Source organism: Aeromonas sp. S15(2024) (assembly GCF_041402265.1).
Lineage (GTDB): Bacteria > Pseudomonadota > Gammaproteobacteria > Enterobacterales > Aeromonadaceae > Aeromonas > Aeromonas dhakensis.
This window is the reverse complement of the sequence record NZ_JBGLQY010000015.1, coordinates 1-56189: the sequence shown is the minus strand read 5'-3', so window position 1 is coordinate 56189 and position 56189 is coordinate 1. Positions and strand designations below refer to the sequence as shown.

53 protein-coding genes and 1 tRNA gene (1 of these 54 running past the window's edge) are annotated in these 56189 nt (G+C 62.6%); 27 read left to right on the top strand and 27 right to left on the bottom strand.

Translation table 11 applies throughout. The annotated features are described in order from the left end of the window. A protein-coding gene (locus tag ACB033_RS21020; RefSeq protein ID WP_005304750.1) for an SPFH domain-containing protein crosses the window boundary here: on the top strand, positions 1 to 591 show its 3' portion. The gene continues 330 nt to the left of window position 1, outside the view; the window shows 591 of its 921 coding nt (coding positions 331-921); its start codon lies beyond the left edge, outside the window; it ends in the stop codon at positions 589 to 591. Continuing rightward, positions 588 to 1043 (top strand): NfeD family protein, encoded by a 456-nt coding sequence (locus tag ACB033_RS21015; RefSeq protein WP_005304753.1) that lies wholly within the window; start codon positions 588 to 590, stop codon positions 1041 to 1043. Before ACB033_RS21020 ends, ACB033_RS21015 begins: the two co-directional genes overlap by 4 nt. A gap of 79 nt (positions 1044 to 1122) precedes the next feature. On the opposite strand, the gene ACB033_RS21010 is transcribed toward ACB033_RS21015, so the two are convergent. Continuing rightward, positions 1123 to 1536 (bottom strand): CBS domain-containing protein, encoded by a 414-nt coding sequence (locus tag ACB033_RS21010; protein WP_005304756.1) that lies wholly within the window; start codon positions 1534 to 1536, stop codon positions 1123 to 1125. Positions 1537 to 1692: 156 nt separating this feature from the next. On the opposite strand from ACB033_RS21010, the gene ACB033_RS21005 reads away from it, so the two are divergent. Genes ACB033_RS21005 through ACB033_RS20995 form a run of 3 tightly spaced genes read left to right on the top strand, consistent with a single transcriptional unit; the run spans position 1693 to position 4905 of the window. Continuing rightward, entirely contained in the window at positions 1693 to 3603 is a 1911-nt protein-coding gene (locus ACB033_RS21005) for an ABC transporter ATP-binding protein (protein WP_054543459.1), read from the top strand. After that, the gene (locus tag ACB033_RS21000; protein ID WP_162519835.1) at positions 3596 to 4057 is read left to right on the top strand and encodes a DUF2390 domain-containing protein; all 462 of its coding nucleotides are present in this window, start codon (positions 3596 to 3598) and stop codon (positions 4055 to 4057) included. Before ACB033_RS21005 ends, ACB033_RS21000 begins: the two co-directional genes overlap by 8 nt. After that, complete coding sequence (locus tag ACB033_RS20995) at positions 4051 to 4905, top strand: 23S rRNA (adenine(2030)-N(6))-methyltransferase RlmJ (RefSeq protein WP_371140725.1); 855 nt, start codon at positions 4051 to 4053, stop codon at positions 4903 to 4905. Before ACB033_RS21000 ends, ACB033_RS20995 begins: the two co-directional genes overlap by 7 nt. A gap of 94 nt (positions 4906 to 4999) precedes the next feature. On the opposite strand, the gene ACB033_RS20990 is transcribed toward ACB033_RS20995, so the two are convergent. Then, positions 5000 to 5206: a hypothetical protein gene (locus tag ACB033_RS20990; RefSeq protein ID WP_026139273.1), complete on the bottom strand. Its 207-nt coding sequence runs from the start codon at positions 5204 to 5206 to the stop codon at positions 5000 to 5002. Positions 5207 to 5392: 186 nt separating this feature from the next. Between ACB033_RS20990 and ACB033_RS20985 the strand changes: the two genes are divergently transcribed. The 7 genes from ACB033_RS20985 (at position 5393) to ACB033_RS20955 (ending at position 10715) form a co-directional block, all read left to right on the top strand. Beyond that, positions 5393 to 5755 carry a DUF2061 domain-containing protein gene (locus ACB033_RS20985; RefSeq protein WP_139724827.1) on the top strand — a complete coding sequence of 121 codons (363 nt, stop codon included), beginning with the start codon at positions 5393 to 5395 and terminating at the stop codon, positions 5753 to 5755. Positions 5756 to 5855: 100 nt separating this feature from the next. Beyond that, positions 5856 to 6446: an MliC family protein gene (locus ACB033_RS20980; protein ID WP_139724830.1), complete on the top strand. Its 591-nt coding sequence runs from the start codon at positions 5856 to 5858 to the stop codon at positions 6444 to 6446. Positions 6447 to 6781: 335 nt separating this feature from the next. Continuing rightward, positions 6782 to 7210, top strand: coding sequence for a VOC family protein (locus ACB033_RS20975; RefSeq protein ID WP_139724832.1), 429 nt, complete (start codon positions 6782 to 6784; stop codon positions 7208 to 7210). Positions 7211 to 7531: 321 nt separating this feature from the next. Beyond that, the gene (locus ACB033_RS20970) at positions 7532 to 8971 is read left to right on the top strand and encodes a hypothetical protein (protein ID WP_139724833.1); all 1440 of its coding nucleotides are present in this window, start codon (positions 7532 to 7534) and stop codon (positions 8969 to 8971) included. Positions 8972 to 9235: 264 nt separating this feature from the next. Beyond that, a complete protein-coding gene (locus ACB033_RS20965; protein ID WP_139724835.1) occupies positions 9236 to 9520 on the top strand; it encodes a hypothetical protein in 285 nt (94 codons plus the stop codon). 153 nt (positions 9521 to 9673) lie between these two features. Further along, positions 9674 to 10312, top strand: a complete 639-nt coding sequence (locus ACB033_RS20960) for a hypothetical protein (protein ID WP_371140724.1) — start codon at positions 9674 to 9676, stop codon at positions 10310 to 10312. 148 nt (positions 10313 to 10460) lie between these two features. After that, on the top strand, positions 10461 to 10715 hold the full coding sequence (locus tag ACB033_RS20955; protein WP_139724837.1) for a MerR family DNA-binding transcriptional regulator: 255 nt from the start codon (positions 10461 to 10463) through the stop codon (positions 10713 to 10715). Here ACB033_RS20955 and putP read toward each other — a convergent pair. The 11 genes from putP to ACB033_RS20900 all read right to left on the bottom strand — a co-directional run bounded on the left by putP (position 10708) and on the right by ACB033_RS20900 (position 22436). Further along, positions 10708 to 12225 carry a sodium/proline symporter PutP gene (gene putP / locus ACB033_RS20950; protein ID WP_139724839.1) on the bottom strand — a complete coding sequence of 506 codons (1518 nt, stop codon included), beginning with the start codon at positions 12223 to 12225 and terminating at the stop codon, positions 10708 to 10710. The two genes, ACB033_RS20955 and putP, sit on opposite strands and share 8 nt — an antisense overlap. Before the next feature lie 288 nt (positions 12226 to 12513). Next, on the bottom strand, positions 12514 to 13440 hold the full coding sequence (locus ACB033_RS20945) for a L,D-transpeptidase family protein (protein ID WP_005304791.1): 927 nt from the start codon (positions 13438 to 13440) through the stop codon (positions 12514 to 12516). Positions 13441 to 13627: 187 nt separating this feature from the next. Beyond that, the gene (locus tag ACB033_RS20940) at positions 13628 to 14869 is read right to left on the bottom strand and encodes a mechanosensitive ion channel family protein (protein ID WP_139724841.1); all 1242 of its coding nucleotides are present in this window, start codon (positions 14867 to 14869) and stop codon (positions 13628 to 13630) included. A gap of 122 nt (positions 14870 to 14991) precedes the next feature. After that, the gene (locus ACB033_RS20935; protein WP_005304795.1) at positions 14992 to 16191 is read right to left on the bottom strand and encodes an acetate kinase; all 1200 of its coding nucleotides are present in this window, start codon (positions 16189 to 16191) and stop codon (positions 14992 to 14994) included. Between the two features lie 174 nt (positions 16192 to 16365). Further along, entirely contained in the window at positions 16366 to 16836 is a 471-nt protein-coding gene (locus ACB033_RS20930) for a YhcH/YjgK/YiaL family protein (RefSeq protein WP_139724843.1), read from the bottom strand. Positions 16837 to 17145: 309 nt separating this feature from the next. Beyond that, positions 17146 to 18252, bottom strand: a complete 1107-nt coding sequence (locus ACB033_RS20925) for a 1-acyl-sn-glycerol-3-phosphate acyltransferase (protein WP_010636222.1) — start codon at positions 18250 to 18252, stop codon at positions 17146 to 17148. Between the two features lie 155 nt (positions 18253 to 18407). Then, complete coding sequence (cueO, locus tag ACB033_RS20920) at positions 18408 to 20012, bottom strand: multicopper oxidase CueO (RefSeq protein ID WP_139724845.1); 1605 nt, start codon at positions 20010 to 20012, stop codon at positions 18408 to 18410. Between the two features lie 126 nt (positions 20013 to 20138). Continuing rightward, on the bottom strand, positions 20139 to 20267 hold the full coding sequence (locus tag ACB033_RS20915) for a hypothetical protein (RefSeq protein WP_275056081.1): 129 nt from the start codon (positions 20265 to 20267) through the stop codon (positions 20139 to 20141). Beyond that, positions 20264 to 20956 (bottom strand): aspartate/glutamate racemase family protein, encoded by a 693-nt coding sequence (locus ACB033_RS20910; RefSeq protein WP_139724847.1) that lies wholly within the window; start codon positions 20954 to 20956, stop codon positions 20264 to 20266. The genes ACB033_RS20915 and ACB033_RS20910 overlap by 4 nt, the downstream gene beginning before the upstream one ends. 168 nt (positions 20957 to 21124) lie before the next feature. Beyond that, positions 21125 to 21715: a LysE family translocator gene (locus ACB033_RS20905; RefSeq protein WP_016351931.1), complete on the bottom strand. Its 591-nt coding sequence runs from the start codon at positions 21713 to 21715 to the stop codon at positions 21125 to 21127. 124 nt (positions 21716 to 21839) lie between these two features. After that, the gene (locus tag ACB033_RS20900; RefSeq protein WP_005304811.1) at positions 21840 to 22436 is read right to left on the bottom strand and encodes a LysE family translocator; all 597 of its coding nucleotides are present in this window, start codon (positions 22434 to 22436) and stop codon (positions 21840 to 21842) included. Positions 22437 to 22553: 117 nt separating this feature from the next. Between ACB033_RS20900 and ACB033_RS20895 the strand changes: the two genes are divergently transcribed. The 5 genes from ACB033_RS20895 to ACB033_RS20875 all read left to right on the top strand — a co-directional run bounded on the left by ACB033_RS20895 (position 22554) and on the right by ACB033_RS20875 (position 29044). Beyond that, positions 22554 to 23930 carry a PLP-dependent aminotransferase family protein gene (locus ACB033_RS20895; protein ID WP_139724849.1) on the top strand — a complete coding sequence of 459 codons (1377 nt, stop codon included), beginning with the start codon at positions 22554 to 22556 and terminating at the stop codon, positions 23928 to 23930. 41 nt (positions 23931 to 23971) lie between these two features. Then, positions 23972 to 24436: a hypothetical protein gene (locus tag ACB033_RS20890; RefSeq protein ID WP_139724851.1), complete on the top strand. Its 465-nt coding sequence runs from the start codon at positions 23972 to 23974 to the stop codon at positions 24434 to 24436. 93 nt (positions 24437 to 24529) lie between these two features. Next, complete coding sequence (locus tag ACB033_RS20885) at positions 24530 to 26596, top strand: hypothetical protein (protein WP_371140723.1); 2067 nt, start codon at positions 24530 to 24532, stop codon at positions 26594 to 26596. Next, positions 26566 to 27315: a DUF3142 domain-containing protein gene (locus ACB033_RS20880; RefSeq protein ID WP_139724855.1), complete on the top strand. Its 750-nt coding sequence runs from the start codon at positions 26566 to 26568 to the stop codon at positions 27313 to 27315. The genes ACB033_RS20885 and ACB033_RS20880 overlap by 31 nt, the downstream gene beginning before the upstream one ends. Before the next feature lie 103 nt (positions 27316 to 27418). After that, the gene (locus ACB033_RS20875; protein ID WP_139724857.1) at positions 27419 to 29044 is read left to right on the top strand and encodes a hypothetical protein; all 1626 of its coding nucleotides are present in this window, start codon (positions 27419 to 27421) and stop codon (positions 29042 to 29044) included. A 31-nt stretch (positions 29045 to 29075) separates the two neighbouring features. On the opposite strand, the gene ACB033_RS20870 is transcribed toward ACB033_RS20875, so the two are convergent. After that, positions 29076 to 30389 (bottom strand): sodium-dependent transporter, encoded by a 1314-nt coding sequence (locus ACB033_RS20870; RefSeq protein WP_139724859.1) that lies wholly within the window; start codon positions 30387 to 30389, stop codon positions 29076 to 29078. A 431-nt stretch (positions 30390 to 30820) separates the two neighbouring features. Here ACB033_RS20870 and ACB033_RS20865 point away from each other — a divergent pair, with 431 nt between their 5' ends. Further along, positions 30821 to 31540: an ABC transporter substrate-binding protein gene (locus tag ACB033_RS20865; RefSeq protein WP_005304833.1), complete on the top strand. Its 720-nt coding sequence runs from the start codon at positions 30821 to 30823 to the stop codon at positions 31538 to 31540. A 5-nt stretch (positions 31541 to 31545) separates the two neighbouring features. Here the strand turns inward: ACB033_RS20865 and ACB033_RS20860 are convergent, their stop codons facing one another. Both ACB033_RS20860 and ACB033_RS20855 read right to left on the bottom strand, forming a co-directional pair. Then, positions 31546 to 32859 (bottom strand): sodium-dependent transporter, encoded by a 1314-nt coding sequence (locus ACB033_RS20860; RefSeq protein WP_005304835.1) that lies wholly within the window; start codon positions 32857 to 32859, stop codon positions 31546 to 31548. Between the two features lie 214 nt (positions 32860 to 33073). Next, complete coding sequence (locus ACB033_RS20855; RefSeq protein WP_126880485.1) at positions 33074 to 33913, bottom strand: isopenicillin N synthase family oxygenase; 840 nt, start codon at positions 33911 to 33913, stop codon at positions 33074 to 33076. A 209-nt stretch (positions 33914 to 34122) separates the two neighbouring features. Between ACB033_RS20855 and ACB033_RS20850 the strand changes: the two genes are divergently transcribed. Continuing rightward, a complete protein-coding gene (locus ACB033_RS20850) occupies positions 34123 to 34686 on the top strand; it encodes a DUF2799 domain-containing protein (protein WP_010636208.1) in 564 nt (187 codons plus the stop codon). A 59-nt stretch (positions 34687 to 34745) separates the two neighbouring features. Here ACB033_RS20850 and ACB033_RS20845 read toward each other — a convergent pair whose 3' ends face one another. Then, positions 34746 to 35567, bottom strand: coding sequence for a Cof-type HAD-IIB family hydrolase (locus tag ACB033_RS20845; RefSeq protein WP_005304856.1), 822 nt, complete (start codon positions 35565 to 35567; stop codon positions 34746 to 34748). Between the two features lie 379 nt (positions 35568 to 35946). Then, positions 35947 to 37188, bottom strand: a complete 1242-nt coding sequence (locus ACB033_RS20840; RefSeq protein ID WP_005304859.1) for an MFS transporter — start codon at positions 37186 to 37188, stop codon at positions 35947 to 35949. Positions 37189 to 37341: 153 nt separating this feature from the next. Between ACB033_RS20840 and ACB033_RS20835 the strand changes: the two genes are divergently transcribed. Beyond that, a complete protein-coding gene (locus ACB033_RS20835) occupies positions 37342 to 37965 on the top strand; it encodes a metalloregulator ArsR/SmtB family transcription factor (protein ID WP_019840775.1) in 624 nt (207 codons plus the stop codon). A gap of 307 nt (positions 37966 to 38272) precedes the next feature. After that, a complete protein-coding gene (locus ACB033_RS20830; RefSeq protein ID WP_005304871.1) occupies positions 38273 to 38749 on the top strand; it encodes an Lrp/AsnC family transcriptional regulator in 477 nt (158 codons plus the stop codon). Positions 38750 to 38851: 102 nt separating this feature from the next. Here the strand turns inward: ACB033_RS20830 and ACB033_RS20825 are convergent, their stop codons facing one another. From ACB033_RS20825 to ACB033_RS20815, 3 genes are all read right to left on the bottom strand, one after another. Next, positions 38852 to 39169, bottom strand: coding sequence for a hypothetical protein (locus ACB033_RS20825; RefSeq protein ID WP_005304873.1), 318 nt, complete (start codon positions 39167 to 39169; stop codon positions 38852 to 38854). Between the two features lie 145 nt (positions 39170 to 39314). After that, positions 39315 to 39542: a hypothetical protein gene (locus tag ACB033_RS20820; protein ID WP_005304875.1), complete on the bottom strand. Its 228-nt coding sequence runs from the start codon at positions 39540 to 39542 to the stop codon at positions 39315 to 39317. Between the two features lie 32 nt (positions 39543 to 39574). Further along, positions 39575 to 40000, bottom strand: a complete 426-nt coding sequence (locus tag ACB033_RS20815) for a MarR family winged helix-turn-helix transcriptional regulator (protein ID WP_005304877.1) — start codon at positions 39998 to 40000, stop codon at positions 39575 to 39577. Positions 40001 to 40204: 204 nt separating this feature from the next. Between ACB033_RS20815 and ACB033_RS20810 the strand changes: the two genes are divergently transcribed. The 3 genes from ACB033_RS20810 (at position 40205) to chrA (ending at position 43200) form a co-directional block, all read left to right on the top strand. Further along, entirely contained in the window at positions 40205 to 41209 is a 1005-nt protein-coding gene (locus ACB033_RS20810) for an NADP-dependent oxidoreductase (RefSeq protein ID WP_139724867.1), read from the top strand. A gap of 157 nt (positions 41210 to 41366) precedes the next feature. Continuing rightward, positions 41367 to 41810: an NUDIX hydrolase gene (locus ACB033_RS20805; protein WP_043171908.1), complete on the top strand. Its 444-nt coding sequence runs from the start codon at positions 41367 to 41369 to the stop codon at positions 41808 to 41810. Between the two features lie 229 nt (positions 41811 to 42039). Further along, on the top strand, positions 42040 to 43200 hold the full coding sequence (chrA, locus tag ACB033_RS20800) for a chromate efflux transporter (RefSeq protein WP_162519839.1): 1161 nt from the start codon (positions 42040 to 42042) through the stop codon (positions 43198 to 43200). A gap of 80 nt (positions 43201 to 43280) precedes the next feature. Here chrA and msrB read toward each other — a convergent pair whose 3' ends face one another. From msrB to malQ, 4 genes are all read right to left on the bottom strand, one after another. Next, complete coding sequence (gene msrB / locus ACB033_RS20795) at positions 43281 to 43667, bottom strand: peptide-methionine (R)-S-oxide reductase MsrB (RefSeq protein ID WP_043171910.1); 387 nt, start codon at positions 43665 to 43667, stop codon at positions 43281 to 43283. A gap of 56 nt (positions 43668 to 43723) precedes the next feature. Beyond that, positions 43724 to 45865 (bottom strand): glycogen debranching protein GlgX, encoded by a 2142-nt coding sequence (glgX, locus tag ACB033_RS20790; protein ID WP_139724871.1) that lies wholly within the window; start codon positions 45863 to 45865, stop codon positions 43724 to 43726. After that, the gene (glgB, locus tag ACB033_RS20785; protein ID WP_139724873.1) at positions 45865 to 48042 is read right to left on the bottom strand and encodes a 1,4-alpha-glucan branching protein GlgB; all 2178 of its coding nucleotides are present in this window, start codon (positions 48040 to 48042) and stop codon (positions 45865 to 45867) included. Before glgB ends, glgX begins: the two co-directional genes overlap by 1 nt. Positions 48043 to 48124: 82 nt before the next feature. Beyond that, the gene (gene malQ / locus ACB033_RS20780; protein WP_162519840.1) at positions 48125 to 50314 is read right to left on the bottom strand and encodes a 4-alpha-glucanotransferase; all 2190 of its coding nucleotides are present in this window, start codon (positions 50312 to 50314) and stop codon (positions 48125 to 48127) included. 347 nt (positions 50315 to 50661) lie between these two features. Here malQ and gap point away from each other — a divergent pair, with 347 nt between their 5' ends. Next, a complete protein-coding gene (gene gap, locus ACB033_RS20775; RefSeq protein WP_005304894.1) occupies positions 50662 to 51657 on the top strand; it encodes a type I glyceraldehyde-3-phosphate dehydrogenase in 996 nt (331 codons plus the stop codon). Between the two features lie 115 nt (positions 51658 to 51772). Next, the gene (locus ACB033_RS20770; RefSeq protein ID WP_139724875.1) at positions 51773 to 52639 is read left to right on the top strand and encodes a D-hexose-6-phosphate mutarotase; all 867 of its coding nucleotides are present in this window, start codon (positions 51773 to 51775) and stop codon (positions 52637 to 52639) included. A 70-nt stretch (positions 52640 to 52709) separates the two neighbouring features. Here ACB033_RS20770 and nadA read toward each other — a convergent pair whose 3' ends face one another. Next, complete coding sequence (nadA, locus tag ACB033_RS20765; RefSeq protein WP_162519841.1) at positions 52710 to 53783, bottom strand: quinolinate synthase NadA; 1074 nt, start codon at positions 53781 to 53783, stop codon at positions 52710 to 52712. Positions 53784 to 53923: 140 nt separating this feature from the next. On the opposite strand from nadA, the gene ACB033_RS20760 reads away from it, so the two are divergent. After that, positions 53924 to 56029: a methyl-accepting chemotaxis protein gene (locus tag ACB033_RS20760; protein WP_139724877.1), complete on the top strand. Its 2106-nt coding sequence runs from the start codon at positions 53924 to 53926 to the stop codon at positions 56027 to 56029. A gap of 49 nt (positions 56030 to 56078) precedes the next feature. Here the strand turns inward: ACB033_RS20760 and ACB033_RS20755 are convergent. Then, positions 56079 to 56154 (bottom strand) — tRNA-Val (locus tag ACB033_RS20755). Between the last annotated feature and the right edge of the window lie 35 nt (positions 56155 to 56189).

Sequence of the window (56189 nt, the reverse complement as noted above, 5' to 3'; positions counted from 1 at the left end):
ATCCGCAACCTGACCATGACCAACATGCGGACCGTGCTGGGCGCCATGGAGCTGGACGAGATGCTCTCCCAGCGCGACACCATCAACGAGAAACTGCTGCGCACCATGGATGCGGCCACCGCCCCCTGGGGCATCAAGGTGACCCGGATCGAGATCAAGGATGTACGTCCGCCGCTGGCGCTGGTCGAGGCCATGAACGCCCAGATGAAGGCCGAGCGCCAGAAACGGGCCGAGGTGCTGGAGGCCGAAGGGGTGCGCCAGTCCAAGATCCTGAAAGCGGAAGGGGAGAAGCAGTCCCAGATCCTCAAAGCCGAGGGTGAGCGTCAAGCCGCCTTCCTCGCCGCCGAGGCGCGGGAGCGGGCCGCCGAAGCGGAAGCCAAGGCGACCCACATGGTGTCAAAAGCCATCGCCGAAGGGGATCTGCAGGCCATCAACTACTTCGTGGCCCAGAAATACACAGAGGCGCTGGCCCGCATCGGTGAAGGCCCCAACAGCAAGGTGGTGATGATGCCGCTGGAGGCGGGCAGCCTGATCGGCGCCGTGGCCGGCATGGCCGAGCTGTTCAAGGATGGCAAGGGCGGCAAGTCATGACAGCCCTGTTCGAGGGGCTGACCCACTGGCACTGGCTGGGGCTCGGCTTCGTGCTGCTGGCCATCGAGGTGCTGGGCTCGGTGGGTTTTCTGCTCTGGACCGGCATCGCCGCGCTGGAGGTGGGCCTGCTGCTGCTGGTCTGGCCCTTCGGCTGGCAGGCCCAGCTGCTGCTGTTCGCCCTCCAATCCCTGCTCACCACCTGGGCCTGGTGGCGCTGGCAGCACCGCCGGGATCGATCGGAGCAGGATGCCGCCGCCCCCATCAACGAGCGGATGCAGGGGTATCTGGGGCGCGAGCTGGTGCTGCTGGATGACGTGACTCAGGGGATGAGCCGGGTACACCTGGACGACACTGCCTGGACGGTGCGCTGCAGCCAGCCCCTGCTCGCCGGCAGCAAGGTGCGGGTGACGGGGCATGACTCCCATATCCTGCTGGTAGAGCCGCTGCCCTGACACGGGGCTGGCGCCTGTGACCAACAACAAAGGGCTCCGCGGAGCCCTTTTTCATTCTCTTGCAATCCGTGCCGGCGGGTTAGAAGGCGTCGCTGTCGAGAGCGGCGCGCAGCAGATCCTTCCAGCTGATGATGCCGACCAGGGCGCCATTTTCGAGCACCGGCAGGCAGGAGACGTTCTTCTCCAGCATCAGCTTGACCCCTTCCCGCACCGTGAGCTGGGGGGCGATGGTGATGGGGTGGCGGCTCATGATCTGGTGAGCGCGCCGGTTGAGGGTCTCGGTGTCGCGGCTCATCTCGGCCTCGGAGTCGAGATAGGGGCTGATGGCGCGAAACAGGTCGCGATCGGAGATGACTCCTACCAGTTCCTCCTCTTCCAGCACCAGCAGGTGGCGAAAGTGGGCCTGCTCGAAGATCTCCTTGATGACGCTCAACCTGTCGTCCATGGATACGGTGGCGACCCGGGTCGTCATGATGTCCCTGATATGCAGCATGCTAGCCTCCACCGTCATACTGTTTGATAGTTCTGTTATGACATGTTTTTGTGGTGCCAGCCAGTAGCAGGCCCGTACCTAAAGTGCAAACCGGCGCCATTTCACGTAAGATCCGCGCCAGTTTTTCTCCTTCATTTGAGCCAAGCAGACCAATCCATGATAGTTGCCAGTCAAATCGAACTGATCCGCGGCGGCCGCAAGCTGCTGGACAACGCATCCGCCACCATTCACCCCGGCCACAAAGTGGGTCTGGTGGGCAAGAACGGCTGTGGCAAGTCCACCTTTTTTGCACTGGTACGGGGCGAGCTGGCCATCGACAGCGGCAGCTTCAGCCTGCCCGCCGGCTGGCAGATTGCCGGGGTGGCACAGGAGACCCCGGCGCTGGACTGCTCCGCCCTCGACTACGTGATCGACGGCGACAAGGAGTTCCGCGCGCTGGAGGCCGAGCTCGCCCAGGCCGAGCGGGATGACAACGGTCTGCTGGTGGCCGAGCTGCACGGCAAGCTCGACACCATAGGCGCCTACAGCATTCGCGCCCGCGCAGCCGAGCTGTTGCACGGCCTCGGCTTTGGCGACGAGCAGCTTGGCTCGCCGGTGCGCAGCTTCTCCGGTGGCTGGCGCATGCGCCTGAACCTCGCCCAGGCGCTGCTCTGCCGCTCCGATCTGCTGCTGCTCGATGAACCGACCAACCACCTGGATCTCGACGCCGTCATCTGGCTGGAGAAGTGGCTCAAGGGCTATCAGGGCACACTCGTCTTGATTTCTCACGACCGTGACTTCCTCGACTCTGTGGTGACTCGCATCATCCATATCGAGAACGGCAAGCTCAACGAATACAGCGGCGGCTACTCCGACTTCGAACTGCAGCGCGCCGAACACCTGGCCCAGCAGCAGTCCATGTACGAGAAGCAGCAGCGGGAGATGGCCCACATGCAATCCTATGTGGACCGCTTCCGCTACAAGGCCTCCAAGGCACGCCAAGCCCAGAGCCGATTGAAGGCCATGGAGCGGATGGAGAAGATCCTGCCCGCCCACGCCGACTCCGAGTTCAGCTTCGAGTTTCGCGAGCCGTCGGCCCTGCCGACCCCGCTGATTGCCATGGAGAACCTCAGCGCCGGTTACGGCGACAAGGTGATCCTGGAGAAGATCAAACTCAACCTGGTGCCCGGTTCACGCATCGGCCTGCTCGGTCGCAACGGCGCCGGCAAATCCACCTTCATCAAGATGCTGGCGGGTTCCAACCCGCCGCTCTCCGGCAAGCTGGAAGTGAGCGCCGGGGTGAGCATCGGCTACTTCGCCCAGCATCAGCTGGAGACCCTGCGCCTGGATGACTCCCCCCTCGATCATCTGGTACGCCTCGCGCCGGACAAAACCGAGCAGGAGCTGCGCAACTACCTGGGCAGCTTTGGCTTTCACGGTGACAAGGCGCTGGACAAGGTGGCCCCCTTCTCCGGCGGCGAGAAGGCGCGACTGGTGCTGGCTCTCATCACCTGGCAAAAACCCAACCTGCTGCTGCTGGATGAACCGACCAACCACCTGGATCTGGAGATGCGCCACGCCCTGACCATGGCGCTGCAAGGGTTCGAGGGGGCCATGGTGGTGGTCTCCCACGACCGTCACCTGCTGCGTACCACCACAGATGACTTCTATCTGGTGCACGGTGGCCGGGTCGAGGCCTTCGACGGCGATCTGGACGACTACCACAAGTGGCTCGGCGAGCAGGAGAAAGAGGCCAACGCCAAACAGGACGACGGCGTCGTCTCCGCCAACTCGGCGGTGGCGCGCAAGGATCAGAAGCGGCGCGAGGCGGAGTTCCGGCAAGCGACCCGACCACTGCGCCAGAAGCTGGAGAAGCTCGAAACCAGCATGGAGAAGCTGCAGGCCAAGCTGGCCGCGGTGGAAGAGCAGCTGGCCGATCCCGCCATCTATGAAGAGAGCGCCAAGCAGAAGCTCTCCGAACTGCTCAAGTCCCAGGGCCCCATCAAGGAGGAGCTGGAAGGGGTGGAGCTGGAGTGGATGAGCCTCAGTGAGGAGCTCGAAACCATGGAGCAGGCCTTCCTTGCGTGACGAACAGCTGATGACGAGCGAGCGGATCGACGCCCACGAACTGCCGGGCCCGCTCGACTTCTGGCACTGGAGCGGCGAAATCTACGGTGCGCGCAGTCAGGACTGGCTCAGCGTGCAGGCACTGGGGGGCAACGTCAACCTGGCCCTGTTGCTGCACCGGCTTGATCAGAGCAGCATCCCGGTGGATCTCACCGACCTGCAACCGGCGCTGGTGCAGACCGAGGCGGTGCTCGGCCCCTGGCGCACCCTGCGAGCGAGCGCCAAGGCGCGGCTCGGCGAGCAGGAGTATCAGGCCATGCTGGCCCACGAGCTGGAGCTGGAGCGACTGCAACAAGGGGTGCTGCTGCAGACCCTGCGCAGCCTCACCCTGGTGCGCGGCGACAGCCGCAACCTGTTGAACTATCTATCGTTACTGGGGGCCCAGCAGGGCCCCCTCAGAGACCTAATATGCTGAGTTATCGCCACGCCTTTCACGCCGGCAACCACGCCGACGTGCTGAAACACGCCGTCCAGGCCCTGATCATCGAGTCCCTCAAGAAGAAGGAGAAACCCTTCATCGTGCTGGACACCCATGCCGGTGGCGGTCTCTACGACCTGCGCGGCGACTGGTCGCAGAAGAAGGCGGAATATGCCGACGGCATCGGCCGGCTGTGGGACGAGCGGGCCCAGTGGTCTGCCATGGCCCCCTATCTCGGCGTCATCGAGGAGATGAACAGCGATGGTCAGTTGCGCTACTACCCCGGCTCGCCGGAGCTGTCGCGCCGCCTCGCCCGCGAGCAGGACAAGCTGGCACTGATGGAGCTGCACAACAACGAGGTGGAGGACCTGCTCGCCAACATGGGTTACGACCCCCGCGTCGCCGTGCACCATCGCGATGGCTTTGAGGGGCTGGTGGCCCTGCTGCCGCCCACCCCGCGCCGCGGCCTGGTGCTGATCGACCCCCCCTATGAGCTGAAGGAAGATTACTTCGCAGTGGTCGATACCCTGAAAAAGGCGCAAAAGCGCTGGGCCACCGGCATCTACGCCCTCTGGTATCCCATTCTGGGGGAAGAGGTGGACAAGTCCCGCGACATGCTGCGCGCCATCAAGCGGGAAAACTTCGGCAACGTCCTGGTGGCCGAGCTGGAAGTGGCCGGCCAGACCAAGGACTGGGGCATGAACGGCTCTGGCATGCTGATAGTGAGCCCTCCCTGGCTGCTGGACGAGCAGATTGAAGCCTTCTTGAAACCTCTGTGCGCCAAGCTGGCGCAGGGCGCCGGCGCCCAGTACAAGGTGGAGTGGCTCAACAAGGTTGAAGCGTAACGCCTTGCATCACTCGCACACAGCCAAGGGCCTGCCACTGCAGGCCCTTTTTATTGGCAGGATCGGCGGGCAGCTCGAGTGCCCTGGCTGGCAATCAGGGGCCGGAGGATCTGTCCAGGTGCAAGACCAGCAACAGCAGGGCCAACAGACCCAAGGGTGGAAACAGGGAGAGCAAAGCGCAAAGGGTGGCGATCAGGGCGGGGCGCTCGCTTCTGCGACGAGCCAGCCAATAGGCCAGTACCCCTACGATGATCATCAGCAACAGGATGAACTGCCCCATCAGGGTGGCGTTGATATTCATATGCATGAAAGCTCCTTTTTCATGGCAAAGGCTCACTCTAGCGCCGCTGTGGCCCCAGGCAACTCCCAATCCGGTGAGGGTGCTCTCACTTGATAGGTCGTCCCTATCCAACCATTAGATGAGAATGGTTTTCATTTAATGGGATTTCGGGGGATACTCTGTTCATCACCAGAGGGAGCCTTTGCCATGAAAAAGACCATCAGCTTTGCCGTTTTGCACTTCACCGTGGCCTTCACCGTGGCTTACCTGCTGACCGGTGAACTGCTCACCGCCAGCCTGATCGCCCTGATCGAACCCGCCGTCAACACGGTCGCCTTCTACTTCCATGATCTTAGCTGGCACAAGCTCAAGCCCCACCACAGTCTGCAGGCCAAGACCAGCAGCTTCGCCCTGGTGCACTTCTCGGTGGCCTTTGGCGTCGCCTATCTGCTGAGCGGCGAGCTGCTCACTGGCGGCGTGATGGCGATGATCGAGCCTGCCATCAACACCGTCGTGTTCTTCTTCCACGAGCGGCTGTGGCGCGCCCGCCAGTCCCTGGCGCTCGCCTGATCTCCCTCCCCTTGTCTGGGGCCGCCCGGCGCAAAAAATGCTCGGCGGCCCAGCGCCATTGTGCTTTAGTAGCCGGGTCCCCCTTGCTGGAGCCCCCTCGATGAACAAGACCTTGCTTGCCACTCTGCTGTTTGCCCCTTTATTGGCCACCGCAGCCACCCCCTCCTTCGATTGCGCCAAGGCAAAAGGCGCCGCCGAAACCCTTATCTGCAAGGATGCCGCGCTGGCGGCGCTGGATAACGAGCTGGCGGCCCTCTACCCCAAGGCAATTGCCGCGTTCTCACCCGAGCAGCAGAAAACCGAGCGCGCCATCCAGCGCGGCTGGATCAAGGGGCGCAACGACTGCTGGAAGGCGAGCGATCTGCGCCAGTGCGTGGAAGATAGCTACCAGCTGCGGATCACCGAACTGCAGATCAAGGGCGGCCAGCTGATGGTGCCAAGCCCGGTGGACTACCAGTGTGGCAATAATGTCACCCTCTCCACCTACTTCTACAACGAGGCCAAGCGGCCCGCCGCGGTGATCAACCTGGACGAGGGTGAGGGTACTGACCCGCTGCAGGTGCTCGCCTATGAAACCCCCAGCGCCAGCGGTGCCCGTTATGAAGGGCAAAACCTCACCCTCTTTACCAAGGGGGGCGAAGCCAGGCTGGAGCGTGTCGGCCAGCCAACTCTCTCCTGCACGCAGCGCTAATCCAGAAGCCAATCACTTGGGGACGGCGGCATCCACGCCGCCTTCTCCTGCCCACCCCCTCCGCTCTCGCCATATCTATCAATTTATTGATCTTGCTCAGAAATAACTCGCTGCCCCCTTTTCCCCCATCCAAGGGGCGTTACTATAGCCAAATGGCAACACACACCTCGCCGGAGTCTCCCCATGAGCCATGCCAACCCTCTCACAGGTAACAAGCAGCACACTGGAAGCTGAAATTCAGGGGCGGTAGCCATGCCATCGGCTGGCCAACCCCTGTTGCTCACAGCAAGGGGCCGGCCAGCGGCTCATCCACAACATGCAAAGCAAGGTGGTGTATGGAAATACAAACACTGCATCGCGGTCGGCTGATCGACCATCTCCAGCTGGTGGTGAAAGATCTGGCCGCCAGCCAGCGTTTTTACACGGCCGCACTGGCCGCCCTCGACATCCCCATAGGTGGCGCCGGTGAGGGTTACTTCTGGGCAGACGAGCTGTTTGTCACCGCCATCGACAGCCCGGCGGCGCTGGGAGCATTGACCGGCCGCCATCACCTCGCCTTTCAGGCGCAAGACCGCGCCACAGTGGATCGCTTCTATCAGGCGGCGCTGGCCAATGGGGGCCAGGACAACGGCGCCCCCGGCGAGCGGGTCTATCACCCCGGTTATTACGCCGCCTTTGTCCTCGATCCGGATGGCAACAATATCGAAGCGGTTTATCACGGTGAGACAACACGCAGTGCGGAGTCGGTGGAAATTAGGTTTTAGAAAGAGAGCGTAACACCGATGATTTGGAGTCCCGCTATCAAGCAGCAAGGCGACAATACCTTGCTTAATAGTGTGGTGTCCTGATTCTCTTATTACTGTATTTTTATGCAGTCGTAATGAAATAGCCAAAAGAGGAAGTCAAGCGAATACGGACTGGTATAACACCAAGCCGATGACGCTATGATTTAAAATAAATTTTTCCTTAACTGAGATAAAGCCGACACTGAATTATATGGAAGGCTCGATTATCGGATTAGTACCGCCCTCCATCTAATCATTGTTAGTGTTCTCATGCCCCCTCAATAAATCAAGGATTAGATAATGGGAAAAATTAAAAACCCAGCCACTATTTCTAGCGAATTCGGCATAGATGTGGCTGTATTGGATAAGCTTGGGGTTGTAAACGTACTACTGAATACAGATACCTTGGTTTTTATAGACCCACTGTTATTGGAGGATAGTGCTCACAAGGAAATTAGTGAAGGAGCCTATCAATCCTATAGAGATCGTTTTGAACAAATTATCAAGCTTTTGTCCGTATCTAAAGCCGTAGATGATGTTCCATGGCGTAATGCAAAAAGACTTTTCCACTTCTCAGAAATTAGCTGGACTTGTTTGGGCTATGGTACAACCGTAAAGGGATCAGGCTTTGGAAAGGATCTAATCTCTAGCACACTTGATACCGCTTCTCAGATTGTCGCGCTCGGTGTGAATGATATAGCGCTTTTTATGGCATTAGCTTTATTCGAGGAAGGTATCGGGCCTGATCGAATCAGCGATATGACAACCAACATTATTCTTTCCGACTTAATTTCGTTTTCAGATAGAGTCAATAAAACTCTAAAAATACCGACAAAACCATTTAAAGTCGGAATCAACAACTACAACCTTGTAGTTAATCCGTATTCAGAACAACCTCTAATTTTTGTGCCAAATGATATTGTGCGCGATTTACCAATTGCGTCAGATTGGAGTGATATATCGCGCGTTGTAAGAGAAAATGAAGAACTTAGAGAGCGGGTCAATAATCACGTTGGTGAGATCTGGGCAACAATGACCAAAAAGCAGAAGCAGAGACTCAAACAAGCCGCCCTGAAAAGCAAAGAGGCTTTCCAACAAGTAATGGATATGATTCGTGAAGTAGAGCCTAAGCCATATGACTTTAAAAGTGACAGAAATGGTGAGTCATTTTGGACCGAATTACTAAAACAAATCCCCAGAGACTACCCCTACGATCTTTCTAGGTATGCTAATAGGAAACTAAGCGCTAATGAAGTTGTAGAAGTTGTTAATAAAATACTAAGCCAGTTTCAGGATTTAATAGAGAACAAGGGGCTATGGAAAGAGCTTTGGGACGAGAATGAAAAACCTAGAAAGGAAAAAGCATCTCAACGGCTTTTCTTTGCTGTCGCTTATAGTTATTGCAAGGCTAACAATATTGATTTAACTCCTGAAGCAGATTCCGGCAACGGGCCTGTAGACTTTAAGCTTTCTAAGGGTTTTGACTCTAAACTTGTGGTCGAAATAAAATTATCCACCAATGGCAGTTTGATTCATGGATATGAAAAGCAACTAGAGACATATAAGAAAGCTGATGACACAGATTTAGGTATTTTTCTGATTATCGACGTTGGCGGAATTGGTAGAAAATATAGTGAAGTACAAAAAATTAGAAATGATTTCATAAAGGAATATGGTAAAGCATCCGACATTTGGTACGTCGATGGGAATCAAAAAGCGTCTGCAAGCAAAAGAACCTAACAATTCGCTGCACTCGGAATAATTACTCGCTACGTTCTTAATTTCCCAGTGAACAAGGCGTTAACCGCCATTCATAGTAAATGGTGTACGAAAATCTGGAACACTCATTATATCGATAGCTGATTAGCCTGACAAGGTGGGCACCCCAAAATTTATTCCAAACGTTTTTATGATAAAGTTGGTACAGAGTTGTACGGAAGGCTCGACTATCGGATTAGTACAGTCTTCCATCTAATCACTGTGAGGCACATTAGGGATAGTTCTATGAGTATGGTTTCGTACTGGAAAGAACCTAAAGCAATCCATGTTGATGATGGCTTAGTTCTTATCATTGGTCGCTACGACCACAAGAATCAGAATAATGGTGGCGAAAAAGCACTTGGGGTTCATTGGGGGGATTACCCGCAATCCAGAGGAATTCTGAGCCCTTGCGTTATACCTTCCGCAACTAGAAGTGCAATCCTCTCCGGCCTTTTGCATCAAGCAGTCACAAAAGGAGATATGGCTCAAATAGCTTCTATTACAATGGCCATCGAGTTCTTTAATTAAAAAATTAAAACACCCACCATCTCGATAGCAAACTAGCTTGGCAAGGTGGGTGTCCCAATACTTAGTCAATACTTCGATATTCCGTCCCTATATTCCCACGTGGTTGTAGGTGCGGCTGGATATTAGGGCGCTAAAATGGGAGCCCTCACATATATGAAGACTAAAATCATAGGCGTACTGAGTCATTTACTTGGGAGAAAGCAGGATAAAACTGCTCCAGATATAAAAGATGTTTTCAAGGACTCCAGTTTTATCCACTTATCTGAAAATGCATACTGCGGTTACCCAACTCCAATGCTTTCAGACCATTCAATCGGAGCTTATTTCGTTCGCTTCCTCGTTTCAGAAAATAGTCTGGGAATGCTTTTCCGAGTCCTATCCCAAACTGGATATGTAGTGGACCCTGAGTTGAACATGCAGGTGCTAAATCGCTCAGGGGATCCTGCGAGCAAGAAGTTCATGCTTATTCAGCACTCTTCTTTTGCTGGAACGGTAGTCTCATTTGCCAGTGATGACCTTGATGTGATTGACGCTCTCCAGCAGACAAGGTTAGATCCGCCTCTTCCAGCAGACTCCTTCCCATCCATTGACCCCGAAAGCTTGGGCTCGCTTCAGGGTGACATGGAATACTGGTGGACGTATTTGTGGCTGCCGTTCTGGGAGGCATTGAACCAAGAGGAGCGCTTAGCACTGAACCTTGAACCGGAATGGCGTGAGTTTTTTGCAATTCATTATTCATCAGCCTCTTCTTCATTCACTGGTAAAAATCTGGGATCTCCACCATCTCGATAGCAGACTTGCCTGACAGGGTGGGTGTCCTCTGTCAGCCGTCCCCCGTCAATTCCTACCAATCCAACTCACCCCTCCCCGGTGTGGATGCATTCCCCCCTGCCGCTGGCCTATAGTGGGCTCCTTTCACACCACCTTTACGGGCAGCACCATGTATATCGGCGAATTTGCCCGGCTGGCGGGCACCACACCCAAGGCGGTCCGTCTCTACGAGCAGCTCGGGCTGCTGCCCGAGCCCAAGCGGCACGGCAAGTATCGCGCCTACCGGGTAGAGGTTCTGGAATGGGCCAGCTTTATCCGAGAGGCCCAGCGACTTTGTTGCAAGCTGGGTGAACTGGTCCCCTTGCTCATAAAAAAGCCCCGCGATGCGGGGCTTTTTGTTATCGGCAGTAGCCAACTCAGTTGACGGTTGCAGGCTGACCCAGCGCATCCGGCGGGGTCTGGAACTCGCGCTCGGCGTCGTCGAAGCGCTCCAGCATGGCCTTGGAGGGGGCCTTGTCCAGCAGGCTGAACACCACAATGGCGAGCCCGGAGAAGAGGAAGCCCGGGATGATTTCATAGAGTCCCAGCCAGCCGAACTGCTTCCAGACGATGACGGTCAGGGCGCCCACCAGCATGCCCGCCAGGGCGCCGTTGCGGGTCATCCGCGACCAGAGCACGGAGAGCAGCACCACGGGGCCGAAGGCGGCACCAAAGCCGGCCCAGGCGTAGCTCACCAGCCCCAGTACCCGGTTCTCCGGATTCATGGCAACGCTGATGGCGATGAGCGCGATCACCAGCACCATGGCACGACCGACCCACACCAGCTCCTGCTGGGAGGCGTTCTTGCGCAGGAACGGCTTGTAGAGATCCTCGGTGATGGCGCTGGAGCAGACCAGCAGCTGGCAACTGAGGGTACTCATCACCGCCGCCAGGATGGCGGAGAGCAGCACGCCGGCGATCCAGGGGTTGAACAGGATCTTGGAGAGCTCGATAAAGACCCGCTCAGGGTTGGCAGTCACGCCGCCAGCCTGCTCGGTGAAGGTGGAGAAGTAGGAGAGGCCGAAGAAGCCGATGGCCACGGCGCCGCCCAGGCACAGCACCATCCAGGTCATGCTGATGCGACGGGCATTGGTCATGGAGTGGTGGGAGTCCGCCGCCATGAAGCGCGCCAGGATGTGGGGCTGGCCGAAGTAGCCCAGGCCCCATGCCATCAGCGAGATGATGGCGATGAAGTCCAGGTTCTTGAACATGTCGAGGTTGCCGGCGTTCTGCGCCGCCACCTGCACCATGGCGGTGTCGATGCCGCCCACCGCGATGATGACGAACACCGGGGTGAGGATCAGGGCGAAGATCATCAGGGTAGCCTGCACGGTATCGGTCCAGCTCACCGCGAGGAAGCCACCGAAGAAGGTGTAGGTGATGGTGGCCGCGGCACCGACCCAGAGGGCGGTGTCATAACTCATGCCGAAGGTGCTCTCGAACAGGCGGGCACCGGCCACCACGCCGGAGGCGCAGTAGATGGTGAAGAACAGCAGGATCACCAGGGCGGAGAGGATGCGCAGCACCCGGCTCTTGTCTTCGAAGCGGTAGGTGAAGTAGTCCGGCAGGGTCAGGGCGTTGCGGTTCTTCTCGGTATGCACCCGCAGCCGGCCGGCGACCCAGCGCCAGTTGAGGTAGGCGCCCAGGGTGAGGCCGATGGCGATCCAGCTCTCGGAGATGCCGCCGATGAAGACGGCGCCCGGCAAGCCCATCAGGAGCCAGCCGCTCATGTCGGAGGCACCGGCGGAGAGAGCGGTCACCCAGCTCCCCATTCGGCGGCCGCCGAGGATGTAGTCGTCAAAGTTGCGGGTGGCGCGATAGGCGATAAAGCCGATCAGAACCATCCCGAGGATATACACCAGAAAGGTGATGAGCATGGGTGTGCTGGCTGTCATTCAAAACTCCGTTATGTGACGTGTGTGCCCGTTCTGACGACGGACTCTTCCTTAAAAAAACCGCCCTAGCTTAATCAGCAGATCCCATGACCTCAACCTTTTTTAACAAACAGAAAACACAATATAAACGTTTCATCTTTAACCAACAGACCAGCTTTGCCCCGTTCCGCCAGATTTTATCCTGACGCAGCAACTGCTTATCCACCTGGCATGTTCAGGGGACCGATCCCGCCACGGCGGCAAAAAAAAGCCCCGACCAGAAGTCGGGGCCATCTCGGCAGGCGCCAATCAGCGATTGATCGCGATCGGCATGCCGCTGCGCTGCTCCAGCGCCTGCTTGACCAGCTGGGAGTCGCTGTCGGCGTGGGCGATGAAGCGGGTCACCGCCGGGGTCATCGGCAGCGGCGCAGGCAGGCTGGAGTTGAACTCCTCCTGATTGCGGGAGAGCGGCTGATGCACTTCCAGGTAGCGGCGGCCATCCGGCTCGACACTGGCCTTGATGGGCTGGTTGACGAACTGGACGCGGGTACCGACCGGCACCTTCTTGAACAGGTACTCGATGTCGTCGTTGCGCAGGCGCACGCAGCCGTGGCTCACCCGCAGGCCGATGCCGAACTGGGCGTTGGTGCCGTGGATGGCGTACATCTTGCCGATGTAGAGCGCGAACAGCCCCATGGGATTGTCCGGGCCGGCCGGCCACACGGCCGGCAGGGTCTCGCCACGGGCGGCATATTCGGCATGCATCTTGGCGGTCGGGGTCCAGGTCGGGCCCGCCTTCTTGCGCTGCACGCTGGTCACCCAGTTTTCCGGGGTGTCGGTACCGAGCTGGCCGATGCCGATGGGCAGCACTTCCACCACCTTCTTGCCTTTCGGGTAGTAGTAGAGGCGCATCTCGGCCACGTTCAGCACGATCCCTTCACGGGGCGCATCCGGCAGGATCAGCTGGTGCGGCACGATCAGCTTCTCGCCGGTCTGCAGCAGCAGGGGATCCGCCTTGGGGTTGGCCTCCAGCATGTTGGTCAGCCCCAGCTGGAATTTGGCGGCGGCAGCCTCCAGCGGCTGGCCATTTTCTTCGGCCGGGACCACGTATTCCAGATTTTCACCCACCAGGCGGCTGTTGGCCGCAGGCAGGGCGTATTCAACAGCGAGCGCAGGCGCGGCGCCCAAGAGGAGGCTGCAGCACAGCGCGGCCGCAGTAGTGTGGAGGAGCTTCATAACTTTCCTGTAATGGATGACGTGGTTCAAGACTCTGGGCTGACCCGGGAGCGGCAGGCGATCCGGGGGGCGAAGAGAAGGCCGCCATTTTTCTCCTCTGCCGGGCAAATTTCAACTGACAAGTGGCGGCGGGTCAGCGATTAATATCGCTTTTTTTATCCGCCACCAGCCCTTGTCTGATGGCCGTTCACCCCTTTTGCCAGGCGCGCATATCGTAACCTGTGGGAGATTGGTGCAACCGCAGATGAAATTGCTCGATGATGGCAAAAATGTGGTCGAAAATGTCGGCCTGGATCCCTTCGTAATCGGTCCAGGCGGTGGTCGCCGTGAAGCAGTAGATCTCCAGCGGCAGGCCGTCCGTGGTCGGCGCCAGCTGGCGCACCATCAGGGTCATGTCCTTGCGAATGCCGGGGTGGGCGCGCAGGTAGGCGTCCAGATAGGCGCGCAGGGTGCCTAGGTTGGTGAGGTGGCGGCCGTTGATGGGGCAACTGATGGCATCGCTCAGCTGCTGGTTGTAGGCGCTCAGCTCCTGCTCCTTGCGGCTCAGATAGGGCGCCAGCAGCTGGGCCTGCTTGAGCTGCAACTGTTCGTCCGCCGTCAGGAAGCGCACGCTGGTCATGTCGATGTTGACGCTGCGCTTGATGCGCCGCCCGCCCGACTCCGTCATCCCCTGCCAGTTCTTGAAGGAGTCGGAGATGAGGGCATAGGTGGGGATGGTGGTGATGGTCTTGTCCCAGTTCGACACCTTGACCGTGGTGAGGCCGATGTCGGTCACCTCGCCATCCGCGCCGTACTTGTCCATCTGCAGCCAGTCGCCGACGCTCAGCATGCGGTTGGCGGAGAGCTGAATGCCGGCCACCAGGCCGAGAATGGGGTCCTTGAACACCAGCATCAATACCGCGGTCATGGCACCCAGACCGCTGAACAGGAACAGCGGTGACTTGCCGAGCAGCAGGGCGATCATCAGGATGCCCACCAGGATGCTGCCCACCAGCTTCACCCCCTGGAAGATACCGCGCAGGGGCAGATCCCGCCCGAGCCGGGTGTAGCGGCTCACCGACAGCAGGCAGTCGAGGAGGGCGAACAGCGCCAGCAGCAGGAACAGCAGGATCCAGAGCTGGGCCACCGTCTCTATGAGCTGCAGGCTTTCGGAGTCGCGCGGCAGCCAGATCTCGGCCTGCCCCAGCAGCACAGCCCCCTGCAACACGAAGGCGAGCCGGTAGAACAGCCGCTGCTGCAGTTGGGGCGGCAGCCACACCTGCATGGTCTTGCCGAGCACGCCCACCAGCCGCACCAGCAGCACCCGGTGCAGCAGCATGTGCAGCACCAGCGAGGTGAGCACGATGAAGCCGAGGGCGATCACCAGCCCCGTCATGCCGGTCACCTCCAGCCCGAGCCCGGCCAGCCAGCGAAAAATCGTCTCCTTCATCCCATCCTCCTGTGCGTGAAACTGCGGTCAGGGTACGTATCTGCCACCCCATGTCAAATGGGCACCGGCCCACAAACGACAACGCCCGGCAGGGGCCGGGCGTTGTCTGGGAGCGAGGGGCGTTAGCCGACCAGGCTCAGGGCATCGCGGGCGATGACCAGCTCTTCGTTGGTGGGCATCACCAGCGCCAGGCGGCTGCCTTCGGCGGTGATGGGGCCCTCGCCGCCCAGCACGGCGGCGTTGTTGGCTTCCTTGTCGACCTTGAAGCCGAACAGGGCCAGACGATCCAGCACCATCTCGCGCACCATGGCGGCGTTCTCACCGATACCGCCGGTGAACACCAGGGCGTCCAGGCGACCATCCATGGCGGCAGCGTAGGCGCCGACATACTTGGCCACCCGGTAGGTGAACACGTCCAGCGCACGCTTGGCACCGGCGTCGGTGGCGTAATTGGAAGTGACGTAGCGGCAGTCACTGCTCGCCTCTGTCATGCCCAGCAGGCCGGACTCGCGGGTCAGGGTGTGGTTGATCTGCTCCACGCTGTAACCGAGCTGGTCGTGCATGAAGAAGACCACGGCGGGATCGATGTCGCCGGAGCGGGTACCCATCGCCAGCCCTTCCAGCGGGGTCAGCCCCATGGAGGTGTCGACGGATTCGCCGCCACGGATGGCGCAGACGGAAGCGCCGTTACCCAGGTGGCAGTTGATGATGTTGAGCTCTTCGAGCGGCTTGCCCAGCGCCTTGGCGGTCTCTTCTGCGATGAAGCGGTGGGAGGTGCCGTGGGCGCCGTAACGACGGATGCCGTTCTCTTTGTAGAGCTTGTAGGGCAGCGCGTAGAGGTAGGCTTCCTCTGGCAGGGTCTGGTGGAAGGCGGTGTCGAACACGGCCACGTTCTTCTCTGCCAGCGCCGGGAAGACCTTGAGGGCGGCACGGATGCCGATGAGGTGCGCCGGGTTGTGCAGGGGAGCGAACGGAATGGCGGCTTCGATGCCGGCGATCACGCTGTCATCGATGCGAACGGAACGGGAGAACTGCTCGCCGCCGTGCACGATGCGATGGCCGATGGCCACCAGCTGCTCGGCCAGGGTCGGATCCTGCGGCAGGATGTGACCCACGATGTGGTCGAGGGCTTCCTGGTGCGCGGCACCCGCGCCCAGCATGGCCTCGCCCTTGACGCCGTGGAGTTTCCATTTGATACGTGCATCATCCAGATTGAAGCATTCGGCCAGGCCGGACAGCATGTCCTCACCTGTTTCGGCGTCCATTACGGCAAATTTCAGGGAAGAGCTACCGCAGTTAAGGATCAATACCAACTTGCTCATGTTCTACATCTTCCTGTGCTTCGGCTTTATGCCGACAGTGTCGTGTCATCCAACATGGATGGGATTCCCCTGCCGGGGGCTTATGGTCGCAGGAAAGTGCGCCCAATTTTTCAATATGTTAAGTGCAAATCCGGATGATTCCGGTCACTCGTCTCAGTCAGGCTGCGCCAGCGGTTACAGGCCGGCCAGCAGATCCCGGCGCACCTTGACCACCAGCTTCTTCACCTTGGCCGGCGGGTTGGGGGTGCAGAGGGGGCGATGCAGTTCTCCCGGCCAGAAGATGGCGAAGTCGCCGGGCTGCAACGCCAGATAACTGGTCTGTTCGTCGTCGACGAACCAGAGATCGGGATGGGGGTGATCCGCCCCTTCGCTCGCGTAGGTGTGCGGGCCGACCCCGATCCACTCCTCGCCGGCGAGCAGCAGCTGGATGTCCAGGTACTGCTGATGGAACTCGCCACGGCGATCCGCCGCCGGCTCGGTCAGCTCTTCGCTCACCAGGCAGAACAGCTTGAGGCCGTCGACCTCCTGCTTGCCGAGCGGAGCATGCCGCCACCGGTCGACGCTTTGCACCACCTCGACCAGGATGCGGTCGAGCGGGGCGGGCAGCGGCGTACGCTGCAAGGTATTCAGACTGCCGGTGATCATGGCGCTTCCTTAGGTGTATTCAGGCGACATCTTAGCCGCAAAATGAAAAAGGACCCGTTGAAGGTCCTTGTGTCACACCGTCTGCTATCCGTGCAGACCGGGATGGAGCCATGGCTCTCTCCGGCGTGGTGAGTGCACTGTTACACACTCATCCTCGGCTTGCCAAGCGGGGCAAGCGTGTTCGCCAGGTGATCGTACCAGCTGAAACAATATTATTCACTACTCCATTGCCGGCGACTTTGACCAGACGCAAAAACGGGAGCATCTGCTCCCGTTTTTTTCACATCACCTGGTCAAAACCGGTGTCATTCAAGCCTTGGCGGCGTTCTCCACCGGTTTGGCGTACATGGCACGCCAGATGGCCTTGTGCTCTTCCGGTACCTCGGACTGACGGCTCAGGAAGGCGGCCTGTTCGATGGTATTGGCGTGGCCTGCCACATCCGCAGCCAGGTAGTTGCCCGGGAAGAGGCGGTAGTTGCCCCAGATCGCCTTGTCGATCAGCGCCGCCAGTTCGTCCGGATCGCTGAAGCCTTCGGTGATGGGGGCGCCGAAGGAGACGTGTACCCGCCCCTTCTGGCCGACGATGCCGGCGACTATGCTCTCGATGTCCTCGAACTCGCCCTTCTCGTAGCTGCCGTTGATGGACTTCTCGTACAGCTCGCGCGCCTTGGCCTTGTCGGTGGGATCCAGCTCGTAGCTGATGCTGACCGGCACGATATTGAGGCTGCGCATGTAGTCGACGAACTCGATCTTCTGCTTCTTGCCGTCCACGTAGAACATCTTGAGGATGGCCGGATCCGTCTTGTCATCGCCGTTCTTGGCGCGCCCTTCCTTCTGGGCAATCCAGATGGAGTGGCCTTCGTGCACCGACTGGCCGATGTAGGCAGACAGCTCGCCGAGCGCCTTCATCATCTCCCGCGGCCCCTTGGCGGAGCGCTTGACGATGAAGCTCTTGTTGAGCTTCATCAGCTCGGTGGCGCAGGGTTTACGCAGCAGGTTGTCGCCGATGGCAATGCGCACGGTATCGAAACCATGGGTGTGCAGACCCCAGTTGACGAACGCCGGATCCATGGCGATGTCCCTGTGGTTGGAGACAAACAGGTAGCCCTGCTCTTTTTTAAGATGCTCAAGCCCGGAGAAGGTCACCCCCTGGGTGGAGGTGGCGATCATCCGGCTCATGTAGCGGGTCACCCCCATCTGCACCTGATGGATGGTGGTCACCTTGGACCACTTGTAGCGCAGGAACTGGCGGATCAGCGGGCGAATGGCCCAGCCCAGCCAGCTCATCAGGGAGCCGAAGCGATACTTGGCGATGGCGCCGATGAATTCATCATCCCGGATCAGCCGCTCGATGGCTGCCGGTACTTCCTCATCGCGGTAGGGGCGAATGTCCGCGAATCTATCTACTTCTGTCACAATGTCAGCCTTGCGTGTAAGGAGTCGCGGCCGGCGTGCGCCGGCCGGAAAATTCAGGGCGCAATTTTACACGCTTTTATGCCGAGGGGTATGCGGCGCAGCCAGATAGTGAGATCTGACCAGTAAAAAACAATGGCCCCGAACGGGCCATTATTTCACTCTTCCACCGTGAACGAGAGCATCATGCCGGTGTCTTCATGCTCCAGCAGATGGCAGTGAGCCATGTAGGCCCGCTCCTTCGGCGCCGTGTGATCGAAGCGCACCAGCACCTCGCTGCGCCCGCCCTCCACCTTGACGATATCCTTCCAGCCGGCGCGGTGAGGGGCCACCGGCTGACCGTTCTCGCTCAGGATCCGGAAACGGGTGCCGTGAATGTGGAAGGGGTGCAACATCATGTCCCCCTCCCCCGAGATGATCCAGCGCTCGGTGCGGCCGCGCTTGACCGCAAACTGCGGGTCGTTCATGGCGAAGGCCTGGCCGTTGATGCGGTTGCCGCCATGCAAGTCCAGCGCGCCGCCCGCTTGCTTCATGTCGGCCATGTCGCCGTGATCCATTCCTGCCATCCCGTCGCCTTGCCCGCCCATCTTCATCCCGGCCATGCTGCCCGTATCGCCGTGATCCATGCTCATGCCCGCCATGGCGCCGTGGCCGTAGCGGCTCATCAGCGCCTGCATCCCCTGCCGGTCCAGCTCGGGATCCATCGACAGGGTCAGGGTGCGGCTCGGCAACTCTTGAGTGGCGGGCAGCGCAGGCAGCCGCGCCAGGCTGTCCGGCAGGCGTCCCTTGCCCTCGATGAGGGAGGGCCGGATCCGCAGCAGCGGCAGGGCCGCATCGAACGGCGCCAGGGTCATCCCCATCTGGCGCACCGGCAGGGTGAGCAGGTCGAACGCCTGGCCGTTGCGGGCATCCACCATGACCTCGAAGCGCTCCCCCGGCAGCAGCGCCAGCTCGCTCAGCGCCACCGGCTCCGCCAGCAGGCCGCCATCGCTGCCGATCACATACAAGGGGCGGCCATCGCTGGTTGCAAGCGTGAGGGAGCGGGCATTACAGCCGTTGAGCAGCCGCAACCGCAGCCAGCCGCGAGGGGCGTCGTGGGCCGGATAGACGGCGCCGTTGGTCAGCATCAGATCGCCGAACCAGCCGACCGCCGCGCTCATCACGTCCAGCTGGTAGTCCACCTGATCCCGCCCATCGAGGCGCTTGTCCTGCAGCACCAGCGGGATGTCGTCCACCCCCCAGCGTTGCGGCAGCGGCAGCCGCAGGCTCTCCTCGTCGTCGAGGATGAAGAGCCCGGCCAGCCCCATGGCCACCTGATGGCCGGTCTGTCCGTGGGTATGGGGGTGATACCAGCAGGTGGCCGCCGGCTGCTCGATGCGAAACGCCGCCTGCCACTCTTTGCCGGAGGGGATGCTGGCCTGCGGGCCACCATCGGCGGTGCCCGGCACCTCCAGCCCGTGCCAATGTATCGTGGTGGTCTCCGCCAGCTGGTTGGCGACCCGGACTCGCACCGCCTGCCCCTGGCGGGCACGCAATGTGGGGCCAAGCAGGTTGCCGTTGTAGCCCCAGCTGCGGGTCGGCTGACGTCGCCACTGCATCTGGCCCGGCTGGGCCCTGAGCTGGAACAGGCCGCTGGCGTCCGCCTCCAGCAGCGCAGGAATAGGCAGGGCTGGGCGCTCGGCGGCAAGCGCCCGCCCCCACCAGGGCAAGGCACCGGCAACACCGACGGCGGTGGAGAGTTTGAGAAAATCGCGACGCTGCATGAGTCACTCCTCGTTGGCCAAAGCGGACCTTCAGCCTATGCAGCAACCCTGCGGCAAGGTCAAGCCCTGCCGAGCCGGCGGCCGGACAGTTTCTGGCTTATCCGCTTGCCAGCAGAGCCATGGTCGTCAAGCCAGCGCCAGACTCACCGCCGCCTCGGCGTGAATCGCGGTGGTGTCGTAGAGCGGCACCGTGGCGCCGGCATATTCCAACCCACTATTTGCCTCATCCGCTTGCCAGCAGACCCCTATCGTCAAGCCAGCGCCAGACTCACCGCCGCCTCGGCGTGAATCGAAGTGGTGTCGTAGAGCGGCACCGCGGCGTCGGCCTCCCCCACCAGCAGGGCTATCTCGGTGCAGCCGAGGATCACAGCCTGGGCGCCCGCATCGGCCAGCGCGCGGATGATGGCCAGGTACTCAGCCCGCGAGGCGTCGCGAATGTCGCCGAGGCACAGCTCGTCATAAATGATGCGGTGCACCCGCTCCCGCTGCGCCGCATCAGGCACCAGCACCTCCAGCCCGAACTTCTCCTGCAAGCGCCCCTTGTAGAAATCCTGCTCCATGGTGAAACGGGTACCGAGCAGACCGACTATCTGGATCCCGTCCGCTTGCAGCTGACGTGCGGTGGCATCGGCGATATGGAGCAGCGGGATGTCGATGGCGGCCTCAATCTCGGGCGCTACCTTGTGCATGGTGTTGGTGCCGATCAGCAGAAAATCGGCGCCACCGGCCTGGATGGCCCGCGCCTCGGCCGCCAGCAGGCGGGCGGTAGCGGGCCAATCCCCGACATGCTGCAGCCGCTCTATCTCGGCAAAGTCGACGCTGCTCAGCAGCACCCGCGCCGAGTGCAGGCCGCCGAGCCGTTCGCGCACGCCCCGGTTGAGCGCCTGATAGTAGCTGACGGTGGACTCCCAGCTCATGCCACCCAGCAGACCGATACATTTCATGGGATCTCCTTCTGTGAACCGATCGTGTAAATCGATCGTGCAAACCGATTGTGTACACCGATAGTGCAAACCGAGCAGAGGGCGGCGCGCGTCATCGCACCGCCCAGGAATAAAAAAGGCCCCGCAGGGCCAACAAGACAGCCGGTAAAGGCCCGGGCACAGCCCGGACTAAATCCAGATCATCAGCACGCAGGCCGCCGTGGCGACCCCCATGCCGAGGTTGAAACGACGCCAGCCTCTGGCGGTGCGAATGAGGCGGCGCACCTGGGCACCGAACAGCACCCAGAAGGCCCCGGTATAGAGGCCGGTAATAAAGAAGATGGCGAGCACCCAGATGGCGGAGGGCCAGTAGGCCTCCCCCGCCAGGGTGAAACCGCTGATGGCGGAGAGCGCCATCATCCACGCCTTGGGGTTGAGCAGCTGCAGCATGGCCCCCTGATGGGCCGGGATCAGCGGCCGGTTGCCCTCGGCCGGGCCGCTGGCGGTCGCCACCTTCCAGGCCAGCCAGAGCAGGTAGGCCGAGCCGATGAGCTTGAGCCCGTCGTGCAGCAGCGGCAGCTGCTCGAACATCACCCCCAGCCCCAGCGCCGTGGCCAGGATCATCAGGTTGATCCCCCCCACTACCCCCACCAGCAGGGGCACGCTGCGGCGAAAGCCCTGGGCCGCACCGGCGCTGGTGAGCAGCATGTTGTTGGGGCCCGGCGTGCCGCAAGTGATGAGGGCAAAGCCCGCCAGGGGAAGCAACCAGTTCAGATCCATCTCAACCTCTTGATGATGCAGGGCGCCGACTCGGCGACAAGCCTTCTAATATGCAGAGCCGGTGCCCGTCAGACAAGGCCGCAAATGCACTTTCTTCGCATCTTTATGCGGCCTCTGGCAGCACTCAGTACCAGAGCATCACCACGCAGAGCGCAGTCAGCGCCCCCAGGCTGCCGTTGAGGCGGCGCCAGCCCCGATCCGTGCTGATCCAGTTGCTGAGCTGATGGCCGAACAGCACCCAGACGAAGCAGACCGGCAGCGCCACCAGCACGAACATGGCCATCACCGCGAACTGGCTCGGCCAGTAGCTGGCACCGGGCAGGCTGAACAGACTGATGGCGGAGATCCCCATCATCCAGGCCTTGGGGTTGAGAAACTGAAAGCCCAGCCCCTCCAGCAGGGTCAGCGGACGGGCGCGCCGGGCCGGATCACCGGGAGCGCCGGCCACCGCGATGCGCCATGCCAGCCACAGCAGATAAAGGCTGCCGAAGATCTGTAAGCCAAGGCGCAGCAGCGGCCAGCGCTCGAACAGGGGGTAGAGCCCCAGCGCCAGCACCATCTGCAGCACCGGCTGACCCACCGCCACCCCGATCAGATGGGGCAGGGTGCGGCGCACCCCGAAGTTGGCGCCGGAGGCGGTCAGCATGAGGTTGTTGGGGCCCGGCGTGCCGCAGGTGAGCACCGCAAAGCCAAACAGGGTGGCATACCATTCGATCGTCATTTTTGTACTCCTGAACTGCGCACATTGTATCGATACAATGTGCTGTTTTTGATTGTTATCGGGTTCAAAATCACGCTATATTGCCGATACATTTCGATCAACGGATTTATTGTCACCATGACAATCTGGACCCCGGACCTCACCCCCTTCGCCGGCCCCCTCTACCTCAAGCTGGTGAAGGCCATCGAGCAAGCCATTCAGGACGGCTCCCTGCCGCCCCAGACCCGGCTCCCCACCCACAGGGCGCTGGCGGACAGGCTGGGGGTCACCGTCGGCACCGTCACCCGCGCCTATGGCGAGGCGGAGCGGCGCGGGCTGCTGGCCGCCCGGGTGGGCCACGGCACCTGGGTCAAGGGGGAGCATGAGGATCCGGCCAACGCCTGGGTGATCCGCAAGGAGGAGGGGCACCGCATCGAGTTGTGGCAGAACCTGCCGGTGCAGCTGGATCGGGCCGCCATCATCCGGCCCATGCTGGCGGAAGTGGCAGACGGGGATCTCAACGCCCTGCTCGGTTATGACAAGGAGGCGGGCCAGCCCGGCCAGCGCCAGCTCTTTATCGACTGGCTGACAGAGCAGGGGGTGGCGGGCAGCGAGGAGCATCTGCTGTTCAGCCACGGCGCCCAGCACGGCATCATGCTCTCCCTGCTGGCCACCGGCTGCGTGGGGGAGATCCTGTTCTGCGAAGGGCTCAGCTACCCCGGCATGCTGGGCAACGCCCGCCAGCTGAAGAATCAGGTGGTGGGGCTGGCGATGGACGAGGAGGGGCTGCTGCCCGACGCGCTGGAGGCGGCCTGCCGCACCCGCCGCGCCAAGCTGCTCTACCTCACCCCCACCCTGCAGAATCCCACCACCGCCACCATGAGCCTGGCGCGGCGCGAGGCCATCATCGCCATCGCCCGCCGTCACGATCTGCTGATCATCGAGGACGACGTCAACGGCCTGCTGCCCCAGCAGCCGGTGACGCCGCTGGTCAATCTGGCGCCGGAGCGGGTCATCTACCTCGGCAGCCTGGCCAAGATCGCCTGCGGTGGCCTGCGGGTCGGCTTCGTGCTGACCCCGCCCCACTTGCGCGGCGCCTTCGCCCAGGCGATGCGACTGTCGAGCTGGATGGTGAGCCCGCTGCTCATCGAGCTGGCCTGCAAGCTGGTGAGCCAGCGCCAGATCATGCCTCTTGTAGAGCAGCAACGGCAGATCCTGGCACGTCGCGGCGAGCTGCTGCGCCACCTGTTACCGGAGGCCTGCTGGCAGGCGGGCTCCATGCACGCCTGGCTGCCGCTGCCCGAGCCCTGGCGCAGCCAGGAGTTTGCCGAGGCCGCCAACGCCCTTGACGTCGGGGTGGCGAGCGGGGAACACTTCGCCGCCGGCCAGTTTGCCGCGCCACAGGGGGTGCGGCTGAGCCTGAGCCAGCCGGCCACCGACGCCCGCGTCGCCGAGGGGCTGGAGCGGCTCGCCGGTCTGCTGCGCGCCGCGCCGCCCACCAATACCCTGCTATAGTCAGCCCGGCCCAGCCCATCCGTGCGCTCAAAGGAGAGCCCATGCACCCAACCCGCGCCCCGCTTTTGCTCCTCACCCTGCTGCTGGGGGGCTGCGCTTCCCCCGCCCATCAACAGCTGGGGGCGGCGCTGAGCGGGCTGGAGGGGGAGTTGCAGCGGCTGGAAGAGGAGCTGGCGGCCATGAACGGCCTTCATTATCAGAAGGCGATCGACGCCCCCTTGAGCCTGCGCCGCCGGCTGGCCGCCCCCGTCCCCACGGCACAAGGGTTGCTGCCCAGCCGCAGCACGCTGACAGACGGCCCCCTGCTGCTCTACGACTACCAACTGCCGGCCGGCATGGCCAGCCTGCCCCTCACCGAGCCCTGCCTGCGCTACGAATTCGAGCTGCGCCACCTGGGTCGCCTCGGCCAGCTCGCCCTGCACTGGCAGGGGGCGGCGGGCTCGGGAGAGCAGTTGATCCAGCAGCGCGACTGCCCCTTTTCCGCCAAGGGGCCCGGTCTGCAGTAGGCCCGCCGCCGGCCGACCTGCCCCTATGGTCAGTTGAAAGGGGCGAAGGCATCTTGTAGCGTGCCAGCATCCCGACTCCTGCTGGAAGCGCCCATGAAACTGACTCCCCTGTGGCTGGCCCTGTGCAGTCTGCCCGCCCTGGCCTGCGGCCCGGATGGCTGCGAGACGCCGCTCACCCTGCAACTGACCGCCGCCCAGTGCCATCTGAACGGGCTGCCGTTCCTCTCCCCCGACAACGACACCCGCACCAACCTGGCACTGCTGCTGGCCGATGAGCAGGCCTTCTCGCTGCCCAAGGCGCCGCTGCCGCTGCCCTTCGCCATCGAGGATCTGCTCAACACGGCCCTGCTCAACCCGACCCAGGCCGAGCCGGCCCCCGCCGGGCCGGATCCCCTGCTGGCGCTGGCCGCCGGTCTTGGCATCGAGCAGAGCATCACCCAGGCCGCCCTGGAGCGGGCCGCCGGCTGGAGCGAGGGGCGCTGCATCAGCAATAACCCGGTCGCGGCCGAAGCCTTCCTGCAGGCGCTGGTCGACACCCCAGCCCTTGGCGCCGACGAGCGCAGCCAGCTGGCCCGCCAGCGGCTGGCCATGCTGGGCCAGTGCGCCCAGCAGGCCGAAACGGCCACGGCGCCGGAGGACAAGACCGCGCCTCTGTCGGCCGCCGGCCAGGGCTTTGCCGACTACCTGGCCGCCAGCCGACTCTTCTATCAGGGGGAGTTCGCGCAGGCCGATGCGCAATTTGCCGCCCTCGCCAGACAGGATCAGCCCTGGCTGAAAGAGACGGCGGATTACATGCGGATCCGGGTCGCCCTCAACCAGTCACAGCAAAGCGCCTTCGATGACTGGGGCTCCCTGGATCGCAACCAGATTGACCAGGCTGCCGTGCAGCGCGCCGAGCAGTTCATCGCCGACTATCACAGCCACTACCCAGAGGGGCGCTATCTCGACTCCGCCAACGGGCTGCTGCGCCGGCTCGCCTGGTTCAAGGGGGACGAGGCGGCGCTGGCCGGCCTGTTCCGGCAGGCGAGCCGCCAGCCGGGCAACCCGGAGCTGCTCAACGAAATAGACCTCAAGCTGCTGATGCAGCCCGGCTTCACCGGCTCAGCCGCCATGCCGCAGCTGACCCTGGTGCAGGATCTGCGCCGGCTGCGGCTGCACGAGAGCTGGGACGAGTGGCAGCCGCTGCAACCCGGCGAGCTGGCCCAGCAGAGCGCCCAGTTTGCCGGCAACCCGGCCTGGCTCGCCTACCTGCAACAGGCCGAGCGCTATTATCTGGCCAAGGATTATGCCGCCGTCATCGCCGCCGCTCCTGCCCTCGGCAAGGGGCCACTCGACAACCTGGCATTCAGCCAGCAGGTGCTCAAGGGCATGGCGCTGGCGGCCAGTCAGGCGCTGCCCGAGGCGGAGCAGCAGTGGCGCGCCCTGCTCGCCAGCCAGCCCACCCCCTTGCAGGATCAGCTGCTGCAACTGGCGCTGGCCATGACCCTGGAGCGGGCCGGCCGACTGGAGCAGGTGTTCGCCAAGGAGAGTCCCATCCAGAGCGATCACTACCGCATTCCGCTGCTGGAGTACGTGGCGCCGGCCCCGCTGCTGCGCCGCATGGTGCAGGATGAGCAGGCTTCCGCCCCCCTGCGCCAGCGCGCCGGCCACACCCTGCGCTACAAGCAGCTGACCCACGGCGACTACCGGGGCTTCCTGCAGGATCTGGCGCTGGCCCCGCTGGCCGCCCCGTTCGACTGGCAAGGGAGCCAGGAGTATCAGTGCCCGGCCCTCACGGCGGTGGTCACCACCCTGGCGGACAACCCCAAATCGCCCAGGGCGCTCAACTGCCTCGGCGAGTTTTTCCTGAGCCAGGGGCTGGACTGGGATCCACTCCTGCAGCGGCCGGGCGCCGACACCCTGGCGGGCAGCCGGGATCTGTTTGCTGGACAGCAGCGCAGCCGACTCGACTGGTATCAACAGGTGATCGCCAACCCCAAGGCCGCCAAGGAGGAGAAGGCCTACGCCCTCTACCGCGCCATCAACTGTTACGCCCCTAGCGGCAACAACAGCTGCGGCAGCCAAGAGATCCCCCTCAGCCAGCGCAAGGGCTGGTTCAACACCCTCAAACGCCAGTACGGAACGAGCCAGTGGGCCAAGCAGCTCAAATATTACTGGTGATACTGGCGCTGCTGGGCGCTGAGGCCAGCGCCGCCGTCGAGGCGAGCCACTACCGCCAGTTCTGGCTGTGGGCCGGGGTCAGGCCCCAGCCGGTGCTGCAGCAGGCCGAGCGGCTCTATCTGCATCAGGGGGAGATAGGCCCCCTCGATGCGCGCCAGCCCGTGCGTTTTCAGGGGCAGGGCATAGCGCCGAGCAAGCTGCCGGTAAAGGAGCTCTGGCTCGCCTATCGGGTGGAGCGGCTCGACTGGGATGAAGCCCTTATCAAGAGCCTGACCAACCAGCTGGCGGCCTGGCAGCGCAAGGGCAATGAGGTGCGCGGCATCCAGATAGACTTCGATGCCCGCACCCACCGGCTGGCGGACTATGGCGACTTCCTGCGCAAACTGCGCAGCCAGCTGCCCGCCGACTGCGCCATCAGCATCACCGGCCTGCTGGACTGGACCCGCACCGGCGACGTCGCCACCCTCAACGCCCTCGCCGGCACGGTCGACGAGCTGGTGGTGCAGACCTACCGTGGCCGCCGCACCGAGCCCGGCTACGTGCGCTACCTGCAAACGCTGACGCGGCTGACACTCCCCTTCAAGGTGGGGCTGGTGCAGGGAGGTGAGTGGGATCAAACGTGGGAAAGCAGGCTGGCCGACTCGGCGGCCTATGGCGGCGTGGTGGTGTTTCTTGTCAATCCGGCGCCCTCTCGCCCCCCCTCTAGTGAGCCCGGGTGAGGGGTTGACCGGCACGGCACCTCTGTAACAGAGTAATAGCTCTTTTTGACTCCATCACATGCCATACTTGTTCCGATCCTGAACCGGCCAAGGAGTGCCAAGGATGCAGATCCTCCTGATCGAAGACGACACCATGCTCAGCACGGCGCTCTCCCAGGGGCTGAGCCAGCAGGGCATAGCATCAACCCAGCTGACCCACTGCAAGGAGCTGGCGACCCTGCCAACCCTGCTGCGCCAGCAGTCGTTCGACGCCATCATCTGCCACCAGAGCCATCACCAGGACCTGGAGGGAGTACGCATGCTGCAGGAGGCTCACTATCTGGGGCTACTGGAGCCGGGCTGCGTGCTGTTGTTGCTCAATGCAGACCCGGAGCTACTCCACTATCCCCCCTCGGATCTCTACTTTTCCCTGCAGCTGACCATCCCCTTTACCCAGGAGCAACTGACCACCCGCCTGCACGAGCTGGTACAGCTGACCGGGCTGACCCGGGCCCTGCCGGCCCCGATGCGGCTCAGGGAGTGGCAACTGAGCTGTGCCCTGTGCGAGGACCTGCTCTATGAGCAGCAGAAGTATCGGGAGCTGGGACAACAGCTGGACCGGAGTAAGGGCTACATGCTGCTGCAATGGCAGGATCACTTCCATGCCTCCCAGCACTACGCGGTCTGTACCACGGAATATGACGCCTGGTGGCCGCGCAAGGGATTGATCTACGCCCTGTTGGGACTCGGCAGGCTGGAGAGCGCGCGCAAGGATCTGGCCCGCAACCGGGAGCGGCTGCCGCCGGCCCTGCAGCTGGAGCTGGCGCTGGCCTGTCTGCTGCACGAGGGGCAGTGGGAGGCGGCCTGGGACGTGCTCGGCCATCTGCTGCAAAAAAACGCCTGGCAACCGGAGTGGCGCCAGGCGGCCATTCTGCTGGCACTGCTGATCAAGGATGAGGGCAAGGCGCTGGAGCAGGCCAATGCCCTCAGCCTGCGCTTCTTTGCCGATCACAAGCTGCGGGTATCTATCGAGAACTTCATCCTCAATGCCAGCCTGGCGGTTCTCTGGCACTACCCGAGCGCCGCCAGGATCAGCTCACTGCAGCAGGAGTATCGCTACCTCAAGCAGGCCGTCACCCTGCGAGCTCATGAGGATGCCCTGCTCAAGGCGCTGATGCTGAGCTTGGACTACCGCTTCGACGAGGCCCTGCTGCTGCTGGCCAAGCACCCGCCGGAGAGCGCGCGGGACAACCACCTCAACCAGCTGCTCGGCTTCGCCGTCAGCCAGTTCTGCGGCCTGCCCCACCACGCCAAACGCTACCTGACCCAGCTCGGCCAGTATCAGGCCAGGGTCGCCCCGGCCCCGCTGCTGCAACAGTTGTTCAAGCAGGTCGTCATCGACTTGACGAAACAACTGGAGCGGCGCGAGCTGCGGCTGACCTATCTGCGCCAGGAGCGGCAGCGGGCCAGCGCGGCGGGCCAGCACCAGCTGGCCGTGCAGTATGCGCTGACGCTGCAGGAGGAGTTCCCGGCCCTGCCTGGCGATGCCTGGCAGTTGCTGGAGCTGCTGCAACTGTGCTGGCCGGCCGGCATGGCAGCCCCCAGGGTTGCGCTGCTGGTAGACCGGCTGGAGCGGCGCCTCAACCACAGCGCCTCCTTCATGGAGCATCATGCCGAGGAGTACCAGAAGACGCTGCTGCAGATCCGCTCACACCTCAATACCCGCCTGCCCACCACGCCCCCCAACTAGACCCTCAGGCCTAGCCAGCTCCGGGCCGCTCTTACAGCAATCCCCGCACCAGGATCCCGCCGATCAGCAGCGGGGCCACCAGGCGCCAGCACCAGAGCAGGCAGAACCGCAACACTGGCGAGAGATCCGCCGGCACCATGCGATCCCCCAGTCGCCAGCCCAGCAGCAGGGTCAGCACCAGGCCGAACAGCGGCATCATCAGGTTGGAGGTGAGGTAGTCCAGCACATCGAAGATGGTCTTGCCGAACAGAGTGTACTCGGCCCAGGGGCCGAACGACAGGCTCACCGGAATGCCGCAGGCCATGATCAGCAGGGTCAGCACCCGGCAAGCGCCACGGCGCGACCAACCCCACTCCTCGGTGGTGAAGCGCACCAGGTGCTCCAGCATGGAGATGGAGGAGGAGAGCGCCGCCACCAGAAGCAACAAGAAGAAGACCACTGCCAGCCCCTGGCCGAACGGCAGGTGGTTGAACACCGCCGGCATGGTCATGAAGGTGAGGCCGGGGCCGGCGGTCGGATCGATGCCGGTGGAGGCGAGCACCGGGAAGATCATCAGCCCTGCCAGCACAGAGATGAGGCTTGCCAGCGTCACCACCCAGACGCCGGAGCGCAGCACGCCCTCGCTGCTGGGCAGATAGGCGCCATAGGTGGTGTGTACCCCCAGGCCAATGGAGAGGGAGAAGAAGGCGAGCCCCAGGGCATCCAGCACTCCCTGGCCGGTGAGCTGGCTGAAGTCGGGCAGCAGGAACTGGCGCACCCCGGTCATGGCCCCCGGCATGGAGAGGCCGGTTACCACCAGCAGCAGCATCATCACGAACAGGGCCGGCATCATCCAGCGCAGCGCCCGCTCCACCCCCTTCTGCAGGCCCCCCTGCACGAACCACCAGGTGAGCCCGGCAAAGATGAGGTGAGTGATGGCCGGCCAGAGAGGATCGCTCACATAACCGGTGAAGAGGGCGGTGAGGGCGCTCGCCTCACCCAGGTTGAGCTCGCCACCGATGGCCAGGGCCGCGTATCCCACGGTCCAGCCCCCCACCACGCTGTAGAAGCTGTAGATGAAGAAGCCGCACAGGATCCCCATGTAACCCATCCAGCGCCAGTTCGGCCCCACCAGCTTGCGGAAGGCACCGAGCACCCCGCGCTGGCTGTGGCTGCCGAGCAGGGTCTCCCCCACCTGCACCGCTACCCCCAGGGTGAAGCTGAACAGCAGAAACACCAGCAGGAAGGCGCCGCCGCCGTTGGTGGCGGTCACATAGGGGAACTTCCAGATGGCGCCAAGACCGATCGCCGAACCGGCGGCTGCCAGCACATGACCGAGACGGGAAGACCACTGAACCTGGCTCATACAACCTCCGGGCAAGACAACATCACATCGATACTCCATGGATAACCGCACGGTGCGGGCAACAAAAAAGGCCGCCTGGTGGCGACCTTTGCAATGAACATTCAGACAAGCTGTGCGTGCAAGGTCACCTCTCTTGCGAGCCAAAAAATCGACCGAACAGTGCGCAGCGGGGTGACATGAATAAGCGGGCCTGAATGCCAAACGGGATCACAGCCTAAACCATGGAAAGAAAAATTGACACAACGCGATCAACTTTTTTTCATCCCCCCCTTCAAAACGGGATTCTCTGCCGCCGCCGGCAAAGATCATCAGGCAGCCCAATCCCTTGAGCAATAATAGAGTTAGCCTCGGCAGGCCGGTCAGCGACCGCCCGTGGCGACCCCCTTGCGCAACATGGATGCACCGACGTGACGCACCTGACCGGATACTGGATGAACTGGCTGCTGCCCTGGCTACTGCTGCCCGCCCTGGCGCTGGCCACTCCGCAACCCCCACTGACCCTCATCAGCCACGAGCTGCCCCCCTTTACCCACACCAGTAACGGCAAGCTCGGCGGGCTGGCGGTGCAGCTGGTGCAGGAAGTCCAGCAGGAGATGGGGGTTCACTACCCCATCAAGATCTACCCCCTCAAGCGGGCGCTCGCCCTGACCCGGGTCGAACCCGGTTTCGCCCTGTTCGTCATCCTGCGCACGCCCCATCGGGAGTCCCAGTTCAAGTGGGTGGGGCCGCTGTTCCCGAACCGGGTGGTGATCTACCAGACCAGAGGCAGCAAGCCGCTGACCGACCTGGCCCAGCTGCGCAAGCTGCCGCGGGTCGGCGTGCTGCTCGGCAACGCCGATGACGAGCTGCTCACCCGGGAGGGTTACACCAACCTGGTGCGCTGCCAGACCATCGAGGATGCCATCGAGCTCCTGGTGCTCGGCAAGATAGACGCCTTCCCCATGGGGGATCAGATCATGCCGGCCATCCTGGCCAAGATGAAGTTCTCCCCCCGCAGCGTGGTGAACTCCGGGTTGCTGCTGCAGGAGAACTGGCTCTACATCGTCTTCTCGAAGAGCGAGGATGATGCCGTGATCGCCCGCTGGCAGGCCGCCGTCGACAAGGTGCGGGCCCGCCACCCGCAGGCGACGCCGGCCCCCCTTCATCCCTGAGCCGGTTATACCAGCCCGCGTACCAGGATGCCGCCGATGAGCAGCGGTGCCAGCCAGCGCCAGCAGCCCATCAGCAAGGTGTGCCAATGCAGGGCCAGGCCGGCGGGCAGCGCCTGGCGACCGAGCCGCCAGCCCAGCAGCAGGGTGAGCGCCAGCCCGAACATCGGCATCATCAGGTTGGAGGTGACGAAGTCGAGCAGCTCGAAGATGTTCTTGCCAAACAGGGTCACGTCCGCCCAGGGGCCGAACGACAGGCTGACCGGAATGCCGTTGGCCATCACCAGCACAGTGATCAGGCTGCAGGCGGCCCGTCGCGACCAGCCCAGACTCTCGCTGACGAAGCACTGCAGGTGCTCCAGCAGCGAGATGGCGGACGAGAGTGCCGCCACCACCAGCAGGGCGAAGAACACCACCGCCAGCCCCTGGCCGAACGGCAACTGCTGGAACACCGCCGGCATGGTCATGAAGGTGAGACCCGGGCCGGAGGCGGGATCGATGCCGGTGGCCGCCAGCACAGGGAAGATCATCAAGCCCGCCAGCACGGCGATGAGGCTTGCCAGCAATACCACCCAGAGGCTGGAGCGGCCGACCCCCTCGCTGGAGGGCAGGTAGGCGCCATAGGTGGTGTGGATGCCCAGACCAATGGAGAGGGAGAAAAACGCCAGCCCCATGGCATCGAGCACGCCGGACATGCCGAGCTTGCTGAAGTCCGGCATCAGGAAGTGGCGTACCCCGGCCATGGCATTGGGCAGGGTGAGGCCAAAGGCCACCAACATCAGGATCATGATGAAGAGGGCTGGCATCATCCAGCGCAGGGTGCGCTCCACCCCCTTCTGCACGCCCCCCTGCACGAACCACCAGGTGAGCCCGGCAAACAGCAGGTGGGTCAGCACCGGCCAGAGCGGATCCCCCACATAGTCGTTGAAGCGGGCGGTCAGAGCCGCGCCATCGCCATGCTGCAGGCTGCCCGCCAGCGCCATGCCGGTGTAGCCCAGGGTCCAGCCGCCCACCACGCTGTAGAAGCTGTAGATGAGCAGGCTGCTGAGCAGCCCCATGGCGCCGACCCAGCGCCAGCGCTTGCCCATCAGCTCACCGAAGGCCCCCACCACCCCGCGCCGGCTCAGGCTGCCGAGCAGCGTCTCTCCCATCAGCACCGCCACCCCCAGGGTGAAACTGAACAGCAGAAACACCAGCAGGAAGGCGCCGCCGCCGTTGGCGGCCGTCACATAGGGGAACTTCCAGATAGCGCCGAGACCGACTGCGGAACCGGCGGCGGCCAGGATATAACCGAGCCGGGATGACCATTGGGACTGCTTCATAAGAACTCCAAGCGTGGGGCCCGCCACAAGGGGCCCAAAATGACGCTCAGAGTACGGGTGGGGCTGCGCAATCACAACGCTGCTTATCTGGATAAAACGCGCATTATTGGCAGCATTGACTAATTAAATTCATAAATTCGCGCAATCCTGCCAACAAATAAAAACCGGAGCAATTTTGCTCCGGTTTGGCAGGATGGTGAGCCCGGTTCGGGGACTAGATCACCCCCAGCTCCCGCAGCCGCTCCATCAGGTAGCTGTGGGCGGTATGACGCTCGGAGAGCACCACGTCCGGCCGCGGGTGGAGGAACAGCGGCAGGGAGATGCGGGACTTGGCGGCGCTGCCGCCGGTCGGGTTGATGACCCTGTGGGTAGTGGAGGGGTAGTAGCCGTGGGAGGCCTCCTGCAGCATGTCACCGATGTTGATGATGAGGGTGCCAAAATCGCATGGCACGTCCATCCACTCGCCGTCGGAACCCTTCACCTGCAGGCCCGGCTCGTTGGCGGCAGGCAGTATGGTCAGCAGGTTGATGTCTTCATGGGCGGCGGCGCGGATGGCGCCCGGCTCCTCGGTGCCGTCGAACGGCGGGTAGTGCAGCACCCGCAGCAGGGTCTTCTGGCTCTCTTCAATCATGGAGGAGAGCGGGCAACTGTAGTGGGCGGCGATGTCGCTCGGGGTGTACTGCTCGACCCAGCCCAGCAGCTCGGCCGCCAGGTCGTTGGCGAGGCGGTAGTACTCCATCGCCTGCTCTTTCAGCTCGGCAGGCATCTGGCCCCAGGGGTAGATGTGGAAGTACTCCTTGATGTCCTTCTGGCTGTGGCCCTTGGCCACTTCGGACACCGACGGCGGGAAGTAACCGTCCTGAGTCTCGCGATTGAACAGGAAATCCTGCTTCTGCTCGCTCATGAAGAAGCGATACCAGTTGTCATAGATGGACTGCACCAGCTCTTTCGGGATGGGGTGATTGGTCAGCACCCCGAAGCCGGTGGTCCGCAGGGATTCGGTGAAGCGCTGCGCCGCGTCGGGCGAGCGGTAATCGACGGTCAGGACTTTCATTGTTTTTGTTACGCGCCAGTTAAAAGATGGCGCAGTTTACCCCGTGACCGGCGACAAGGAAAGGGCGCGGGCCGCCACGTCGCCAGCCTGTGCAAATAGTGACAAACCGCTCAAAAAACGGTGTCGGCCGGCGCCGCTTTTCATCCCTTGTCCTGCCCCGGCATCCTCTCTAGAATGCCCCCCATCATCTCTCTCGGAGCCCGTCGTCCATGTCCCCCAAGATCCTGTTGCTGACCCTGCCTTTCCTGCTCGCCGGTTGCAGCTCGCTGTCGGAAGAAGAGTGCCGCACCATGAGCTGGTACAACCTGGGTTATCAGGATGGTGAGCAGGGCAAGACCCCGAGCGCCACCCGCGACTACGTCTCGACCTGCGGTGAATACGGTCTCAAGGTCGATGAGGCGGAGTGGAAACGGGGCTATGCCAAGGGGCTGGAGCTCTACTGCATTCCCGAGCTCGCCTACAGCAAGGGCAAGTCCGGCGCCGAGTACCTGGGGGTCTGCCCCAACGATGCCAGCTTCCTGACCCAGTACGATCGCGGCCGCAAGGAGTACCTGGTGGAGAAGCAGCTGAGCGATCTCAAGAGCGAGATGGAGCGGACCGAGCGCGACATCGAGACGCTGGAGCGCCAGATCCGCAACGAGAACGACAGCAAGCAGCGCGACTACTACCGCGCCCAGCGCGAGCGCGCCATCCGTCACTACGAGGGGCTGCGCCGCGACTACAACCGGATCCGCTTCCCGGATCGGGTGATCCAGTTCACCTTCGGGAACTGACAAACCAAAAGGGGCCGACAGGGCCCCTTTCTGTTTCTGTCCCTCTCTGTTTCTGCCCCCTAGGCGGGCAGAACCCAGCGCTGCAGCGCCAGCGCGATACCGTCCTCGTTGTGATCGGCGGTCACCCGATCTGCCAGCGCCTGGATCTGTGACGCCGCGTTGCCCATGGCCACCGCCAGCCCGACCTGTTCGAACATGCTGATGTCGTTGTTGTTGTCGCCAAACGCCACCACGTTCTCCATCGCGATCCCTTCGCTCGCGGCCCACTGGGCCAGCCGGTTACCCTTGCTGCAGCCGGGCTGCACCAGCTCCACCGCATAGGGCGCCGCCCAGTCGCAGGTGAAGGGCAGCTGCGCGACCACCTCTGCCATGAAGTGATGAAGCAGGGCGGGATCCTGGTTGAACAGCTCCAGCTTCCAGACCGGCCGGCTGAGCCAGCTCGCCAGATCCTCCGCCGGCAGCAGGGAGATCTTGAGATGATCCGGCTGGGCCGCCGACCAGTGGCGCATCCGGGTCACATGCTCCTCGCAGCCGAGGTAGCCGATCCCCTCATCGAGGTGGAACAGGGCTCCCATCTGATGCGCCTGCACCTCGGCCAGCAGCCGGCCTAGGGGGGATACCGCCAGCGGATCCCCGCTCAGGATCCTCTCCTGCACCGGATCATAGAGGTAGGCGCCGTTGCTGCAGATGATGGGGGTGTCGAGGGCCAGCTCGTGATGGAAGGGGCGAGCCGTCATGAAGTGGCGCCCGGTCACCAGCAGCACCTTGATGCCGTGGGCACGGGCCTGGGCCAGTGCGGCCCGGGTAGCGGACGAGATCTTGTGATCCCGGGTCAGCAGAGTGCCATCCATATCCAGCGCAATGGCCTGAAAACGACTCATATCACCTCCAAAATGTCGAAACGAATGCGGTGCCATACCTACCCGCTTCCAACGCCAGGGCCTGATAACAACTCATATCACCGCCAAGCGTGTCGAAACGAATGCGGCGCCATACCTACCCGCTTCCAACGCCAGGGCCTGATAACAACTCATATCACCGCCAGGCGTGTCGAAACGAATGCGGCGCCATACCTACCCGCTTCCAACGCCAGGGCCTGATAACGATTCATGCCACCGCCAAGGGCTGAGCATCGCAAGGTACAGATGAAGCAAGGGAGCACCAGGCGATCGGGCAAGCGAAGCAAAGAGCCATACCGTCCCAGAGTCGGCGCCACGATGCAAGCGCCGGCAGCCCCCTCCGTCTCGTTCTGTGATCCCGTCAGCCGGCTTCGACCTGGGCGTCGAACCGCTGCCGCCGATCCGCCGCCCGGCGCAGGCCATAGAAGCCGGCTGCGCAGAGCAGACCACACAGCGCCGCCAGATAGAAGGGCCACTCGGTGCCCGCCAGCAGCACCAGGCTGCCGACCGCCACCGCCAGGATCTCGCTGCCCACCGCCAGTCCGCGATAGAGCCCCATCGCCTGCCCCTGCTGCTCGGCGTGGCTGCGGTTGGAGACGGCCACCGAAGTGGCCAGCTCCCCCAGGCTCATGCCGATGCCGACCGGGATAAAGGTGAGCGCCAGCCCCCACCAGTGGCTGGGCAGGATGAAGAGCAACATGCCAGCCGCCATCACCAGATGACCGACGATCCCGAGGGAGCTGCCGCGCCAATGGCGAGCCAGACGGGAGCCCAGCCAGGATCCCGCGATCATGGGCACGCTCACCAGCACGGCGGCCTGCGCCAGCTGCACCGGATCCCAGGCCAACCGCTCCACCAGCCAGACGTTGAAGTAGGTGAAATAGAGCTGCACCGCCCCGTAGCTGAGCAGGGTCAGCACGAAGTAGGGCAGCAGCACCGGCTGCAGCAACAGTTGACGGGAAGAGAGGGCTGGTGCCGGCAGCTCACTGCGGGCCGCTGCCGGCCGATTGGGCAGCAGCCAGAGCACCAGCAGCAGGTTGACCAGGGTCATGGCCACCGCCAGCCAGGCCGCCAGGCTGTAATCGCCGGACACCACGGCCGCATAGCCGCCGATCATGGGGCCCACCACCCAGCCCAGGTTCATGCCAATGTTGATCCAGGCGAAGCTGCGTGCCTTGGTTTTGGCGGTGCTCATGTCGGCCGCCATGGCCTGCACGATGGCGATGTCGCCGTTAAAGAAGCCCTCCACCACCCGGCTCAACAACAGCAGTGGCAAGGAACGCCAGGCGATCCCCAGCGCCATCAGGGCATAGCCCACCAGCACCCCCACCAGACAGAGGGTCAGCACCGGCTTGCGGCCATGGCGATCGGAGAGCTTGCCGAGCCAGGGGGAACCCACCAGCTGGAACAACGGATAGAGCCCCATGATGACCCCCAACCACACCTTGCGGCTCCAGTCCGACGCTTCCGGCGTCAGCATGCCCTGGGCCGGATCCAGCAACAGCGGCGCCAGCACCGGGGATGGCAGGCTGAAGCCCGCCACCGCCAGCGTCACCGTCATCACCAATACCCACAAGCTGGCCTGTCCCTTGATCCTCTCCATCTTTGCCCCATTAAATAAAGTTATTGGTTTATTTATGTTGGCCAGTGAACGGGATTAAGTAAAGCGAATTGTTGATTAAAGAAATCCCTCTCCCCATAATGGGTACCTGAGCGCCACCCCTCTGGCGTGCCAGCCGATCACGAGAGCCGCCCCATGAATGCCAGCACCGACAAGATACTCCACCTGTTGAAGACCAAAGGCCCCCAGAGTGCCGCCGAGCTTGGAGAGCAGCTGCAGATGACCTCCATGGGCGCCCGCCAGCACCTGATGACGATGGAGGCCGACGGCTGGGTGAGTTTCAACGACGAGGCCCGCGGGCGCGGTCGACCGGTGCGGCTGTGGCACCTCACCGAGCAGGCCTGGCAGCGCTTCCCCGACAGCCACAGCGAGCTGACCCTGCAGCTTATCGACAACATCCAGCAGCTGTTTGGCGCGGTAGGCATGGAGCGGCTGATCGACCAGCGGGAACAGCAGCAGCTGGCCCGCTATCAGGCCGAGCTGAACCAGCCGGCGCTGGCCGACCGGCTGGCCAGGCTCAAGGAGCTGCGCTGCCGGGAAGGCTATATGGCTGACTTGCGTCAGGAGGAGGATGGCAGCTGGCTGCTGTGGGAGAGTCACTGCCCCATCTGCGCGGCGGCGAGCGCCTGCCGGGGCTTTTGTCGCAGCGAGCTGGCGCTGTTTCGCCGGTTACTGGCGCCGGCCGAGGTGGAGCGGGAACAGTATCTGCTGGAGGGGGATCACCGCTGCCTCTATCGCATCAAGCCGCAGCAGGGCTGAACGCCGCGCACAAAAACAACAAAGCAGGCGCCGGGATGCCTGCTTTGTTGCCTTCGGGGAGGGGATGCTCTCGTTCCAGCCCGTCGTTGCCCGATAAGGTGAGACGGCTGATGGGGCTCTTGACCCGGTAAGGTCCTTCACCACAGAGACCGGGTTGGGTTTCTGTCTTGCCACCGGAAGATGTAACCATGGTACCCCTGCCGGCACGGTGAGTGGTTGCGAAGTAGCATGTATTTTCAGTTGTTTTTGCAATAGCTCACCCTTAATCTAGGAAAAGTGAATTAGTAATTGCAACGAGGAACGGAGAATGCTGAAACTTGATCGCATTGACAGGCATATTCTGGAGTTGATGCAGGAGAATGGCCGCATCAGCAACCTGGAGCTGGCCGAGCTGGTCGGGCTCTCCCCCTCCCCCTGCTCCCGCCGGGTCAAGGCGCTGGAAGATGCCGGTCTCATCGACACCCATGTCACCCTGCTCAACGCCCGCCAGCTGGGGCTGACCCTCACCGCCTACATTCATATCTCCATGGACCGGCACACCCCGGAGCGGTTCGAGAATTTCGATCGGGCCATCAGCGAACTACCCGAAGTGCTGGAGTGCGACCTCATCACCGGCAACGACGCCGACTACCAGCTCAAGGTGGTGGTGCGGGACATGGAGCACTATCAGCACTTCCTGCTGGACAAGCTGACCCATATCCCTGGGGTGACCGGGGTGCGATCCAGCTTCGTGCTGCGCCGGATCAAGCACAAGACGGCGTTGCCGCTCAACCACCTGGGTTGAGCGTCGGCCGCCCAGATCAGCGCGAGATCAACGAGATCAAAAAGAGGAGGCCCAAAGGCCTCCTCTTTTTACATGTTCAAACTGCTGGAGCAAGCAGGGTACTCAGACCGCCACCTGGCTCACGTCCTGCACCTGCAGAAGCCAGCCGGCCTGCTCCTGCTGCGGCTCACCGCTGACCCGCAGCCGCTCGCCGGTCGGCACCCACTGCCCCTGGGGCAGGGAGACCAGCAGACTCTCGCTGCCGTTGTCGAACAGCCAGCGATCTTCACCCAGCGACTCAATCAGATAACCTTCCATCTCCACTCTGGACTCGGCTTGCCAGGATGGCGCAACGGAATCACGGCTCTCGATGAAATCCCCCTGAACACCAAAACTGGCCAGCCCCCACAGAATGGAGAGCCCAACCAACGATGATTGCATCTCGTCTCTCCTCTTTTGGAACTGTAGGGCCAGTATGGGAAGAGAAAACTGAGCGCACCATGAACAAGGTGGCAAAGTGCCGACGGGATCGCGAAAAAAACCGGCCAATCGGCCGGTCGTGTCATTTTATGGCGTCTGGATCACACTATTTGGCAGCTTCCTCCGCCATCCGTGCGGCCCTTGGCTTATTCGTCCACATGGCAACGCCGCGATGATCCGCGCAGATCCCCTCCTCCACCACGGCCCGCACCCGGGTGCCATCCTTGCAGATCGCCTGCCAGGCATCGGCATCATCGATGGCCATCGACGGGGAGTGGGAACTGGTGCTGCAGGCACCCAGCAGCAGGGCAAACAGGGGCAACAAGATTCTCATGGAGGGCTCCTCAGACGGATGGTCGGTCGAACTCAACGCCCCAGCTGCGCCGAGATGCGATCGCAGAGCTGCTTGAGCTGGGCCAGTTCAGCATCGGCCAGATCCACCTGATTGCGCAAGCTGTCTGCCAGACAGCAGCCCTGCACCTCCTGCTGCAACTGGCGGCCCGCCTCGGTCAAACGAATGCATTTTTGCCGCTCATCCTCGCGGGAGACGGTGCGAGTCAGCCAGCCCTTGCTCTCCAGCCGCTTGACGATGGGAGTCAGGGTACCCGCATCCAGCCCAGTCTCCTGACCTATCTCCTTGAGGCTGACCTCATCCCGCGCCCACAGCGACAACATCACCAGATACTGGGTGTAGGTGAGATCCAGCTTGTCCAGCAGCGGCCGGTAGGCCCGCATCACGGCATTGGAGGCGCTGTAGAGGGCAAAACAGACCTGCTTTTTCAATTCACTCATAGGGCACCTCGCTGACGACTGGGGCCAGTATACCCCAGGAAAATCGGGGGGCGAATAATTTGCACACAAAACAGTTGTCAGCCCTCCGTTTCAGGATTAACCTGATTTTAGTTTGCACGCAAACAAAATCATCCAGCGCCGCCGACACACAGGGCCCGGCCCGTCGCCGGCGAGGCTTGCACCAGATCCAACGGGAGAACCGCCATGAATGCCACCAGCCATCAAATCCAACTGCTGCGCCGCCCGGTCGGCCTGCCCGCCGCAGCCGACTTCGCCCTGGTCGAGGTGCCGCTTCCCCTCTTGCAGGAGGGCGAGGTGCAGGTCGCCAACCAGTGGCTGTCGGTGGATCCCTACATGCGCGGTCGCATGAGCGAGGCCAAGAGCTATGTGCCCCCCTTCCCCCTCAACGGCCCCCTCGATGGCGGCGCCATCGGCGTGGTGGAGGCCTCGCGCCACCCGGATTTCGCGGTGGGCGACCGGGTGAGCAGCATGCTGGGCTGGCGCGATCGCTTCATCGCCAACGGCGCCCAGCTGACCAGACTGCCCGACACCCGCCTGCCGCCCCAGCGCTTTCTCGGCGCCCTCGGCATGCCGGGCATGACCGCCTGGACCGGGCTCAACCGCATCGCCAAACTGCAGGCCGGTGAAACCGTGCTGGTGTCGGCCGCCTCCGGCGCCGTCGGTTCCATGGTGGTGCAGCTCGCCAAACGGGCGGGGGCCCGCATCATCGGCTCCACCGGGTCGGCCGACAAGGTGGCCTACCTCAAGAGCCTGGGGGCCGACGAGGTGATCAACTACCGCGAGACCCCGGATCTCGATGCCGAGCTGGCCCGGCAGGCACCGGAGGGGATCCACGTCTACTTCGAGAACGTGGGGGGCGCCATGCTGGACGCCGCCCTCAACCACATGGTGGTGCACGGTCGCATCGTGATGTGCGGGCTCATCGAGCAGTACAACGGCCAGAGCGAGGCGAGCGGGCCGCGCAACCTCTCCCAGGTGATCCGCAAGCGCCTCACCATGCAGGGGCTGATCGTGTTCGATCACTGGCAGCACTACGGCGAGTTTCTGGCCGAGGTGACCCCGGCCTTCGACGCCGGCACCCTGCAGGCCGAAGAGACCGTTTATCAGGGGCTCGCCAGCATGCCGCAGGCCTTCATCGGGCTGTTCGAGGGGCGCAACACCGGCAAGATGCTGGTCAAGCTGGGGTGATCCGCAGCACTGGCACCTGACACCGCAGACTGCTTGCATGACGGGCCCATCCGACCTAAGGTGGGCCCGTTTTTTATGGTGCAATCCGCCGTTTGTGCAAGGAGCCGCTCATGGGCTCCCTGCTTGTCCCGCGTCATCCCTGCAAGGAGCCCTTCTTATGTCAACTCCCTATCCCCGCGTCGGTGTCGGCGTGATCCTCACCAACCGCCAGGGCCAGGTGCTGGTTGGCAAGCGCAAGGGGAGCCACGCCCCCTACTGGTCCATCGCCGGCGGCCATCTGGAGCTGGGAGAGACGTTCGAATCGGCTGCGATCCGGGAAGTGGCCGAGGAGACGGGGTTTCAGATCAGCAACCCCAGCGTCATCGCCGTCACCAACAATCTGGAGACCTGGCGCGAGAGCGGCCTGCACTATGTATCGGTCACCCTGCTGGCCGAGGTAGAGGGAGAGCCGCAACTGCTGGAGCCAGAGAAGTGCGAAGGCTGGAGCTGGTGCGACCCGCGCAACCTGCCCGAGCCTCACTTCGATGCCAGCCGCCAGTCTATCGCCTGCTGGCTGGCTGGCCGTTGCTATCTGCCGACCCCGAGCCAGCCGGCCCCATAAGCCATCGTCTGCTGGCTGGCGAATCGTTGCTACCTGCCGACCTCGAGCCAGCCGGCCCCATAAACCATCGCCTGCTGGCTGGCGAATCGTTGCTACCGGCCGACCTCGAGCCAGCCAGCCCCATAAGCCATCGCCTGCTGGCTGACAAGGCGCGGCTACCTGCCAGCAGCCCCCTGATTTGTCATAAAAATGTCACCGCTTTGTCATATCATCTCCACCGTCTGATGAAATGCGCGAGGGGAGCGACGAGGTGGGACAGGTATTCATGCAATTTCTGTGGCTGGGCTGCATCAGCTTTGGTGGGCCGGCCGCTCATATCGGCTACTTCCAGCGCACCTTCGTCGAGCGGCTGGGCTGGCTGACCCAGGCCGAATTCGCCCAGTTGCTGGCCCTCTGCCAGCTGCTGCCGGGCCCCGCCTCCAGCCAGCTCGGCTTTGCCATCGGTCGCCAGCGGGCCGGGCTTGGCGGAGCGCTGGCCGCCTTCGCCGGCTTCACCCTCCCCTCCTTCCTGCTGTTGCTGGCCGCCGCCATCGGCCTGGGCCAGCTCGGCAACAACCTCTGGCTCGATGCCGCCCTGCACGGCCTCAAGCTGCTGGCGCTGGTGGTGGTCGCCGATGCGGTGTTCACCATGAGCCGCCAGTTCTGCAAAACAGCGCAGAGCCAGGGGATCATGGTCGCCACCGCGGCCGCCCTCTGGTGGCAGCCCGGCCTGCTCACCCAGCTCGTCATGCTGGCGGGCGCCGCCCTGCTCTGTTCCCGTCAGGCAGACCACAGCGGCACTCCCTTGTCGTCTGCCGGCGCAGTGAGCCGACCCCACTGGCCCACCCTGCTGCTGTTCGCCTTGCTGTTTATCGGCTTGCCGCTGCTGGAGGGCCCCGTCGGCCAGCTGGTCGCCGACTTCTACCGGGCCGGCAGCCTGGTGTTTGGCGGCGGCCACGTGGTGCTGCCCCTGCTGGCGGAGAGCGCGGGGCACAGTCTCAGCCAGCAGCAGCTCCTGACCGGCTACAGCCTGGCCCAGCTGGTGCCCGGCCCCATGTTCACCCTGGCGACCTATCTCGGCGCCCAGTTGCTGCCGGCCACCCCGTTGGGCGGTGCTCTGCTGGCGACCCTGGCGCTTTTCCTGCCCGGTTTTCTGCTGCTGTGGGCCATGGGCCCCTGCTGGCAGAGCTGGCTGGCCCGCCCTCGTTTCGCCGGCGCCGTGGCCGGCATCAACGCCGCCGTGGTGGGTCTGCTGCTGGCGGCACTCTATCAGCCGGTCTGGCAGAGCGCCGTGCTGGCCCCCACCGATCTGGCGCTGGCCGCCGTCGGCTTCTACCTGCTGCGGGCACTCAGGCTCCCCATCCTGGCGCTGGCGACTCTGTTGATGGGAGCCACCCTGCTGCTGGCCTGAGCGACCCAGGCGGCGACCACAAAGAAACGGCCCCCTGCCAAGGCAGGGGGCCGTTTTTGCATGCATATTGATCGCCAGGCTCAGGGCTCGGGATCGAAATCCAGGCTCAGGCTGTTGACGCAGTAGCGCTGGCCAGTCTCGGTCGGCCCGTCCGGGAAGACGTGACCGAGGTGGGAGCCGCACTGGCTGCAGGTGATCTCTACCCGTTTCATGCCGTGGCTGTTGTCCTCTGTGTAGGTCACGGTCCCGTCGATGGCCCGATCGAACGAGGGCCAGCCGCAGCCCGAATCAAACTTGGCATCCGAGTGAAACAGCACCTGCTTGCAGCAGACGCACAGGTAGTCGCCGCTCTTGCGGTTGTGGAGCAGGGCGCCGCTGTAGGGACGCTCCGTGCCCTTCTCCCAGCAGACGTGAAACTGCTCGGCGCTCAGCTTGTCGCGCCATTGTTCGGGGTTGTTACTGCTCATTCCGACTCCTCACCACTGATAACGGTGCCCAGCATACCCAGTCAGGGCGCCGCACTCTACCCCGCCAGCGGGAACTGTGATCCCGTTGGCAACACGGCGGCAACATCCGCAGTGGCCAGCGCCTCTTCCTCCGCCAGCGCCACCGCACTCAGGGCTACCCGCTCCAGCAGCTTGAGGGAGTGGGCCCGGCCCACCGCCACTTGGCGCTTGATGTCGTCGGGCAGGAACGGCAAGCCGTCATTGGTGGCGGTGTCGATGGTCTGGATCCACTCCATGCCATCCCCCGGCGGCGGCAAGCGGAACTGGATGTCGTAGTCGCTGGCGTTGAACAGCACGAACCAGCGCTCCCCGCCGCAGCCGATCATGCCAATGTCCATCGCGAAGGCCTGCCCCATGGGGGCGTGCCAGTCCTGATCGGTGAGCTGATGGCCGTCCGGGTGATACCAGTTGACCTGGTGGCAGCTGCTGGAGGCACCGTTCCAGCTGTCGTCGCTCAGTTGCAGGTTGGAGAAGACGGTGGACTCCGCCCGCAGCGCCATCATCTGCTGGGTGAAGGCGAGCAGCCGCTCGTCCTCCGGTCGCCACTGCCAGTTGACCCAGCTGATCTGGTTGTCCTGGCAGTAGGCGTTGTTGTTGCCAAGCTGGCTGCGGCCCATCTCGTCGCCGGCGAGGAAGTGCGGTGTGCCTTGCGACAGCAGCAGGGTGGCGATCAGGTTGCGCTTCTGCTGCTGGCGCAGGTTGTTGACCCGCGGATCCAGGGTTGGCCCCTCAACGCCGTGGTTGCAGGAGAGGTTGTTGCCGTGGCCGTCCCGGTTGTCCTCGCCGTTGGCCTGGTTGTGGCGCTGGTTGTAGGAGACCAGATCCTCCAGGGTGAAGCCATCGTGATAGCAGAGGTAGTTGACGCTGGTATGGGGGGAACGCCAGTTCTTCGGGAATAGATCCCTTGAACCCACCAGCCGGGTGGCAAAGTCCCCCATTTTGCCCGCATCGCCGCGCCAGAAGGCGCGCACCGTGTCGCGGTAGCGGTCGTTGATCTCCAGCCACTGGCTCGGAAACTGGCCGAGGCGATAACCGAAGGGGCCGATATCCCAGGGCTCGGCAATGAGCTTGACTCGCGCCAGCACGGGATCCGCCATCATGGCCTTGAAGAAGGCCCCCATGGGGTCGAACTCCCCCGCCTCGCGCGCCAGGGTGACCGCCAGATCGAAGCGAAAGCCGTCCACCTGCATCTCGGTGACCCAGTAGCGCAGGGCGTCGAGCACCAGCCGCAGGCTGTTGGGGTGATCCAGATTGACGCTGTTGCCACAGCCGGTGACGTTGGCGTGACGAGTGTAATCGGGGCCGTGGGCCCCCGCCTCGAAGGCGTAGTAACCTGCGTTGTCAAACCCCTTGAAGGAGAGCACTGGGCCGTCGAAACCCGCCTCCGCGGTGTGGTTGTAGACCACGTCCAGGATCACCTCGAGCCCGGCTCTGTGCAGCTCGCGCACCATGGTCTTGAACTCGGTCACCGCCTCCTGCGCCGCATAGCGCGGCTCGGGGGCGAAGAAGGCGATGGGGTTGTAACCCCAGTAGTTGGTGAGCCCCAGCTGCTCGAGCCTGGGCTCGGACATGAAGGCCGCCACCGGCATCAGCTGCACCGCGCTAACGCCGAGGGACTTGAGATGTTCGATGATGAGCGGGTGACTGATCCCCAGATAGGTGCCGCGCAGCTCGCTCGGCACCCCCTGATGCTGGCGGGTGAGGCCCTTGACGTGGGCCTCGTAGATGACGGTGCGGGCCGGCTCGATGGCGGGCTTGCCCACCCCCTGCCAGTCGAATGCATCATCCACCACCACCGATTTGGCCACCATGGCCGCGCTGTCCCCCTGATAGAGGGCATCGTCCCAATAGGTGGGGCGGCTGAGTGCCCTGGCATAAGGGTCGATCAGCAGCTTGTCCGGGTCGAACAGCATCCCCTCCTGGGAGATGCCGTGCACCCGGTAGCCGTAACGCTGGCCGGCCCGAACCCCGCGCACATAGCCGAAGCGGTACTGGCCGCGCCGGCCGGGCAGCTCGAGACGGGCCAGCTCCCGCTCCTGCTCGTCGAACAGGCAGAGCTCCACCTTGTCCGATTGCGGCGCCCAGACGCAGAAGTGACAACCCGTCTTGTCGAGCAGCACTCCCAGCGGGTAGTCCTGCCCCTTTTCCATTACAAACATCAAGGCTCCTGTTTGATGAACAAGGTCGCGAGCGGCGGCAAGTCCAGCACTATGCTGTGCGCCATCCCCTGCCAGGGGGTCGGCTCGGCGACGAACACCAGACCCACATCATAGTTGCTGCCCCAGTAATGCTCGCTGTCGGTGTTGAGCACCACCCGGTAGTGACCGGCCGCAGGCACCCCGAGGCGGTAGCCGATGCGCGGCACCGGGGTGAAGTTGCAGGCCACCACCAGCGGGTTGGCTCCCAGCTTGTCGGCCCGCAGCCAGGCGAAGATGCTGTTGTCGGCGTCGTTGTGATCCAGCCAGCGGAAGCCGTTCTGCTCATAGTCCGCCTGATACAAGGCAGCTTCATGACGGTAGAGGTGGTTGAGGTCGTGGATCAGCCGCTGCTGGCCGCCATGCTTGGGATACTGCAGCAGGTGCCAGGGCAGCTGGGCATCGTGATTCCACTCGTTGCTCTGGGCGATCTCGGTGCCCATGAAGTTGAGCTTCTTGCCGGGATGAGCATACATGAAGCCCATGTAGGCACGCAGGTTGGCCGCCTGCTGCCACTCGTCCCCCGGCATCTTGTAGAGCAATGAGTGCTTGCCGTGCACCACCTCGTCGTGGGAGAGCGACAGAATGAAGTTCTCGTCATAGTGGTACACCATGGAGAAGGTCATGTCGTTGTGGTGGTAGCGACGGTGAATGGGTTCCTTCTGCATGTAGGTGAGGGTGTCGTGCATCCAGCCCATATTCCACTTGAAGCCAAAACCCAGCCCCCCCAGGAAGGTGGGACGGGAGACCCCGGCAAAGGCGGTGGACTCCTCGGCGATGGTCATGGCGTGGGGGTACTTGCCGTACACCTCCTCGTTGGTCCACTTGAGCAGGCTGATCGCCTCGTAGTTGTGGTTGCCGCCATCGACGTTGGGCACCCACTCCCCCTCGTTGCGGGAATAGTCCAGATAGAGCATGGAGGCCACCGCATCCACCCGCAGGCCGTCGACGTGGAACTTGTCGAGCCAGAACAGGGCGCTGGCCACCAGGAACTGGCGCACCGTATTGCGACCGAAGTCATAGATGTAGGAGTTCCAGTCCGGGTGCCAGCCGCGGCGCGGATCTTCGTACTCGTAGAGCGGGGTGCCGTCGAAGCGAGCCAGACCGTGGGCATCGGACGGGAAGTGGGCGGGCACCCAATCCAGAATCACGCCGATCCCGGCCTGGTGGCACTGATCCACGAAGTATTTGAAATCATCAGCCGTGCCGTAGCGGCTGGTGGGGGAGAACATGCCCACCGGCTGGTAGCCCCAGGAGCCGCTGAACGGATGCTCGGAGACCGGCAGCAACTCGATGTGGGTGTACTCCATCTCTTTGACGTAATCGACCAGCTCCACCGCCAGCTCGCGCCAGCTCAGGCTGTCACCGTTGGGGTGGCGCTTCCAGGAGCCGACGTGCAACTCGTAGATGGAGAGCGGCTGCTCGCGCTTGTCGTTCAGCTGGCTCTCGCGCCAGGCGGCATCCTGCCACTGGTACTGGTCGTGGTCATAGACCACGGAGGCGAACGAGGGGTACTGCTCGCAGTAGAAACCCACCGGGTCGCTCTTGTGCGGCAGCCGGTTGCCCATGGGGTCTTTCAGTTCGAACTTGTAGCGATCCCCGGCCTTGAGGCCCGGCACGAACAGCACCCAGTGACCGCACTGGCTGCGCTGCATCGGGTGACGACGGCCATCCCAGAAGTTGAAATCGCCGATCAGGCTCACCGCGGTGGCGCTCGGCGCATAGACCGCAAAGCGCACCCCTTCCACTCGCTGGTCCAGATGCTCCACGGTGCGCAGTTGGGCACCGAGCGTGTGGTAGAGGTTTTCCGGCTGGTAGGTGAGCTCTGCCAACCCGGCCCAGCCCGCATCCTGGAACTGATAGGGGTCGATGACCTCGACGGTGGTATCTGGGTAGTCGGCAAGCAACTGATAGGGGAAGGGATTTTTACGGCGGGTGAAAACAGTTTCAAAGAGGCCCGAATCATCGGTGGGCGCTAGGGTGGCAACAATCTTGCCCGACTTGAGATCCCTGACCCTTACGGCCTGGGCATCGGGTAACCAGACGGTCAGCTTGAGGCCGGGCCCATCCGGGTTGGCCTGCAGGCCTAAGTGGGAGAAGGGATCGGAACAGCGGGCTGCAACCAAACGTTCAACGAGCATCGAGATTTCCTTTCATAGCTGAGCATCCGCTCCGGCCTGGGCCGAAGCGGATGTAAGTGAGTCACGTTTTGTCGGCAGTGGCTCAACGACTGGCCTCGTCACGGGCCTGGCTCATCTTGCCTGCCAGCGCCTTGAGCGCCTCATTGGCAAAAATATCCTCCAGATCGGTGGAGAGCTTGCGGCGCCAGTTCGGGTACTCGTAACTGGTGCCCGGCACATTGACCGGCTTGTCCATCTCCAGCCAATCCTCCAGCTGGGTGCTGAACAGGGCGCAGCTGCCGCGAGACATGTGCAGTTGCAGACCGTGGTTGAGCTCGGTGTTCATGCCAACCCAGTTCACGTCGTGGCTGATGTTGCCGGAGATCACCCCGTGGCCGTGCAGGCTGTCGAGAATGCGCTGCTTGGCCTGGTGGCGATCAGCATACAGGGTCTTGAGTACGTCTTCATCTGGATACAAGCCCAGCTCGCGCCCCAGCGCCAGATCGTCACAATGCCAGAAGCCCTTGAGGGTCGGCATGTCGTGGGTGGTCAGCGCCGACATCGCCTGCTCGGCATAGTGCGCCGGGGAGATGAAGCCACCATCGGCCTTGGAACGTTCGAAGAAGAACACCTTGTAGGAGTGGACACCGTTCTCTTTGAGGGTCACATCGATCCCCTCCGGCACGGTACCGAGATCCTCGCCGATCAGCAGACACTGGTTGCGGTGGGACTCGAGGGCCAGGATGCCGAGCAGGTCGTTGACCGGGTAATAGATGTAGGCGCCTTTGGCGGCGGACTCTCCGGGCGGCACCCACCACAGGCGCAGCAAGGCCATCACGTGGTCGATGCGCAGCGCGCCGCAAGAACGCATGTTGGCGCGGAACAGATCCACCATGGGCTGGTAAGCCGCTTCGAACAGCTGGTTCGGGTTCATGGGGGGCAGGCCCCAGTTCTGGCCGAGCGGGCCCAGAATATCGGGCGGCGCACCGACCGAGGCTTTCGGGCAGTAGAGATCCCGGTTGGCCCAGATCTCGGTGGAACCTTCGGAGACGCCCACCGCCAGATCGCGGTAGATCCCCATCACCATGCCGGCCGCCTTGGCACGGGCGTCGGCCCGGGCCAGCTGCTCGTCGGCCAGGAATTGCAGATAGAGGTAGAAATTCACATCCTGACTGTGCTCGGCCATCCAGGCCGCCACTTCAGGATTGTGGTAGTCGCGGAACGGCTCCGGCCACACCGGCCAGCCCCAGGCATTCTCGCCCTTGGCATAGAAGTGGGCTTGCAGGGCATCGAAGGCGGCCTGTTGCTGCAAGCTGTCGCCGCCGGCGGCAACGAACGCATCGAAGGCGGCCTGACGCTCGGCGCCGAGGCTCGCCTGATCGAACACCTGACGCAGCATGCCGAGCTTGGTCTCGATGACGCCGGTGTAATCCACGTTGCCCTTGGCACGCAGCTCGCTCAGATGCTGCTGGAAGGCGGGACTTGCCACTTCCGCCTTGAGACCTGCGTTCCCTTGGAATTCGGGCACGGCCTCCACATCGATGTAGGCCACGTTGAGCCAGCGCCGGGACGAGGGGCTGTAAGGGCTGGCGCTCTCCGGGTTGGCCGGATAGAGGGCATGGATCGGGTTGAGGCCGACGAAGTGGGCGCCCCAGGCGGCCATCTTCTCGACCAGCTGGCCCAGATCGCTGAAATCGCCGATGCCCCAGTTGTGACGGCTGCGCAGGCAGTAGAGCTGCACGCTCGGGCCCCACACCTTGCGGCCATTGGCGATGGGAGGCTGCTTGTAGCACGCCTTGGGCGCGACGATGAGGCGCATGCTGGCAAGCGGCTCGTCGTTGCCCTCCTCCAGCAGGATCAGATCGTGATAACCCAGCTCGGGCTGCACATCCAGGGCCACGCGATAGGCCTGGCACTCCATCTCTTCGAATTCGGCCACGCCGACCAGCTCACCGTCGATGGGGGTGAGCTGACCGGACAACAGGCCGCCCTGCTCCAGTTTGAGCTGCCAGGTGAGGGCGTCGTTGACGAATTCGATGGGCAGACGGACTTCGAGGGTAATGGGCTCGCCGCTGCGGACCACCATCACGGGATCCAGCGCACGCAGCCAGTGCTGGCGGTGCTCCTGCTCAAGCTGCTCGGTCAGGGCGGCCTCGTCGTCGACGCGGTAACCCATGGCGCCCAGCATGGCGGCCTTGCTCTCTTCGGATACCTGAGCCGGGTGGCCCCAGGCATCAACATACTCGCTGGCGATACCTTTAGCGGCAGCCAGCTGTTCAATCAGGGTGGTCATAGTTTGAGAATTCCCGCTGTGGATTCTATCTATACTATTTTGATTAATTTTTATGGGTGGTACTTGAACAGTGGCTCTATGGGCCATGCTAAACCGCGCACATTTTTACACATCTGTCTGGCTGGTTGTGTGACCGAGTAGGCACTATTGTTGATAACTGCCTCGCCGGCTCAATCGATAGTTATTTCGCCAAAAGCTGGTAGTCAGTTACATAAACAGAAAATAAATTTCACAGTTTTTCATGATATAGCGCAATTTCAGACAGATTGTTGGTTGACTCGCGGGGGAGTTCTAGTAAATTTACAAGCGGAATTTTCTTTGACTACTGAACAGTTAGGTAACCAATTATGACTATCAAAGTAGGTATTAACGGTTTTGGCCGCATCGGTCGCTTCGTCTTCCGTCTGGCTTGCGAGCGCAACGACATCGAAGTTGTTGGTATCAACGATCTGATCGACGTTGACTACATGGCTTACATGCTGAAGTACGACTCCACTCACGGCCGCTTCAAGGGCACCGTTGAAGTCAAAGACGGCAACCTGGTTGTCAACGGCAAAACCGTACGTGTTACCGCTGAACGTGACCCGGCCAACCTGAAATGGGATGCCATCGGTGTTGACGTTGTTGCCGAAGCTACCGGTCTGTTCCTGACCGACGAGACCGCTCGCAAGCACATCGCTGCCGGCGCCAAGAAAGTTGTACTGACCGGTCCGTCCAAAGACGCTACCCCGATGTTCGTAATGGGCGTTAACCACGCTACCTACGCTGGCCAGGACATCGTTTCCAACGCTTCCTGCACCACCAACTGCCTGGCGCCGATCGCCAAAGTACTGAACGACACCTTCGGTATCGAATCCGGTCTGATGACCACCGTTCACGCCACCACCGCTACCCAGAAGACCGTTGATGGTCCGTCTGCCAAAGACTGGCGCGGTGGCCGCGGCGCGGCTCAGAACATCATCCCGTCCTCTACCGGTGCTGCCAAGGCTGTTGGCGTCGTTATCCCGGAACTGAAAGGCCTGCTGACCGGTATGGCTTTCCGTGTTCCGACTCCGGACGTATCCGTTGTTGACCTGACCGTCAACCTGAAGAAAGCGGCCACCTACGCAGAAATCTGCGAAGCGATGAAAGCTGCTTCCGAAGGCGCCATGAAGGGCGTGCTGGGCTACACCGAAGACGAAGTAGTTTCCACCGACTTCCTGGGTGAGCGTCAGACCTCCGTGTTCGACGCCAAGGCTGGTATCCAGCTGACCGACAAGTTCGTTAAAGTTGTATCTTGGTACGACAACGAAATGGGCTACTCCAGCAAGGTTTTGGACCTGATCGCTCACATCTCCAAGTAATTTGGGATAAGCAATCAAGTAGCTTGAAAAAGGCGGCCATGGGCCGCCTTTTTGTATTCTGGATCGGGATTATTCCACCCTTCTCTTCTGAATGTGCGCGAGCACAGGAGTCCTCATGCAACCGACACGCACTCTGACTGCCCACTGTACCCTCAGCCACCACCCGGCAGGCCAGCCGCTGCTGACCATCGACAACGGCTACGCCAGGGCACAAATCAGCCTGTTTGGAGCCCACGTACTGAGCTATCAGCGCCATGATGAACCCGCATCCATCTGGCTCAGCGACAAGGCTGTGCTGGATGGCAGCAAGCCCATTCGCGGCGGCATTCCTCTCTGCTGGCCCTGGTTTGGCCCGGCGCCAGCCCGCGTCGGCAGCGGCAGGCCCTCCCACGGCTTTGCCCGCACCAGCCTGTGGACGCTGGACGGCGTTTCCGATCACGGCGACGGTACGCTCGTCCATCTGTCTCTGCGTGACAACGAGGCCACTCGTCAGCTCTGGCCCCACGCCTTCGAGCTGGAGCTGGACGTACTGGTGGGCAAGGAGCTGGCCCTGGTACTGACTACCCGCAACACAGGTAAAGAGCCCCTCGTCTACGGCGGTGCCCTGCACACCTACCTGCAGATAAGCGCGCCGGAGGCAGTGAGCGTCAGCGGCCTTGGCGAGCCCTATGCCGACAAGCTGACCGGCCAGAATGGCCAGCAGCAGGGCGCCTTGACCCTGAACGGGCCGCTGGATAGGGTCTACTGGCAGCCAGACGCCCAGGTCTGCATCCAGGATGGCGAGCGTCAGACTCGAGTGGTCAGCGGCAACCACGACAGCGTGGTGGTCTGGACTCCCTGGCTGGAAGGGGCGAGCGCCATGGCCGACATGAGTGATGACGGCTATCGCACCATGCTGTGCGTCGAAGCGGCCATCGCCAGCGAGGCAGGCGTGACCGTTGCACCGGATGAAGAGCACAGCTTCTCTACCGTCATCATCTGACTATTCGGCTGACGGATAAATAAAGAGGGCTCCCGCGGGAGCCCTCTCTACCTCTCATCACCTATCCCACTCAGGCATTGCCCTGGGTCTTGAGCTTGAGCTCGGCGGCGAAGTTAAGCATGCGGTCGAGCGGGATCAGAGCCTTCACCCGCAGTGCCTCATCCACATGGATCTCGTGACGCTCGGCGCCATCGGTCAGGGCTTCCTTGATGGCCACCAGACCGTTCATCGCCATCCAGGGGCAGTGGGCACAGCTGCGGCAGGTGGCACCGTCGCCACCGGTCGGCGCTTCCACCATCTCCTTCTCCGGGCAGGCCTGCTGCATCTTGTAGAAGATGCCGCGATCGGTCGCCACGATGAGCTTCTGCTGGGGCAGCTCCCTGGCCGCCTTGATCAGCTGGCTGGTGGAGCCCACCGCATCGGCCAGTTCGATCACCGAGGCGGGCGATTCCGGGTGCACCAGCACGGCGGCATCCGGATTCTGCTCCTTCAGCTCGCGCAGGGCGCGGGCCTTGAACTCGTCGTGGACGATGCAGTGGCCCTGCCAGCGCAGCATCTCGGCGCCCGTCTTCTTCTCGATATAGGCCCCCAGGTGACGGTCCGGGCCCCAGATGATCTTGTGACCCTGGCTGTCCAGGTGCTCGACGATCTCCAGCGCGATGCTGGAAGTGACCACCCAGTCAGCCCGCGCCTTGACCGCCGCCGAGGTGTTGGCATAAACCACCACGATGTGATCGGGATGGGCGTCACAGAAGGCGGAGAACTGCTCGATGGGGCAGCCCAGATCGAGGGAACACTCGGCCTCCAGGGTCGGCATCAGCACCCGCTTGTGGGGGCTCAGGATCTTGGAGGTCTCCCCCATGAAGCGCACGCCGGCGACGATCAGGGTCTGCGCCTCATGATCGCGACCAAAACGGGCCATCTCGAGGGAGTCACCGACGAAACCGCCGGTCTCCTCCGCCAACGCCTGGATCTCGGGATCCGTGTAGTAGTGGGCGGCCAGCACCGCCTTGCGCTCCTTGAGCAGTGCCTTGATGTCTGCGATCAGGGTCGTCTTCTGCTCGGCGCTCAGGGGAAGGGGCTTGGCCGGAAACGGATAGTCCATCTCGACTACCGGCGGGACATTGTTCAGTGCATTGCTCATTGCGACTGTTCCATCAACGCTTGGAAAGGCAAAAATTATAACCAGAAGCCGTGCACAAACCCATCAACAAATCAGGTGCCGTGCAAGCGTCCGAATATACTCATCTCATTCGTTGTCATTCTTGCCAAAGGAGTAGTCGGATGAAACAACGTTCACTCAAGACCAAGCTGCTGCTGCTCACCATGGGTCTGTTTATCGCCAGCGGCCTCGCCATGACCCTGATGCAATCCTCCTCGCTGAATTCCCTGCGCAACGACATAGTGAGCCAGACCCGCCAGGCGCTGGAGCAGGAGGTATCCCGAACCCTGCAATTTCAAGCCGAGCGCTATGCGGTGCAGATAGCCGCCCTGCTGCAACAGTCCTATCAGGTGCCGCTGGGCATGGCAGCTCAACTGGAGGGCAGCATGACGCAGCCTGACGGGCTGCTGAGCCGCCCCCAGGTCGAGATGCTGCTTCGCAGCCGCTTGCTGCAAGCTGGTGGCATCAGCTCCATCTACGCCCAGTTTGAGCCCGACGGGTATGACGATCAGGATGCCAGCTGGATGGCTGGCGCCTCCCACTCCGTCGCCAGCAAGGGCAGCCTGGAGATTTACTTTACCCGGGATCAGGGGGGCCAGATCACCCAGCAGCCGGTGGATGCCGCCAGCAGTGCCGCCAAATACGACACCTCGGTCAACGAGTTCGGCATTCGCAACAGCGAGTGGTACCTGTGCGGCCGCGACACCCTGCGCCCCTGCCTGATGGAGCCCTATCTCTACGAAATCAGCCCGGGCAACCAGATGCTGATGACCAGCCTGACGGTGCCCATCCTGAAGGCAGGCAAATTTGTCGGCATCACCGGCGTCGACATGAACCTCCCCATCTTCCAGCAACTGGCCGAGAGCCTCGGCAAGAGCCTTTACGACAACCAGGCCGAGGTCACCCTGGTCAGCAAGATGGGGCTCATCGTCGGCAGCAACCGCCACGCCGACAAGCTGGGTCGGCCATTGACGGAAGCCGGCCTCACGGCCCCTACCGGCCAGGCACAGAGCACGGAGAGCGACTTCATCCTGCAGCAACCGGTCAGGATCGATGCCGCCGACAGCCAGTGGTGGCTGATGATCAAGGTGCCCAAGGCGCTGGCCCTCAACCAGGCCAACACCATCAGCAACCAGCTGGGTGACCTGCTGCAGGCCACCCAGCAGCAGCAGTTGATCGCCATCGTCGTCGTCACCCTGCTGGCGCTGGCGTTGCTCATCTGGTTCATCCAGAGCATCACGGCCCCCCTCTCCCTCATCAGCCGCCATGTGTCTCACCTCGCCAGTCACGAGGGAGACCTGACCCAGCAGATGAAGATAGACACCCACCAGGAGCTGATCGAACTGGGCGGTCACCTCAACGCCTTCCTCGGCAAGCTGCGCGGCATGGTGCAGGGCAGCAAGCAGATCGGCCAGCAGGTGCACCAGCAGGCCAGTGGTATGAAGCAGACGGCCGATACCATGCGCAGCAGCCTGGATGAACAGAGCCTGGAGCTGGAGAGCGTGGTCAGCGCCATGCATCAGATGAGCACCACGGCGGTCAGTGTGGCGGGTTATGCGGAGCAGGCAGCTCAGGAGTCTGAGACGGCGACCCACCACATAAGCACGGCCCAGCAGACCCTGAGCCGGGCCCGCAACGAGATCCACACCCTGGTCGAAGACATGCATCAGGCCGACAAGGCGGTCGCCCAGGTTGCCCAGCGCAGCACCAACATCAGCCGCATTCTCGACGTGATCAGGGCCATCGCCGAGCAGACCAACCTGCTGGCGCTCAATGCGGCCATCGAGGCGGCGCGGGCCGGCGACATGGGGCGCGGTTTTGCCGTGGTGGCAGATGAAGTGCGGGCCCTGGCCAACAAGACCCGGGAGTCCACCGACGAGATAGGTCAGCTCATCGGCAGCCTGCAGACCGAAGTCAGCAGCAGCCAGCAGTTGATGAGTACCGGCATCGCCCGTTCGGCCAGCACGGTAGAAGGGACGGAGCAGGCGTTTGAAGCCCTCAACCAGGTGGTCACCCAGATCCAGCAGATCCACGATCACATCAGCCAGGTGGCCACGGCGGCCGAGCAGCAGAGCGCCGTCAGCGACACCATCAACCAGAACCTGATGCGGATCGGCGATGCCGCCACCACCCTGGGACAGGAGGCCAATGCCAGCCACCGCCTGAGCGAGCAGCTGGAACAGGCCGCGACGGCGCTGGCCAACCAGCTCGAGCGGCTGAGAACCTGACGCCTAACAGCCATAAAAAAAGCCCGCATTGCTGCGGGCTTTTTCAATCTGGTGGTCGTTACTGGGATCGAACCAGTGACCCCCTCCTTGTAAGGGAGGTGCTCTCCCAGCTGAGCTAAACGACCTGGGATTCTGAAATGATGGTGGGTCGTGCTGGATT

Excerpts from the sequence above, each read along its gene's own strand:
- ACB033_RS21015 (WP_005304753.1), top strand. The coding sequence starts at position 588 with ATGACAGCCCTGTTCGAGGGGCTGACCCACTGGCACTGGCTGGGGCTC.
- ACB033_RS21010 (WP_005304756.1), bottom strand. The coding sequence starts at position 1,536 with ATGCTGCATATCAGGGACATCATGACGACCCGGGTCGCCACCGTATCC.
- ACB033_RS21005 (WP_054543459.1), top strand. The coding sequence starts at position 1,693 with ATGATAGTTGCCAGTCAAATCGAACTGATCCGCGGCGGCCGCAAGCTG.
- ACB033_RS20995 (WP_371140725.1), top strand. The coding sequence starts at position 4,051 with ATGCTGAGTTATCGCCACGCCTTTCACGCCGGCAACCACGCCGACGTG.
- ACB033_RS20990 (WP_026139273.1), bottom strand. The coding sequence starts at position 5,206 with ATGAATATCAACGCCACCCTGATGGGGCAGTTCATCCTGTTGCTGATG.
- ACB033_RS20985 (WP_139724827.1), top strand. The coding sequence starts at position 5,393 with ATGAAAAAGACCATCAGCTTTGCCGTTTTGCACTTCACCGTGGCCTTC.
- ACB033_RS20980 (WP_139724830.1), top strand. The coding sequence starts at position 5,856 with ATGAACAAGACCTTGCTTGCCACTCTGCTGTTTGCCCCTTTATTGGCC.
- ACB033_RS20975 (WP_139724832.1), top strand. The coding sequence starts at position 6,782 with ATGGAAATACAAACACTGCATCGCGGTCGGCTGATCGACCATCTCCAG.
- ACB033_RS20970 (WP_139724833.1), top strand. The coding sequence starts at position 7,532 with ATGGGAAAAATTAAAAACCCAGCCACTATTTCTAGCGAATTCGGCATA.
- ACB033_RS20965 (WP_139724835.1), top strand. The coding sequence starts at position 9,236 with ATGAGTATGGTTTCGTACTGGAAAGAACCTAAAGCAATCCATGTTGAT.
- ACB033_RS20960 (WP_371140724.1), top strand. The coding sequence starts at position 9,674 with ATGAAGACTAAAATCATAGGCGTACTGAGTCATTTACTTGGGAGAAAG.
- ACB033_RS20955 (WP_139724837.1), top strand. The coding sequence starts at position 10,461 with ATGTATATCGGCGAATTTGCCCGGCTGGCGGGCACCACACCCAAGGCG.
- putP (WP_139724839.1), bottom strand. The coding sequence starts at position 12,225 with ATGACAGCCAGCACACCCATGCTCATCACCTTTCTGGTGTATATCCTC.
- ACB033_RS20945 (WP_005304791.1), bottom strand. The coding sequence starts at position 13,440 with ATGAAGCTCCTCCACACTACTGCGGCCGCGCTGTGCTGCAGCCTCCTC.
- ACB033_RS20940 (WP_139724841.1), bottom strand. The coding sequence starts at position 14,869 with ATGAAGGAGACGATTTTTCGCTGGCTGGCCGGGCTCGGGCTGGAGGTG.
- ACB033_RS20935 (WP_005304795.1), bottom strand. The coding sequence starts at position 16,191 with ATGAGCAAGTTGGTATTGATCCTTAACTGCGGTAGCTCTTCCCTGAAA.
- ACB033_RS20930 (WP_139724843.1), bottom strand. The coding sequence starts at position 16,836 with ATGATCACCGGCAGTCTGAATACCTTGCAGCGTACGCCGCTGCCCGCC.
- cueO (WP_139724845.1), bottom strand. The coding sequence starts at position 20,012 with ATGCAGCGTCGCGATTTTCTCAAACTCTCCACCGCCGTCGGTGTTGCC.
- ACB033_RS20910 (WP_139724847.1), bottom strand. The coding sequence starts at position 20,956 with ATGAAATGTATCGGTCTGCTGGGTGGCATGAGCTGGGAGTCCACCGTC.
- ACB033_RS20905 (WP_016351931.1), bottom strand. The coding sequence starts at position 21,715 with ATGGATCTGAACTGGTTGCTTCCCCTGGCGGGCTTTGCCCTCATCACT.
- ACB033_RS20900 (WP_005304811.1), bottom strand. The coding sequence starts at position 22,436 with ATGACGATCGAATGGTATGCCACCCTGTTTGGCTTTGCGGTGCTCACC.
- ACB033_RS20895 (WP_139724849.1), top strand. The coding sequence starts at position 22,554 with ATGACAATCTGGACCCCGGACCTCACCCCCTTCGCCGGCCCCCTCTAC.
- ACB033_RS20890 (WP_139724851.1), top strand. The coding sequence starts at position 23,972 with ATGCACCCAACCCGCGCCCCGCTTTTGCTCCTCACCCTGCTGCTGGGG.
- ACB033_RS20885 (WP_371140723.1), top strand. The coding sequence starts at position 24,530 with ATGAAACTGACTCCCCTGTGGCTGGCCCTGTGCAGTCTGCCCGCCCTG.
- ACB033_RS20875 (WP_139724857.1), top strand. The coding sequence starts at position 27,419 with ATGCAGATCCTCCTGATCGAAGACGACACCATGCTCAGCACGGCGCTC.
- ACB033_RS20870 (WP_139724859.1), bottom strand. The coding sequence starts at position 30,389 with ATGAGCCAGGTTCAGTGGTCTTCCCGTCTCGGTCATGTGCTGGCAGCC.
- ACB033_RS20865 (WP_005304833.1), top strand. The coding sequence starts at position 30,821 with ATGAACTGGCTGCTGCCCTGGCTACTGCTGCCCGCCCTGGCGCTGGCC.
- ACB033_RS20860 (WP_005304835.1), bottom strand. The coding sequence starts at position 32,859 with ATGAAGCAGTCCCAATGGTCATCCCGGCTCGGTTATATCCTGGCCGCC.
- ACB033_RS20855 (WP_126880485.1), bottom strand. The coding sequence starts at position 33,913 with ATGAAAGTCCTGACCGTCGATTACCGCTCGCCCGACGCGGCGCAGCGC.
- ACB033_RS20850 (WP_010636208.1), top strand. The coding sequence starts at position 34,123 with ATGTCCCCCAAGATCCTGTTGCTGACCCTGCCTTTCCTGCTCGCCGGT.
- ACB033_RS20845 (WP_005304856.1), bottom strand. The coding sequence starts at position 35,567 with ATGAGTCGTTTTCAGGCCATTGCGCTGGATATGGATGGCACTCTGCTG.
- ACB033_RS20840 (WP_005304859.1), bottom strand. The coding sequence starts at position 37,188 with ATGGAGAGGATCAAGGGACAGGCCAGCTTGTGGGTATTGGTGATGACG.
- ACB033_RS20835 (WP_019840775.1), top strand. The coding sequence starts at position 37,342 with ATGAATGCCAGCACCGACAAGATACTCCACCTGTTGAAGACCAAAGGC.
- ACB033_RS20830 (WP_005304871.1), top strand. The coding sequence starts at position 38,273 with ATGCTGAAACTTGATCGCATTGACAGGCATATTCTGGAGTTGATGCAG.
- ACB033_RS20825 (WP_005304873.1), bottom strand. The coding sequence starts at position 39,169 with ATGCAATCATCGTTGGTTGGGCTCTCCATTCTGTGGGGGCTGGCCAGT.
- ACB033_RS20820 (WP_005304875.1), bottom strand. The coding sequence starts at position 39,542 with ATGAGAATCTTGTTGCCCCTGTTTGCCCTGCTGCTGGGTGCCTGCAGC.
- ACB033_RS20815 (WP_005304877.1), bottom strand. The coding sequence starts at position 40,000 with ATGAGTGAATTGAAAAAGCAGGTCTGTTTTGCCCTCTACAGCGCCTCC.
- ACB033_RS20810 (WP_139724867.1), top strand. The coding sequence starts at position 40,205 with ATGAATGCCACCAGCCATCAAATCCAACTGCTGCGCCGCCCGGTCGGC.
- ACB033_RS20805 (WP_043171908.1), top strand. The coding sequence starts at position 41,367 with ATGTCAACTCCCTATCCCCGCGTCGGTGTCGGCGTGATCCTCACCAAC.
- chrA (WP_162519839.1), top strand. The coding sequence starts at position 42,040 with ATGCGCGAGGGGAGCGACGAGGTGGGACAGGTATTCATGCAATTTCTG.
- msrB (WP_043171910.1), bottom strand. The coding sequence starts at position 43,667 with ATGAGCAGTAACAACCCCGAACAATGGCGCGACAAGCTGAGCGCCGAG.
- glgX (WP_139724871.1), bottom strand. The coding sequence starts at position 45,865 with ATGTTTGTAATGGAAAAGGGGCAGGACTACCCGCTGGGAGTGCTGCTC.
- glgB (WP_139724873.1), bottom strand. The coding sequence starts at position 48,042 with ATGCTCGTTGAACGTTTGGTTGCAGCCCGCTGTTCCGATCCCTTCTCC.
- malQ (WP_162519840.1), bottom strand. The coding sequence starts at position 50,314 with ATGACCACCCTGATTGAACAGCTGGCTGCCGCTAAAGGTATCGCCAGC.
- gap (WP_005304894.1), top strand. The coding sequence starts at position 50,662 with ATGACTATCAAAGTAGGTATTAACGGTTTTGGCCGCATCGGTCGCTTC.
- ACB033_RS20770 (WP_139724875.1), top strand. The coding sequence starts at position 51,773 with ATGCAACCGACACGCACTCTGACTGCCCACTGTACCCTCAGCCACCAC.
- nadA (WP_162519841.1), bottom strand. The coding sequence starts at position 53,783 with ATGAGCAATGCACTGAACAATGTCCCGCCGGTAGTCGAGATGGACTAT.
- ACB033_RS20760 (WP_139724877.1), top strand. The coding sequence starts at position 53,924 with ATGAAACAACGTTCACTCAAGACCAAGCTGCTGCTGCTCACCATGGGT.